The organism is Flavobacterium rivuli WB 3.3-2 = DSM 21788 (genome assembly GCF_000378485.1).
Classification (GTDB): Bacteria; Bacteroidota; Bacteroidia; order Flavobacteriales; family Flavobacteriaceae; genus Flavobacterium; species Flavobacterium rivuli.
The window spans coordinates 1-57,671 of record NZ_KB899974.1 but is presented as its reverse complement, the minus strand read 5'-3'; the positions used below and the strand labels follow the sequence as shown (position 1 = coordinate 57,671).

Genomic DNA, 57,671 nt, shown 5'->3' with positions numbered 1-57,671 from the left:
CTACAAAAAACTGGCCGACCTTAAAAACGTTAAAGTTGCCATTAGCCGTTATGGCTCCGGTTCGCATCTTATGGCCTATGTAAATGCACAAAACCAGGGTTGGGATACAAAAACGTTACAATTTGAAATAATAAATACACTTGATGGTGCTGTAGAAGCTTTAACCAATGGCACTGCCGATTATTTTATGTGGGAGCGTTTTATGACAAAGCCTATAGTAGACAAAGGTATTTTTAGACGCGTAGCCGATTGCCCTACCCCATGGCCGAGCTTTGTAATAGCAGTGCGCAACGAGGTTTTAAAAAACAACGCCGATGCTATTGGAACAGTTTTGGATATCATTAACCAGACTACCGAAGAATTTAAAGAAATACCAAGTATTGACAGGACTCTTGCCGAACGTTACGGACAAAAAGTTGAAGATATTGCAGAATGGCTGGATTTAACCCAATGGTCGCAAAAGAAACTGGACAAAAAAACGTTTGACACTTTACAGAACCAGTTATTAAGCCTGGAAATTATAGACAAAAAGATTGCTTTTGAAACTGTTGCGGGATAATTGCCTGCATACCCATGATGGTAAAACCCGATTTCTCCCAAATAAAGAAATTAAAAGACAGGCTTCAGGTAAAGAAGCCCTGGGATTCTATTATCATTTTTTTACTTAATATACTTATAGCCATTCCGTTATTTATCATACTGCACCAAAATCTTAAAGATCCGGAATGGCCTTTTCATTTAGACAGAATATTGATATTTGTAACGCTTGTTACGGCTATACAACTTATTTTACGGCTTTTAAAAACAGTACTTATTATATGCATAGCAATGTATTTGGTAGTGCTTGTATACGGATCGGTTTTTGGCAAATACGGCTTTAATGCGGTTTACGAAGATTACCGCTCAATGGTATATACCATGGCAGATGACCCTAACCCGCAGGATATCATAATATCTAAACTACTGCCCTTTCCTAACAAGGGCCTTATAATAGATGCTGTAGATTATCAGGATCCTGCTGTGCGTAATTTTGCCGCAATGGCAACTACAAAATATTTTAAAAACGTAAAAGGTACCGGCAGCAAGCGCAGGATGGTACAGTGCTTTGCAGTATTTAAAGAGATAAGGAACCGCTGGAATTATGTTGACGATCCTAAAGGACACGAGTACATTGCAAGTGCAACAGAATCGCTACAGCACTTTTCCGGCGATTGCGATGATCATGCCATACTTATGGCGGCAAGTATAAAAGCTATTGGTGGTACACCAAGAATTATACATACTGGAGGGCATTTGTACCCCGAAATGCTCGTGGGAACAAAAGCCGACCTTGAAACAGCCAACTATCTTATTAAAGAAGTGCTGTTTGTAGAAGAAAGCCGTGGCAAGGAAATTCACTACCATGTAGATGAGCGCGGACAGATATGGCTTAATCTTGACTATACCGCAAATTTTCCTGGTGGGCCTTTTATGAGTGAAGAAATATTAGGAGCATTAACTTTTGATTGAGGGTAAAAAGTTATGATGTCTGATGTCAGGAAGCTATAGTAATCACCCATAAGACTTCGGACATCAGACTTAAAACATCCTTACTGTATTACCACTCAATCTGCCTCTTGCCTTTTTCTGCAAGAAAAGCATTGGTTTTACTAAAATGTTTATTGCCAAACCAATGCCCTTTATTAGCGCTTAAAGGCGATGGGTGCCCTGATTCTAAAACTAAATGACGGTTACGGTTAACTTTTGCCCCTTTCTTTTTAGCAGATCCTCCCCATAGTAAAAATACCACGTTTTCTTTTTGGTCAGATATTTTTTGGATAACCGCATCTGTAAACGTTTCCCAACCTTTACCCTGGTGGCTGTTCGCTTCACTTTGCCTAACTGTAAGTACAGCATTTAGCAGCAGTACACCCTGATCTGCCCATCGTTCAAGATTGCCTGTTGGCGGGAAAGCTTTACCAAGGTCGGTATTAATTTCCCTAAAGATATTTTGTAAAGATGGCGGTGGCGGTATATTATCATTTACAGAAAAACACAAACCATTAGCCTGCCCCGGCCCATGATACGGATCCTGACCCAGTATAACAACTTCAACTTTATCAAAAGGGCAATGGTCAAAGGCAGCAAAAATTTGCTTGCCCGGCGGGTAGCAGGTATTTTGTGTATATTCCTGTTTTACAAAATGTATCAGGTTTTCAAAATAAGGTTTTTCAAATTCTTCAGCCAGTGCTTCCTTCCAGGATGGGTGTATGTTTACCTGCATTCTTTGTTAGTTTGGTACAAATATAAAAAATGCAGTCGCAAAGCATTATAAAGCATTCTTAAACTTTACCTGACATTTGTGCAGGCTGCATGATTATGTAGTATTTTTGCATAGAATTTGCTTTACTAAAAGAATGATCAGCATTACAGAAAAAACACTAAAAGATTTAGAATTTTATACAGTACTCGAAGCTGTGGCATCCGCCTGTACAACAGAGCCCGGCCGTGAAAAAGCATTGCTAATAACTCCACTAAAAAGTAAGGAGTTATTGATGGACGCGTTGCTGCAAACATCAGAGTACGTTTCTTCTTTTGATAATAACAACGCCCTGCCCAACCACGGGTTTGAATCGATAACCAATGAGGTTAAGTTTCTTGCCATAGAAGACAGCTACCTTGATGCAGGTGCTTTCCGCAAAATTGCATTAGTGTCAGATACGGTAAATACGTTGGTTAAATTCCTTGATAAATTCAACGATTACTACCCTACCCTAAATGCGCGTGCTCAACAGGTAGAATACACAAAAGACATCCTTAAATTTATAGATAAGGTTGTAGATAAATATGGCGACATAAAGGATGATGCCTCGCCCGAGTTGCAAAATATTCGTCGCGAAATGAATTTGGTTAAGGTAAAAATAAACCAGAGTTTCACTATGGCCTTAAGCCAGTACAATGGTTTAGGTTACCTTGACGATATTAAGGAAAGTGTGGTAGAGAATCGCAGGGTACTTGCAGTATCTGCCATGTACCGCAAAAAGGTAAAAGGATCTATACTGGGCAGTTCTAAAACGGGCAGTATTGCTTATATAGAACCGGAGGCTACTTTACGCTTTTCGCGCGAACTGAATAATTTTGAGTATGAAGAAAAGGAAGAAATTAAGCGCATATTAATGCAGCTTTCTTACGCCATTCGTCCATTTGTTCCTTTACTTTATGACTATCAGGAATTTTTAACAGATATAGACGTAGTTTCCGGAAAAGCAAAATATGCCAAAAGGATAAACGGTTTATTGCCTCATATAAACGACGAACGCAGGCTGTATTTCAGGGAAGCCTTCCACCCTATTTTGTATGTAAACAACAGGGCAAAGAACCAGGTAACCTACCCGCAGACTATAGAGCTGAAACCGGATAATCGCATCATTGTGATATCCGGCCCTAATGCGGGTGGTAAAAGTATTACACTTAAAACTATTGGCTTGCTGCAACTGATGCTACAGTGCGGTTTACTGATACCGGTACATGAACGTAGTGAAACCTTTTTGTTCGACAGGATAATGACAGATATTGGAGATAATCAATCTATTGAAAATCATCTTAGTACATACAGTTACCGCCTTAAGAACATGAACTACTTTTTAAAGAAGTGTAATGACAAGACACTCTTTTTAATAGATGAGTTTGGTACAGGATCTGATCCTGAATTGGGTGGGGCTTTGGCAGAAATTTTCTTAGAAGAATTTTACCATCGCGAAGCATTTGGTATTATTACCACACACTATACCAACCTTAAAATACTTGCTAACGAGCTGCCTTATGCCACAAATGCTAATATGCTTTTTGACGAAAAGTCGCTGGAGCCTATGTATAAGCTGATATTAGGCCAGGCAGGTAGTTCTTTTACCTTTGAGGTAGCCCAGAAAAACGGCATACCATACGGGCTTATAAACCGTGCCAAGAAAAAAATTGAAGGCAGTAAAGTGCGCTTTGATAAAACTATTGCTACGTTGCAAAAAGAGCGCTCTAAGCTTGAAAAAACGTCTCAGACACTTAAAGAAGAAGAGATACGTGCCCGTGAAGAAGGCCGTAAAATGGAGGGTATAAATACACGGATTCAGCAAAAGCTTGAAAGCTATCAGGAATTATATGATGCTAACCAGCGCCTTATTTATCTGGGACAGAAGCTGGAAGATATGAGCGAAAAATACTATAACAATAAAAACAAGAAAGACCTTATAGGTGAGTTCCTTAAAATGGTAGAGATAGAAAACTCTAAACGTAAAAAGGTTACGCCTAAAGAAAAGAAAGTTAAAGAGGTTATACAAAAACAGGTCATTGCAGAAGTTGAAGTTAAGGTTGAAGAAATTAGGCAGGAAAAGAAAGAGAAAAAGCTTAAGGAAAAGCCTGTAGATAAACCTAAAGCAATACTTAAAATAGGCGATCGTGTGCGCATGGTCGACGGTAAAGCCGTAGGTACGCTTGATGCTATTGAGAAAAAGAAAGCAACTGTTAATTACGGAATCTTTACCAGTAAAGTAGACCTTGAGTCATTAGAACTTGTTGAGGCCATGAAAAAGTAATGTGTAAATTTCCTAATATTGAAATGTAACAATGACTTGGGATAACAAGTAAGATTATGGAAAATGTACCAAAAGATAAAAAAATAATATTATTTGATGGCGTATGTAACCTATGCGATGCTACCGTGCAGTTTTTAATTAAGCGCGACAAAAAAGATATTTTCAGGTTTGTAGCTATCCAGTCAGACCTGGGGCAGGAAATTATACAGCATATTGGTATAGATACCTCTAAAACAGATTCAATTATACTTTATATTCCGGGAGAGGCTTATTATTATAAAGCTGAGGCTGCCCTAAAAATAGGTAAAGAACTTGGGGCCGTGTATTCTTTACTTTCTATTTTTACATTGCTGCCAAAAGTATTATCAAACGGCGTTTACGATTTTATAGCGCGTAACCGTTATAAATGGTATGGCAAAAAAGATGCCTGCATGATACCAACTCCTTCTATGAAGGCTAAATTTTTATAATGTTGAAGTCTAATGTAAGTTTGTTCCATACTATCACATATCTATTGTAACTAACTGAAAATTATCCGCAGCATCTATAACAATTTTAGGAGAAGGCGTTATAAGCCACTTTGATAATTTTTTTAAAATAAGTTTTTCATTTAAAAATTCGGTAGCATGAAAATGCATGTGTACCAGTACAAACGTGGTAAATTTTTTAACGTGCTGCAGGTATTTCCGTAATTCTTCAGATACTCCCGTATCCTGTCTTTTACAAATAATATTAGCTTTACCCTTATTAACGGCATCGGCAGCCATTTGCCAAAAGTTTTCCGGACTGTCTTTGCCTTTTTCAAATTTTAGTTCTTCGCCGCCTGGCAGCTCTAAAACTACAAAATAATGTTCCATGGCATAATCTGTTTACTTATAAATATACAATCAATGTAAGCATATTACACACAGATTATCAAACAATTAACCCCGGCATAAAATTATATTAAATGCATGCATATCATCGATAAATCATCGCAGTTCATCGATTTATAAACGATTTTTGATTAGTAAAAAACCGTTATGAAATAGCATTACGCATCAATTGTTACTAACTGAAAATTATATGCGGCATCTATTACCGTTTCTTCTTGTATATAAGAAGATATCCCGGTAAATTTTTTATTAAGTTCTGACTGGCTTACAAATTCATTTGGGCATAAGTGTAAATGCACCAATACAAACGTGGTAAACTTTTTTAACGTTCCTACATATTTCCAGAATTCTTCGCATACGCCGGTATCTTCCCTACTGCTTATTATTGATGTATTGCCCAAACTAACAGCATTTGTTGCATCTTCCCAAAAATGTTTAGGGCTGCATTTACCATCTGTAAATTTCAATTCTTCGCCGCCGGGCAGTTCAAGTACTACGAAGTAATGTTTCATCATCTCCATGACTATAATTATTTATCTATAAAACAAATATAGACATTAACAAAAATATTAACACATGTTTAACTAATCTTTTTATCGATGAAAAAACGTATTTCAACGATAATGAAACCACAAACCACTAATTTTTAATTACATAGTAAATAATCGGCAAATTTGTAATATAAATAGAAAATTTTAGAATAACATAAGGCCTTAATATAAACGTTACGCTTCGATTTGAAGCTTAAACACAATTATGAAATAAAAAAAACCGGCATAAAGCCGGTTTAAATGTCAAAAATATTTTTCTAATGTCCGCCACCGCTTACACGGCCAAGTTCGAATCCCTGGCGTTTAAGGATGCCCTTAACGGTAATGGCGTAAAATGCAAGATATGCAAAACAAATAACGCCTACTATATAGCTTAGGTGAATGCCTATTGCGCCTGCAACGGCACCTTGTATATAACTTACTACACCACCGCCCATAATCATCATTACAAGGAAATTACTGCCCTGGCTGGTTTGCTTACCAAGCCCCGTAACAGCAAGTGTAAAGATACATGGCCATAAAGTACTGCAAAAAAGGCCCACGCTTGTAAAGGCATAAATGCTGACAGTACCTTCTGTAAACATTCCGGTAAGCAATGCCACGATACCAAGCAAAGCAAACAGCATAAGCATAGTAGCCGGATTACCTTGGCTTGCAAAATCGGCTGCGATGAGAACTACTATAATTACTGCATACACATAAAACGGCGCAAGCTCATGGCCCATTATGTAATTTACCCCAAGGAAAACACCAAAGGCTAAATACGGAGCAACGACTTTAAGTATAGTCTGCATAGTTTTATCACTTGTAAAAGCTTCTACAGCACCACCCCAACGGCCTATCATGAGACTTGCCCAGTATAAAGACACGTATGGAGCCACAGCGCTTGTGGCAAAGCCTAAACCTTCTTCAAGATAGGCAGGCAGGTTACTTGCTGTAGAAACTTCTACACCTACATATAAAAAGATAGCAAGCATACCCATTAGGAGCTGAGGATATTGCAGCGCAGATGTTTTAGTGGTTACTACCTTAACTTCTTCTTCAAGTTCTACTTCAGGGTGGTTAGGCAATGATGAGAATTTTAAAAATACAGCCACTATTACAAAAGCAGCACCTAAAATAAGATAAGGAGCCTTAACACTATTAATATCTACAGTTGTTGCAGGAGATGTTGCAGAACCAAAAATGGCATAACTTACTATAAGCGGGCCTATAGTTGTACCAAAGTTATTTATACCACCTGCAAGTGTTAATCGCTGAGATCCTGTGTTTATTGGACCAAGGCTAATTGCCAGTGGATTTGCAACTGTTTGCTGAAGTGAAAACCCAAGGCCAACAATAAATAACCCTGATAGCATTAATGGAAAGGAACCGGTTTCTGCAGCCGGATAAAATAATAAGGTTCCTGCCGCCGATATAAATAGACCCAGGGCAAGGGAATTTTTATAACCAAGACGGTTTACAATATCCTGTTTTATAAGAAATGAAATACCTAAATAAAGCAAAGAACCTATTGTATAAGCCACATAAAAAGCAATAGAAACATATTGGCTTTGTGATTGGGTAAGGTTAAAGGCAGTTTTAAAAACAGGGATAAGAATGTCATTGCTCGCAGCGATAAATCCCCAGAAAAAGAAAACGGTAACCAGCGGGATAAACTGGGCCCATTTAGTTTGCGTAGTAGCTGAACTCATAGTTTGGGTTTGGGTTAAAGGGTTAAAGAAAGTTTGGGTTGTATTTGGGTTATTGGGTTGGGAATATTTATAAAAAAATGGATAAGATAGTACGCCTTAGCAAGGTTGCGCGCGGCCGTATTATCTTATCCAAATCAGTAATGTTAATTTTCATGTGCGAAAGTTACGTAACACTTTTTACAGAATAGCAAATATGCTAAAAAAAAGTATATAAACCCGGCTTTTACATAAAGTAATGCACACAATTATTAATAGATATTTAAATAAATGTGCAAAACACACTTATTTGTGATTGGATTAATCCTGTTTAATATTAAGCTGAAATTGTGAAGACAGTGAAGCATCAGAGTTTGTACCTACAAAAATTTCAAAATCTCCCGGCTCTGCAACATATTTCATATCTATGTTATAAAACTTAAGGTCTTCGGCAGAAATTTCAAAAATTACAGTCTTCTTCTCCCCTTTTTTCAATACTGTTTTTTCAAAGCCTTTTAATTCCCTTACAGGTCTTGTAACAGACCCTGTAATATCTTTTATATAAAGCTGCACAACCTCTTCACCGTTATAATTACCGGTATTAGTAACATCTACACTTATTGTGATTTTTGTAGAAACAGTAAGGTTTTTAGACGATAGCCTTAAATTAGAGTAGCTAAAGGTTGTATAACTTAATCCGTAGCCAAAAGGATATAGGGGACTATTATCCGAATCTATATAACGCGATTTATATTTTTGCTCGGAATCTTTATTGCCAAAATATGGCCTTCCGGTATTTTTGTGATTGTAATAAACAGGTATCTGCCCTACGCTTCGCGGGAAGGTCATTGGCAATTTGCCTCCCGGGTTATTTATTCCATAAAGGGTTTGTGCAATAGCATCGCCACCCATGGTGCCCGGATACCAAGCCTCAAGTATGGCATCCATATTTTCACTCTCCCATGTTAGAGTAAGTGGCCTGCCGTTCATTAATACAAGAACAACAGGTTTACCAAGTTTTTTAAGCTCTGCTAAAAATTCTTTTTGTATTCCCGGCAAATCAATATTGGTCCGCGATGCCGCCTCGCCTGTCATGTTTTCAAGCTCACCCATTACGGCTACGATAACATCTGCTTTGCGGGCATTGTCGAGCGCTGCCTGCATCAATTCTTTTTTAGTGCCTAATACTTCGACGCCTTTATCAAACGTAGTTTTAGACTTATCGGCAATCAATTTATTAATACCTTCCTGCACGCTAACGGCATAACCATTACGGTCGCCCAGAGCTGCCCAGGATCCTATAATATTAAACTCGTCGCTTACAAGCGGTCCTACAAATGCAACTTTTTGTTCTTTGCGAAGTGGTAATACATTATTGCTGTTTTTAAGCAATACCATAGATTTATTGGCAATACTTAAAGCCGCATCCAGATACTCCTTTTTATAAACCGTAGCCTTTTCCCTTTTTGCATCATTGTAACGATAAGGGTCTTCAAACAGGCCAAGGTCAAATTTAGCTTCCAGTATCCTGCGGCAGGCATCATCAATTTGTGCCTGGGTAACTTTACCCTCGGCTAATGATTGCTTTAAATACTTTAAAAATACACCACCCACCATATCCATATCTATACCTGCAGTAAGAGCAAGCTCTCCTGCATGTTTTTCATCTTTGGCAAAACCATGGGCAACCATTTCGTTAATACCTGTATAATCGGTAACTACAAAACCATTAAATCCCCATTCTTTTTTAAGTATACCGTTTACTAAAAATTTATTGCCTGTAGACGGTACTCCCCCAATTTCGTTAAAAGAGGTCATAAATGTTGCCACACCGGCATCTACGGTAGCCTTAAAAGGTGGCAAATATGTTTCGCGAAGAACACGCTCGCTCATATCTACAGTATTATAATCACGGCCAGCCTCGGCCGCACCGTAGGCGGCGAAGTGCTTGGTACAGGCAAGTACGGTATAAAGGTCGGCTAAATTATTGCCCTGAAAACCCTTAACACGGGCATAAGCCATTTTAGAACCCAGATAAGTATCTTCTCCGGCACCTTCTGATACCCGGCCCCAACGCGGGTCGCGGGTAATGTCTACCATTGGTGCAAACGTCCAGTGTACACCCGATGCTGCTGCCTCTGCCGCAGCAATTTGTGCCGAAAGTTTTGCAGCCTCTAAATCCCATGATGCTGTTTCGCCTAAATTGATAGGAAAAATAGTTTTGTAACCATGGATAACATCATAACCAAAGAGCAAGGGTATTTTTAACCTCGAATTGTCAAGATTGATCTTTTGTAACTGGCGGGTATAGTCTACACCTGTGGCATTAAGTATAGAACCTACGTTGCCCTTCTTAATTTCGTCTATAAAATTATTACCGCCTTTAGGTCCTGTTACAGTTCCATCGGCAGTAAATTGTACCAATTGGGCAATTTTTTCGTCAACCGTCATTTGTCCCATAAGATTGGTAACAAATTCGTTGCGGGGTTTAATTTTTTTGGTTGTTCCCTGCTTTTGTGCCTTTAAAGATAACGTGCACGCCAAAAGGCAGACAAAGGTTGTTGTGAATTTCATTTATGGATGGATTTGGAAAGTTTATATAATCAAAGTTAAAAAAATTCTTACTTATACGGCAAAAAAAATGCCCCTACAAGTGGGGCACATTTTCCTGAACATAATCGTTAAGGTACTTAAATTTTCCTGCCAGTTTGCCTTTTTCAACAATTCTGGCCCGGGCAAGGATTCCGTCTTTATCATTATTGTAAAAAGCTGGTATTACATGCTTTAAAAACATTTCCCCAAACCCTTCACTGGCATCTTTAGGCAGTTCGCACGGCAAATTATCTACCGCCATAACAACAATAGCAGACGGATGGTGCATATCTACCTCAGAGTTTGTTGAGGGGTTATAACCATAAAAAGGATCTGCAATTGTAGATGCCCTTACCGTAGATGCTACAGGCCCCTCAACATCGCATGAAATGTCTGCTACAACCTTTATTTTAGTATTCTTATCACGCAGCATGTCGCGTGTTAAAATATGTGGTGCCTCATTACTGTAAAAGTGCCCTGCTATAAAAATGTCGGCAACCTGAGCAAAACGTGCAAAATCTGAAACATAATCACCGGGATTATCGAAGAAATCCTGATTTGAGGTGGCCACACACCCGTCTTTTCTTTTATTATAATCCAGAACATCTGCCTGTACATAAACAGGGGTAGTATAATTTTTAGTAAGAAAGTTTTCTACACTTACCTCTTTTACCTTCATGCCATCAAGTACCTCTTTTGCCCCCATTCCTACTTTACCCTTACCGGTAAGCACAATTTTAACAGGTGGCATTACAGCGCGTTTTAACCTTGCTATCATTGCTTCTTTATCTTCAAGTGTTTCGGCTTTTGGCAAATTAAACAATTCAAACTTTTGCCCAAATGCTCTAAAACCATTATATGTACCCACAATGCCCGCATATCGGCCAAAACCTATAAGGCGGCGGTTTGCAACATCGGTAATTGTTTCATGATCATATAATGTAATGTCATTATCTATTATTGCCTGCAGCATTTTTTGATTATGTGGCTGCTTTTTAATAGTATGCGAAAAAAAGAAATAATCTTTTCCAGGTAATAATGCATTAACAGGTACTTCTTTTACACCTATAAGCACATGGCAATCAGTTACATCATCAGTTACTTCAAAACCTGCAGCCCTGTATTCGTCATCCTTAAAAATACGTATATCAGACGATTCAACTTTTATTTCAGCCTGAGGAAACTGTTCTTTAAAAGCCAAAAGCATTGTAGGAGAAAATACTACTCTTTTATCTGGTGGAGATTTTCTTTCTTTAATTATCCCAAATTTCATAGCAATGTCGATTTTAGAAATTATGACTTATTTTTGTTAGTTTAATAACAACGAAATCGATGTACTAACAAATTATCACTTTACATCTATTATTTGCATTCAAATATAACATAAATACATTTCTCATATAACTCAAAACAAAAAAAAATATTGTTATATTTGCAACAGTATTTGGCATTGCATTTGCAATACTAAATATACAATTGGGGTCGACTGGTTTTGACAGCAGGCCGAACTGAACAGTAAGCACGTCGGGAAATGAAGCTGTTTCCGTATATCATCGCTTCAAACATTTAAACGGCGAAAATAACTACGCTCTAGCTGCATAATCTAAATTAAAGTAAGATTAGCCTCGTCCCTGCAAGGCAGGGAGGCAGGATTCTCCTGAAAAGCCTCGGTTTATGGCGTTTCGTTTAGGAGAACCGTAAAAGTAAACCTGGGGGTTGTTTCGCTTCGCGGCAGCCCTGAGAAAACAGAAGCTAAGTAGTGTGTGGCGGTTTCCGGCCTATCATACTATCTAAAACCTAATCGGAAAATAAGCGTGTAGAAAGCTCTTTGCTTCCCTGTTTGGACCCGGGTTCGATTCCCGGCGGCTCCACAAAAGACAAATAAAGCCACTGGGAGACAGTGGCTTTATTTTTTAGGATACTTCACAAATTACTTAGTTGATTTTTCTTAAAATAGATTCAATTTTTCGTAAATTAATCGTAGCTTGACACTCGCAAAGCCACGTCATCGGTAAGCGGCAATACTTTAGGTATAATTGTAAACAAACTATGGAAACAAATATAAACGACCAAGCAGAAAAAGAATCTGTAGAAGTTCTTAAGAAAAAAAAAGAACTATACCAACAGAGATTAAGCTCAAGAAGTTTTACCTGGTGGGGATGGTTACTTGCGATAGTAATTGGTGGAATTGGAGGTTACAGCTTTTTTAGCATTAGTTCATTTCACTCAATAACTCCTGAAAGAGTTATTCCATACATATTTATCGGAATTCTTTTCGCTGGTTTTACATATGCCTATCCAATGACAATTTTAAGAATGAATGCATCAAATGCCCTCAGAAGAATTGAATTAGAGTTAGTTAAACATGGGACAGAAGAACTTCAAGAAAACATATCAGAAAACTTTTTCACAAAGCTGGTACAGATAAATTTTAAATATTTAGATCAGTATTATTTACAGACACAGGAACAAGCGGATAAAAGTTTTAGACTTGCATCATTTGCTTCAGTTGCAGGTCTTATAATAGTTATAATTGGAATCATAATGATGTTTTTTGACAAGACAAGTCCAGCATATGTAACTACAGGAGCGGGAGTCATAAGTGAATTGATTGCTGCAGTTTTCTTTTATTTGTATAACAAGACAATTTTAAAAATGTCACAGTATCATCAAAAATTAGTCATTACACAAAATATAAGTTTAGCATTGAAAATAACAGAGGACATCGAAGGAGACAATAAATCGAAAATTCAAGAAATGTTAGTGGATAGACTTACAACTGACACAAATAAATATTTATCTCTCCATTAGAAAATAGCTATGTCTAACAGCAGTTTGGCAAAATGACGGTTTTAATGCTGTAGTCAAAAACAGTTTTAGATTCAATTCTAGTATTAATATACATAACACTATAGATAATAAGGTTAATCACTATGTAAAACGTTGCGAATTACTACATTTTATATTTTCAAAAAAAGTCAAAACAGGTATCAAGTGTTCGATAGAAGTCCCACTCACTCCACTTTGACGTTTTTAGTGTCTTGGAAACACCCAGTGGAAACAGACTAATGTCTTTAAAATCCTATAAAACCTGCAAATCTGAACGTTTGCAGGTTTTTTTGTTAGAAGCCTGAAAATAATATTAATGCCTGTACAGATATATACCATGTGTATGGCGTGCTTTATATTTTAACCCGAATACTTTACAATTATTGCCAGCATCGCATGTAATTTGATTTTGAGATAGTTTTACCGGTTTAACAATGACAATTTGTATTCTATCTGTTATACAGCGTTACCTTAAAAACCAATGATGGCAATTGGTTTTGTAGGCTTTTAAAGGGGTATGTTAAAACAATGACATCGCCGATATGCAGTACTCTTAAAAATAAAACAGGATTGCCGTGGTGGACAATCCTGTTTTGACTAACTCAATTTAAATCTGTACAAAAATTATTTCTTTAATATCAGTAACGATGGTGTGTTGTTAAGCCATGTACTGCGCGATTCTACCAGTTTTTTCCAGCTGTCTACGCTTATTATCATAAGGTCCTGGCTTTGCAAAAACTCTTTTTCCAGTATCTTTTGGTTAAGCAGCTGTATATGGTTAGGTACCGTTTGCTCTATACTGCGTATTGCCTCTTTTATTTGTGGATTGTTCTTTATAGAACCATCGGCATCCAGCACAGTAACCTGAGAGCCAGCATTGCTTATCAGCTTTTGGGCAAAATCTATAAGGAAGGCATCGTCTGCATCAAAAACGGTCAGGAAAACACGGTCGGTACCCTTAAATTCCTTATCTACCAATATACCTACAGGCGAATGTGTTTTAGAAAGTATTTGCTGTGTACGCTCATCAAAAGGTGAATTTTCAAACAGTTTCTCCTTACCCGTAAAGGTATTAAGTAAACTTTCCGGGTTGATGATACGCGTTGTAAAGCCTAATATTTTACCAAGTAATGTACCTTCAAAAATAGACTGCCCTATATCTATAAGCACTAAATCGAACTCGCCTTTATTAGCAACGGTAGCAATATCGCTATCCATATCTGTACTAGCTTTAAATAAAGTAGTTACATTCTGGCCCAGATTTTCGGCTTCTGCCAGGATCGGGCGAAAACTCTCATCTTCATATTCCTGTAAATTAAATGTATGTATCTCACTGCTTGGCGATATGTGCATGGCGGTAACCATAGCATTAGCCTTTAGCTTACCTACAAAGGCATTGGCTAAACGAAGTAGTGTCTTACCACCATCGGGACTATCAAACGATACGAGTATTTTAAACTGGCTTGCCTGCCGTATCTCTGCCGGGATGTAGTTTTTCTTACGGTTAAATATATAGCCTATGAGGTCGAGCGCAGGCCCCGTCATAAAGGTTGTGGCAAGTGCCATGATAACCATCATAGAAAATATCTCTGTAGACAGCACTTTAAGCTCAAGGCCTATGTTAAGTACAATAAGCTCCATTAACCCGCGGGTATTCATTAGCGCACCAATGGTAAGGCTGTCGCGCCAGTTTTGGCCTACAAACTTTGCCGTGATCGCACTTCCTAAAAATTTACCCACTACCGCTACTAATATAATCAGTCCGCATATTTTCCACATGTAGGGGTCATCCAGCAATCCTATATTAGTTTTAAGCCCCGTAAATACAAAGAACAGTGGCAGCAGCATAACCTGAGATACGTCTTCTACCTTTTCTATAAATATGCTCCTGAAACGCATATTCTCAGGCATTATAGCACCTGCCATGAATGCGCCAAACAATGCGTGTATACCTATAATTTCTGTAGTGTACGATGATATAAGCAGCGTTAAAAAGAAGATAGCCACTACCGGTTTCGTAATGGTTTCTTTGTGGCTAAATAAATCGCCAATGCGTTTAAGGAATGGTTTTACCACCCAAAGCATAAGGAATACGTATGCTACAGAAAGCCCTATAATGTATAGCGAACTTACAAACGACCCTGCTTTTACAATGGCTATTACGGCAGCAAGTATGCACCATGCAGTAATATCATCGGCGGCGGCGCATGTAATAACCAGTGCGCCAATGCGGGTGCGGTGCAGCCCACGCTCCTGAACGATACGCGCCAGTACCGGGAATGCCGTGATACTCATAGCGATACCCATAAACAACCCAAACGACGAGAATGCTACTCCTGCGGGGGCAAATTGCTCGTAAATGTAATAGGCTAAACCTAAACCAAGTGTAAAGGGTATTATTATACTTGCGTGACTGATAATCACAGCATCTTTAGCCTTATTTTTCAGCACACCCAGGTCGAGCTCCATACCTACCACATACATGAACAAGATAAGGCCTATCTGGCTAAGAAACTGCAGGTTGCCCAAAGATGCTGCCGGGAAAAGCAATCCTGAATATTCCGGGAAATAAGTACCTACTAATGAGGGGCCTAATACAATACCGGCTATCATTTCGCCAATAACCGATGGCTGCCCCATTTTTTTACATATCCAGCCAAAAACGCGGGCTACAAATATAATGGTGATGATTTGCACTAACAGCAATGCCAGCGGATGCGTAAGGTTGTGATGGAGAGAATCTATAAAATCCAGCCATTGCCCATTGCCCGTTGTTTTATCTTCTATTACTCGGCCGGCTTCGAGGGTTTTACCGTTTTTAAGCGCAAGGTAAATGAGCACCGAAAAAACGGCCAGTACAGCAATATAAAATATGCTGTTTCTAAATTTTTTCATGATTTTGGCTTTTAAAATATCGCGCAATATTAAAGATAAAAACCCCTCTAATAACGCGGCTATCTTAGCACCAAAGGCTTTTTGCAGTAAAATGGAACAATTATGTAATGAAATTACCTCATTCTTTTGTCTTGAAACAAAAGAAGCAATCCCGATAGCTATCGGGACAAGGCTCTAACTTCTTATGCTACAAATTATAAGCTTCGGCTAAATCATTTGAACTCGCTGCGCTCTGACAGCAAATGATTTCTGACGCCTCAACTTATAATTTGCTAAACGCAACGAAGTTTAAGGCCTTAGCTTCACTCATATTCGCTCACTCATAACTCAATAACATTAAACCAATATACGTAAATCTATTTAAGTTTTATCCTAATAATTTCCTTTTGTCCGGCAGCAATAATGGTTTTAGCATCAGCAAACTGGACAGTGTTGAAAGCTTTGCTGTCTACGATTTTTTTCCATGTAGCGCCACGGTCATACGAATAATATATACCCGACGGCCCTGCTGTAACAAGTTCATCTCCATGCCCGCCCGGCACAAACTGTACGCAGCTTGCATAGCCAAAACCTGTATTCTCCCCTACCGGTTTCCATGTTTTGCCGCCGTCTGTAGTAAGTATTTTGTTGCCGCTGTTTTTAGTAAGCTGCTCATAATTGCCGCCCACTGCAAAGCCAATATTTTCGTCGTAAAAATCAATAGAAAAAATACCCGACATCTCGGTTCCCTGAGCAATTGGAGTATCAAATACTTCCCACGTTTTACCTTTATCTGCCGAATAAAACACTCTTGATTTTTTACCTCCCGATGCTATCCAGGTTTTATCTCCCTTAATAACAATGTTAGTATTACTGGCTGCAAATGCAGCTTCGCCTTCTGCCGTTTTAGGCATGGTGCCGCAGGTTTGTTTTGTCCATGTTTCGCCGCCATCTTTAGTAGTTATTACAGCAAGGCAACCGTTAGCAGGGTCGCCCATGGCAATACCTTCCTTATCATTATAAAATCGCATACAGTCGTAAAATACCTTTTCGCCACTTTCTGTATAAACCTCTTTGTTGCGTTTACCATCTTTAGAAATTTTATGCAGCAATGCCGGAGAAGCCACATTAAGTATAAAAACATCGGTACTTGTTTGGGCTATGGCCCTGAACTCCGGTAGTAAAGTATCTTTAGCAACCACACCGTTAAAATTTTTATCGCCGCTTAAAGATACCCATCCAAATTTGCCTTTACTACCTGCATACCAAGCCTTATCTCCATCTATAATTAGTGCGCGAATACTGATATCATCTGTTAAAAGTGTATCGACCGTAGTAGTGGTAAACGACAGTTTATAATCTTTTTTTTCGTCTTTTTTACAAGCCGAGAAAGCAAGGACACACAATACGGGTAGCAGGTATTTTTTCATGATAGCGGGTTTAAGAAGCTAAGATAGCATTCTAAAACTTTTTAACAGAATGGTAGACAGAATTTTAAAGTAGTTTTATAAGATTTATGCTGTTTTAACGCTATCAAATAAAGCATAACCCCGATAGGATTTACTGATTTTAGTATATTTACAAAACCAATACACCTTATACATGCACTCTATTTTAGACCAGATAAAAAAGCTGAAAGCCATTGCCGATACCGGCCTTTTGTACAGTATTAATGACTATGACCGTGAGCGCTATACCGAATTGCATCAAGTAAGCCTTGAGCTTATGAGCCAGGTAAGCGGTAATAATACTGAAGTACTTAAGGAAATGTTTGCCCTTGTGACCGACTACCCTACCGTTAAGACCGATGTAAGGGCACTGGTGCTATCTGCAAATAAAAAGCAGGTGCTCCTTGCACGCGAAAGTGCCGATGGCAAATGGTCTTTACCCGGCGGCTGGGCAGATGTGGGGCAATCGCCTAAAGAGGTTGCAGTTAAGGAGATACACGAAGAAACCGGCCTTGACGTTAACCCTTTAGCCCTGCTTGCCGTATTTGATAAACGCATGCATCCGCATCCGCCACAGCCTTTTTATGTATATAAAATGGTTATTTACTGCGAGGCAACATCTACCACTATTACCAAAGGTTTTGATGTGCTGGATGCTGCGTGGCATAACATTGATAACCTGCCTGAACTAAGTGAAGACCGTATACTTAAAAGCCAGATAGAACTCGTGTATAACAAAGTTATCGATAATGATTTTACAGCCTATTTTGATTAATTTTCAGCACGTTAAACCGTTCTGTTCTTACCGTCGAGCATGTATATCCAGATCATGCGCGACAGCCTGAAGTTAAAAGTGCTTAGCAATACTGCAAGGCCCGCTATAAGCGACATCATACCTGCATAACTTTTTATAAAAAAGTGCGCTACTATAAAAGCAGCTATCATTTCGGCAACGGTAAGGCCGTAGCTAACATACATAGAACCAAAAAAGTAGCCTGTTTCTTTCTCGAATTTATGGTTGCAGTTAGGGCAGTTGGCATTCATGTGCGGCATACGAAACAGTAACGGATTTCCTTTCGTTGCAAACACTTTACCTACTCCACATTTAGGACATTTTTCTTCTAATATATCTATGAATTGTGACATGGTATTTTTTATTCAAAGGTAAGATACATAAAGGTTTACTACCATATACTATGTTCGCAATATTTTGTACATTTAGGACATATTATGACTTATAATCCACTAATAAATTTTTAACATGAAGAAAGTCAGCGTTTTAGATATTCAACAGTTTCATGACCACGATAGCGCTGAGGATTTTTATGCTAATACTTTAGAAGATCATCTTATAACCAGGCATAAGGATATTGCCCTGCCCCACTCTCATAACTTTTATCTTGCCATACTTTTTACACATGGCAGCGGCACTCATGAAGTAGATTTTACGGCTTATAACGTTAACCCCGGAGCATTATTTTTCCTGAATCCCGGGCAAACCCATCATTGGGAATTATCTGCTGATACTAAAGGCTTTATATTTTTTCATACCCGATCTTTTTATGAGCTTCAATATACACAAAGTACACTGGGGCAATTTCCGTTTTACTACAGTATGCATAACGCACCGTGCATTAATTTAAATAGTGATGAAATAAGTAAAATGACGCTGCTATTTGAATCTGTTTACTCAGAAAATCATACTGTTAACACTCTCAAATCACAGGCGCTTGCCAATTTTATAAGCCTGATATACATACAGAGTACCCGTATTTATACAAGCCAAAATCAGGTTACTGTAGCTACAGAGAACCCTTATTACGGTAAGTTCAGGAAATTTGAAACACTTATAGAACAGCACTTTAAGACAGAAAAATCGCCGGCTGTTTATGCCTCGCTTATGGCCATGACACCAAAACACCTCAACCGCATTACACAGGCTGTGACCCATAAAACTGCTACTGATGTTATCCTGGACCGCATACTGCTGGAAGCAAAAAAAGAAATGATATTGCAGCGCGACAGCCTTAGCCAAATTGCAGAAAGCCTGGGCTATGATGATTATGCCTATTTTTCGCGGCTGTTTAAAAATAAGACAGGAGAAACGCCATCGGGCTTTTTAAACAAATACGGCAAAAACTAAATAATCTGGAATATACAGTTGCTAAACAACTCTTATAGTATTGTTATAACTAATTGGCATTGAAATAATTTGCGGTAACTTTAATGTTACCAAATTATCGATACAATGAGTAAACTAAAGAAAAAAGCAAAAAAAGGCAGTGCCAAAAAAAACAAACTTGGTGTAAAGAATTCGCTGGTAAATAATATAAATGCCCGCAAACGCAAAGGTAAATCACGGCCTAAAAAAAAGAGTACAGTATCTAAAAAATCATATTCTAAAATGAAAAAGAACTGGGGCAAAAAGAAAAAGAAAAAATAGCAACTACTGCTTGTAACAAGCAGTAGTTAAATATATTAAAGCATAAAATTTATACCTACATTAAACGAATTCCTAAAATTCACGGTGCTATTTCCATAATTAATATCGTCTTTAAAAATATCGGTAAAGCCACTTTGCAGGTCGTAATCTAAAAAGATTTTAGCGTAGTTAGAAACCGGTATTTTTACCCCAAGTCCCGCTGCTAAACCAAAATCGGTAGTATTAAAATCAGATTTAACATCAGTTTTAAAGCGGGTATCTTCAGCATTTAACAAAAAACCAACGTATGGCCCAAAATTTACATACCAGTTTCCTGAATTACCAAAGTGAAAATTTGCCATAACGGGAACCGTTATATAATCAAGGTTATAATTTGTTTTGTAGAGCACGCCTCTGTCTCCCTCAATAACATCATTATTCCAACCCTTCCTGTCGTATATAGCCTTGACTTTCAGGCTCCAGTCTTTCGAGAAATAGAAATCGGCAGATGCGCCTGCGTTAAAGCCTGTGCGATAATCACTGCTCCATCTTGAGTCGGCAATAAAAGAGCCGTTAAGACCGCCGTTAAAACCAAATTCTACATTGCCTTTATCCTGTGCCGTTGCAAATCCAAAACATGCTACGATAGCAATGCACGATAAAATAATTTTTTTCATAAACTTATTTTTTAAAATCGTTATCGTTAGCATAGCATCAATTTGCTTGCCACAAAAAATTTGATAGATTACTTTTTGCAAAAAATATTTTCGAACAGCAAATCTCATACAAAAAAAATTTGCACAATCAGGACATCAATAATCTGTATATAATAATTTAGCAGCCGCTATTAACTAAAGTAGCGTTGTTCAAAACCTTGTTTTTCGACATTTGCAGACATCAAAAAGACAGCTTCGAACATGCTTTGGTCAGGTTTAAACAATTTTAGGCTTAAATGGCCAAAAACGCCATGTATACCACTTTACAAGTAAATTTAAATATATAGAAAAGCATAAAGAAATTTAAACAAAATTTTAACCCCGATTAATGCAAAAATTATCTGACGAAATACCATATTTAGGAAAAATAAAATTTTTAAAAAATCTAAAATTATATTTACATTTATAAGATAACTTAACACAGCCTTAGCGGTTATGAAACTACTTTTAATTTTTATCGTGCTCTTAACAACATTAATTGCTACTGCACAAAAAAAACCTCTTTTCAGGATTATAGAAAATAATAAAGTGGGTTACATGAATGCTGATGGTAATGTAATTATAGCGCCGGTATATAATAGTGGAAGCGATTTTAAGAGTGGCATGGCAGCTGTAAGAAAAGATGCTTTGTATGGATTTATAAATAGTGAAGGTGTTTTTATATTGCCTCCCATATATGATCTGGCAGAGCCTTTTTTTAATAATTGTGAGTATACCTACGTTGTTTTAAACGGGGAAAATAAATTCATTAATAAAAAAGGAGAGAATATAATTAATAGGGAGTTTAGAGGATTTTACTATATAAATAATGAAACAGGGATGTTATATACGCCTGATTCTATTAATGTTATATACGATCTTAAACATAAAAAAAGCCTTTCAGAACTAAAAAACACAAATGCAGGTCCTTTCAGCAATGGCGTTTCGACAGCATATACCACAAAAGGCATTCCGTATGTTATAAATTTAAAGGGAGATCATATTGTACCAACAGGAAAATACGATGATATAAACGATTATTATAACGGCATTGCCATTGCTGTAAAAAAGAATGGAGACGGTGGCAGCAGTTATTTAAGTGCCATAGACACAAAGGGTATCGAGCTCTTTACACATAATTATGACAGGATGTTTATAGATGGGGATACACATTTTAGTAATGGATTTGCCCCACTGAGTTTTAGAAAAAAAGAGGGTGAGTATGATTATTTTACAAGTTATATTAACACTAAAGGCAAGGTAGTCTTTAATGACACTACAGTGACGGAAGCGACTAATTTTAGCAACAATCGTGCTTTTATCCTTATTAAAAACAAATATATGCTGATTGATACCAACTTTAAAAAAGTTACTGAAACGTCTTTTAGTAATGTACCTAAAGGCGGATTTACCAATGGTTATGCGGTTGTAGAGAATGACTATAGTATAGGTGTAATAGATATTAACGGTAAGTATATTATAGAGCCCCTTGCAGATGCAAGCGATGGGGTTATAATTGGCGATTACTTTTTTTACGAAAAATATATTAACGATGAAGATGTGTATGGCGTTATATCTTTAAAAGGCAATGAAATTTTAAAACCCATACTTCAACATTATGACAGTGAGGGTTTTGTAAATGGACTATTGCAAACTACTGTAAACAATAAGCTTACTTATTTCAATACTAAAGGCAGTATGATATGGCAGCAAAAAGATGCCGCTGCATCTGGGCCGCATACCTTAAATATTGATTACATGAACAGGGGTTATTTTTATGCTTACTCTAATGAAACTGAAGAGAAATATAATGGCTGGGGAAGGTCTCGAAATTATCCTAAAACAATTACTCCCGATAAAAATTTCACACCTAATACACTTTCTGTTAGCATAGATACAACTCAACCCAAAATTTTTAGAGATATCTATGCTGGCTACAACCTTTATATTACCAATACTACGGGCGCAGATATTACTTTTAGTGCCGAGGACAGCCGGTTGTATGTTACACTACAGGCAATGGATGCTAACGGTATCTGGAAAAATATAGAATATACACCAAACAGTTGGTGTGGCAATAGTTATCATACAGTAACATTGCCGGTAAACAGTTATTGGGAATTTACAATCCCTAAGTATGAGGGCTATTTTAAAACAAAAATCAGGGCTGTACTTAAAACAAAATCGGGAAAAAACAATGATCCTGAAATTTTCAGTAATTCTATTGATGCCTCTGTAAACCCCGCCCAGTTTTTTAACAAAAATCGCTATACAGCCAGCAGTTTAATGGATCCCTATTTCGAATAAACTTAATATTACACCATTTTCTTTAGAGCCTCAATTAGTAAATCAACATCATCATTAGTATTATAATGGCTAAATGAAATTCGTAATGACGGTTTCTTAACATCTTCATTTGATAAGATCTCTTTAAGTACGTGCGATGGCTTTACCGATCCCGACTGGCATGCACTACCCCTCGAAACTGCTACACCCTGCATATCAAGGTGAAATAGTATCATCGCGGTTTTGTCATCCGGCAAGGGTAACAATACATTGGTAATATTATAAAATAATTGCTCATCATTGCTTTGCCCGTTTATTTTAAATCCGGGAAAATGTACATCAAGCTGTTTATGCAAATAATTTTTAACCGATGTAATATGTTGCCTTTCAGCATCTAAATTAGCATACGATATTTCTAAGGCTTTTGCCATACCGGCAATTTGGTGTATAGCTTCGGTACCGCCACGCAGGCCTTTTTCCTGCTCACCACCATAGATCATGGGCTTAAGCCCAATTTTTTTATTGATGTATAAAAAACCTATACCCTTGGGACCATGATATTTATGTGCGCTCGATACCAAAAAATCTATAGGGAGGTTTTGCAAATCAAATTCTGTTTTACCTATAGATTGTACCGTATCGGTATGAAACAACGCTTTATATTGCCTGCAAAGCATACCGGCCTGCTGCAGGTTTAACACCGTACCTGTCTCATTATTAACATGTATAAGGCTTACCAGCGTAGGTATATCTTCCTGCAACAAAGCTTCAAGGTGCTTAAGGTTGGGGCTGCCGCCGGGCAACAGGTTTACATAGTCGGCACGAATGCCAAACTGCGTTACCAGTTGGGGTAAAGTATTTAATACAGAGTGATGCTCTGTACTGCTGCTGATGATACGGCGAATGCCCAGATCTTTAACAGCACTATGCAATATTAAATTATTTGCCTCTGTACCACCGGATGTAAAAATAATTTCGCGTGCTTCTGCGTTAATAAGGGATGCAATAGTTTTACGCGCCGTTTCGAGCACTACCCTGGCACTACGTCCAAAGCTGTGTGTAGATGACGGGTTGCCATATACGGCGGCCATTACCTGCGTAATTTCTGATAGTACTTCGGGGCGTAATGCTGTTGTAGAGGCGTTATCGAGATATGCTTTTTTCATTGGTGCAAAATTACCTAAAAAATACTTTGCAACACTATTTTTGGCCTGCCGGCGGTAAAAGCTTTTTGCAAACAATTAAAAACGTTATTTTTGTTGAAAATTACTCCTTTATGAAGAAGATCTTTTTAGCGCTTACGGCACTGGTACTCTTTACCGGCTGCGATGATGGCGATATGACTTTTAAAACATTTAATTTTAGCGAAAATAATATACCCGCTTTTTGTACAGACAACCGGGGTACTATATACCTAATTAACGGTACAGAGGTATTACTTTTTAAGCTGGACACTAACTTACTTTTAAACGTACCAAGCCCCATTGTAAATGGCATTCCGCAGGCTACTCGTGTAGCTATAGGCAGCGGTACAAACAGGATGTACTACAGGACGTATAGCAATACACCAAATACTGCCACCTTCTGCGGAAGTTCTGGCACGCCAAACCTTGTTGAAGAATGGCCGGGCAATGGCACACTGCTTATAATTACTACCGAAGTAAGGGGAACCGATGGGAAGCTGACAGGATATCAACGACAGATAACGATAGAGAGTGCTACCTTTAGTAATGGCGAGCAGGAAGTAACAATTACAGCTAACAGTTTACGCGCATTTACCGAAATCCTGAATTATAGTTTTGATTTTCCGGAAGATATTGTTGCTACCTGCAGTACTACACTGGCTTATAAAACCAATAGTGTTCAATCTTTAGAGTTGTATCTTGAAAATCCTGCTTACCTTAGTGGTACTGCCGCCCTTGAAGACATTAACCTTAACGATGATCTTTTACCAGAGGAGGATAACAATAATTTATATTTCAGGAAATTTAATACCGCTGTTACCCGTAATAATATTTGCAGCGGGCTGCCATCCGGTACGGTACAAACACAACTGTGGAGGGCAATATCCGGTACGGTAAAGATAATCCCCACTCCGGATAGCGAAGACAGCAGCCGCACTGATTATGAAATAAGGCTGTACAACGCAGTATTTGAGAATGGTGCTGCCCCTGCAGAGTTATACAGTCCCGAAAACACTACAGGATTAGATTATTATCTTATGGGTAAAGTAGATAATTAAATTAACAACAGGTTAAAAAACAAAAGCGGCTGACCATAAAAAGGGCAGCCACTTTTGTTTTTTATTAAAGCAGTACTATTATTTTATATTACTCCATTTAGAACCGTTAAGTGGCGATATTTTGTTTAAGGTACTTACAAGATCTGTTACCTGAACAAGGGGCCCGCTGGAAAACATACTCACAATTTCATCAGATTTTGCATCAAAAAATACGCGGGTTAAAAAAGCATTAGGGCGCACCTTATACAACTCTCCAAGCGTTTTAATGGCTCCTATAGCTTTTTCCTTAGCACCTTTCTGGTTATCTGCCATAAGATCGAGCGCGCCTAAATGATACTCATATAGCGCTGTCCTAAAGGGGGTAAAAGTATTAGATAAAATATCGTTAGCTAAGTAATACCTGCTCTGGTTACCATCCTGCGGGCTCCAGCCTTTGCCACCACCCTGCGCTACACTGGCTATGCCTTGTGCAGCTTCATAATACGGTGTACCGCCTTCTTTTTTAAAAGTATCTGCATCGAGGCCAATGATCATGTTAGCATAAAAAGCAACTACAGATACCAGGTTAGAATCAAAAGTAGTAGGGTTATAAATAAGGTTTTCCCCATCTATATACCTAAAAGTAACATCTTTATCATTGTAATTGAATATAGGCGATACATAACCCGAATTAAATACAGGCCTTGACGATAAAACCTGTAGCGTAGCGGTAAAGTTATTATCATTAAACGCAGATACATTAAATAGTAACGAACAGTCTATACGTTCTCCCCTGCTCATATTGCGCTGTGTAAAACGTGTATTGTTTACAAAATCAGATAACGACTTTTCGAGCGTTTTAAATATTTGCGGGTTAACATCTGTAATACGGTCAAAGTTTACTTTTACGGTACAATTAAGTTCCTGTGCATTTGCAGTAAGCGTAAACAATATTAGCACTGCAGCTATATATTTATACATTGTAACGGTTTTTTATCTTATTTATAATATCCTGTGCAACCTCTTCTTTCGTTTTAAGTTCCATAGGCTCTTCATTAAAATCACTGTCTATAAAGGTAACCTTATTTGTGGCTTTACCAAAACCTGCACCCTCATCGTTAAGCGAGTTTAGTACGATCAAATCTAAGTTTTTTTTCCTGATCTTAGCCTTCGCATTCTCAATTTCATTCTCAGTTTCGAGTGCAAACCCTATCAAAAACTGATCCTTTTTTATTTCGCCCAAAGATGCCAGTATATCTTTTGTTTTCTCCAATTCTAATACTAACGTGCTTTCGCTCTTTTTTATTTTCTGTGGTGCAACATCTTTTGGCCTGTAATCTGCAACGGCAGCGGCAGCAACGGCAACATCAACAGCATCAAAATATTCATGGCAGGCAGTATACATATCCTGAGAGGATGTAACATGCACTACTTTTATACGTTCATGCTTAACCTTTAAGTGCGTTGGCCCGCTTATAAGCACTACATCTGCACCCTCAATAGCGGCAGCAAGCGCTATATCATAGCCCATTTTACCCGATGAATGATTCCCTATAAAACGCACAGGATCTATAGGTTCGTAGGTGGGGCCGGCGGTAACAAGTATTTTTTTTCCAAGCAGCGGTAGTTTGCCTTCAATGTCATGCTCTATAAAGGTAATAATATTTTCGGGCTCTGCCATACGGCCTTCACCGGAAAGCCCACTGGCAAGTTCGCCGCTTTCGGCAGGGATAATTATATTGCCAAACGATAGCAACTGGGCAAAACTATGTTTTGTAGAGGGGTGAATGTACATATCAAGATCCATTGCCGGGGCAATATACACAGGGCATTTAGCCGAAAGATATGTAGCAATAAGAAGGTTATCACTATTGCCTGATACCATTTTAGATAAGGTATTGGCCGTGGCCGGGGCAATAATAAAAAGGTCGGCCCAAAGGCCAAGCTCTACATGGTTGTTCCAAACAGCATTTTCATCTCCTTCATGATAAAAAGAAGAATGCACAGGGTTTTTAGATAATGTAGATAGTGTGAGCGGGGTAATAAAATCTTTAGAAGCAGGCGTCATGACTACTTTTACATGTGCGCCTGCTTTTATAAATAACCTTACTAACGACGCTGTTTTGTATGCGGCAATACCACCGGATATACCAAGTAGTATTTTTTTACCGCTTAAAACAGACATCAGTAATTATTGTTTGTTAGGATCCCTGTAAGAAACTTTACCATCTAACCATTCCTGTACTGCAAGTGCATGTGGCTTAGGTAGTTTTTCGTAAAATTTAGAAACCTCTATTTGTTCCTTGTTCTCAAAAATTTCCTCAAGGCTGTCATTGTACGTAGCAAACTCTTCAAGCTTTTCGATAAGTTCCTTTTTAATTTCGGTATTTATCTGGTTAGCCCTCTTAGCCATAATTGTAATTGCCTCGTATATGTTACCTGTAGGCTCTTCTATTGTAACCTTGTTGTAGGTAATAGTGTTTACGGGAGCAGTTGCTTTCTTTAAATCCATAGGACGTTTTATTTAGAAAATTTTTGTAATTCAGTATCAATTCTTGCAAGCATTGTATCTGCCTGCTCTTTGTATTTTGTATCGGCTTTAAACTTTACAAGGGCAGCATAGTTAACTTTTGCAGCCTCAAGACGGTCTAACATTTTACTTGGCACACTGTTAATAGCCAGTTGGTAAGACGAATCGTATTTTAAAAACAATGCATCTTCCTTAAGCGGCGTACCCGGAAAATCTATCAAGAAGTTATCCAGTGTTTTTAGCGCTGCATTATAATCGCCAAAATATTCTGCTGTGGCATGGTATTGTTTGGCAATTTCAAAAGCCTTGGTTTCAAGCTTTTCGTTCAGTTCTTTTACAAGCTGGTTAGCTTCCGGCATTAACTGCGAGTTAGGAAACCTGTCTATAAACTGCTGTAATTTATCAAGCGCCTTATACGTATCAACCTGGTCTAAAGAATAACGTGGCGATAAATAGTAGTAACTTTTTGCACCAAGCAATGATGCCTCTTCTATCTTTTCACTGCGTGGGTAGCCGGCAGTAAAACTTTCAAACTGGTAACCGGCAGTATAATATTGTTTTGTTTTGTACAACGCCTGTGCATACATGTAAAATAACTTTTCTGCCTGTGGCTTACCACGGTAAGACGGCGCTATTTGCTCAAAAAGGCGAATAGACTTGGCATACTTGCCTTTTTCATAAAGTTTCTCGGCAACATCATATTTCACCTTAATATCTTCAGATTTAAGGGCTTTTTGAAATTCACTGCACGAAGTAAGCACGCATGCAAAAAGGAGTATATAAAAAAATCTTGCCATATATATAGGTTGTGCTGTTGTACAGCTGCAGTTTTTAAGCAACTGCAAATTTAGTTAATAATTACAGAATACAAAATCTTTTTTTGAAGTATAAATTCATAAAAAAAGATGCCTTTGCGGGCACCTTCTCTTAAACTGTTTTTTGCACGATTTATTGTACAATATTATGGCCTTGCGACGTAAAATTTTTCATGTCGTTATCAAACATGTATAATCCGCCTTTACTATCGCCTATAAGGTCTATTTTATCTAATATAACTTTAGCCTGTGCCTCTTCCTCTATCTGCTCGCTTACATACCATTGCAGGAAATTGTGCGTAGCATAATCTTTATGAGTCAAAGCTATATCTACCAGGTTATTTATGCTTGCAGATACCTTAACCTCATGCTCGTATAACTGGCGAAAAAGCACGCTGAACGATGAATAGTCCAGCCTTGGCTCGTCTAAAGCAGATACCACAGCATAGCCACCGCGCTGGTTTACATATTTTAAAAGCTTAAGCATGTGCAGCCTTTCTTCGTCGCTTTGCTTAAACATAAATGCAGCAATACCTTCAAATCCTTTAACCTCGGCCCATGAAGCCATTGCAAGATATATCTGAGATGATTCTGCTTCTACTTTTATCTGTTCGTTTAGCGCAGCCGCCATTATATCTGGTAACATGATGTATAATTTTAAAGTTGTTTACTACAAATTTAGCCATTTTTCGTAACTTTTCTATTACAAATAATATCGACTTACAAATTTACACATCATGTTACTATATCTACTGGCACCGCCGGCTCGGCATTTAAATAATACGATGAGTATTTTTCCCACCACTCGAAGTTAGGGATCAGGTCTAAATCGGATGGTCTATATTGTTCATAAAATGTTAATGAATCATTTGAAACAATTACCCACGCAAGATGTCCTGTATGGTTATATTGAAAAATAAATTCATACCTACCATCACTCTCATAATATTTTTTTGTTTTATTATAAATAGCCGAATTATCTTCGATACAAATTTCCTGATAAAATATAGATTTATTGTTTATGTAAATGGAAATACTCTTACTATTCAATGTTGAATTATAATAAGAATGATTATGATTTTTAGTGTAATTAGAAGTCAAATATTCAATTTCACATATTTTAATTGAAATCAAATTTAAAGAAAGTAATTCCCTATGGGACTTACCATACTCAATAAAATAAAATTCGTTGATAAATAAATTATCAATATAAAATTCCTTTTTTTGCAGTCGGTTATTTTCCTTAAAAACTTTTATATAGTCCTCAATATCCGGCAATTGATCTATTTCTAATTTTTTCCCAGAGAAATCTGTATAGGATATTTCCATAGCTTTTAATTATAGTTACAAGATATGGAAATATCTTATTAGTAAAAGTTTAATCTTAAGGAGCTTAAATTTTCTTTACAAAATTCCCTATCCTACCTGCTAAATCTTCATCAACGTTAACCAGCGGAAGCCTTACGGTATCCTCACTTAGGCCAAGTTCTTTAAATATATGCTTGATGCCTGCGGGGTTGCCCTGCTCAAAAATAAGGTCTATAGCGTCGGCATATTTGTAGTGCAGTTTATACGCTTCGTTCACTTTACCGTCAAGGCCCAGGCGAACCATTTGGGCAAACTCTGTAAAGCCCTGTGCAATAACACTTATTACCCCTGCCCCACCGGCAAGTACCATAGGCAGTGTAATCATATCATCGCCGCTTATTACAAGAAAACCTTCGGGCTTTTTTTGTATCAGCTTCATTGCCTGAACAATATCTCCGGCAGCTTCTTTAATAGCTACAATGTTTTTAAAATCGTTCGCCAGGCGAATCACCGTTTGCGGCAGCATGTTGCTCGATGTTCTTCCCGGTACATTATAAACAATTATAGGTAGCGGCGAAGCCTGTGCTATTGCTTTAAAATGCTGGTAAATACCTTCCTGTGTAGGCTTATTATAATAAGGAGAAACCGATAATATAGCTGCAAATGCCGACAGGTCGCGTGTAGTAAGTTCGTCGGTAACTTCTTTAGTATTGTTACTGCCCACGCCCAGTACTAAAGGCAGGCGGCCATTATTAGCACTGATAACGGTATCTATAACCAGTTCCTTTTCGTCCTTACTAAGTGTAGCGGCTTCGGCTGTGGTACCCAATACCACAAGGTAATCTATACCACCCTCTATCTGGTAGTTTACAATTTTTATAAGCGCATCCGTATCTACCGAAAAATCTTTTTTAAAAGGGGTAATCAGCGCAACGCCAGTACCTGTTAATGACTGCATGGGTTTATATTTTGTTTAGTATTTTTAGATATTTAAAAAGCTCTGCAACAAATTCTTTATATTTCTCTGCCTGAGATGCTATCATAAAATTGTCCAGACGCTTATCGGTCCCCGCAAAGCCCACTTTAAATTTGGCCTTACTTTTTATGGTTGCCAGTACAAGCGGTGGTTTCTCTACATCATAATAGCTTATAAGCATATCAAACGGTTTGTTCATAAAAGCAGCTACATCGGCTTTTTCAAAATTTCCGGTTACAGATATGTCTTTTCGGGTATAATGGCAGCAATCCGGAGCCTGCCCTTTTTTAATACGCTCTACAAAACTAAGCGTTTCTATAGCGTTACGGTTAATTCCGTTTACGGTTAATTCTTCTATAAGAGCCTCTTTGTTAGTAAAATAGGTTTCATCTATTAGTAATCCTACGGTCTTAACTTTATCGGGAGAAGCAGTAGGTTTATAATTTGGTAAACTATTCTTAATAATCTTTTTCAGGCTGAAATCTTTAATAAACTTCAAAAACATAGTACTTTTATTGCCGAATGCAAAAATATCGAAATAAAGGTCAATCACAATGATATTATCTAAAAAGTATAACACATCTCTTTTGCGGTTTGTTTTATTCTTAACAATAACCGGGGGTTTTACTGCCTGTGGCCCGGAAATATTAAGAAACACATCTATTGAAGGAAAAAAAATACCCATAACCTCTGATTATGCCACTACACAAAGCATAGACTCTTTTGTAAAACCATACCGGGAACATATAGACCGTGACCTTGACAGCGTGCTTGCCTATAGCCCCGAAACGCTTGACAAAAGTAAAAGCATAGGCGGATGGCAAACCACCATAGGCAACCTGATGGCAGATGTTACCCTTGAAAAAGCCGATAAGGTATTTATGGCCCGCGAACACCGCCACATTGATGTTTGCCTGCTTAACCACGGTGGCATACGCTCTATTATTGCTAAAGGCAATGTTACGGCACGTACTGCTTTTGAGATCATGCCTTTTGAAAATTCACTGATTGTTATTGCCCTTAAAGGCGAGCAGATGGTAGAGATAGCAAATTATATTGCCAAAGAAAAGAAGCCTCACCCGCTTGCCGGAATGGAAATTCATTTAAGTAAAGAGGGCACAGTTATTGCCCTTGCAGTACAGGGAAAACCTGTAGAAGCCGGCAAGATTTATAACGTAGCAACGTCTGACTATCTGGCTAATGGCGGCGACAGCATGGACTTTTTTAAGAAAGGCGTAAAAAGCTACGACCTTGATTACAAACTGCGTAACCTGTTTATAGATTATTTTAAAGAGACAGATACTATTCCTGTTATTAAAACACAGCGCATTATACAAGACAAATAATGAAAAGGAGAGATTTTATACAAAAAACGGCAGCAGGCAGCGCCCTTGTTCTTGGCGGATTATCGTTAAGCAGCTTTGATGACATACCCGAAACTAAAAAGCTTACCATACTGCACACTAACGATGTGCACAGCCATATAGATCCTTTTGCTTTAGACGACCCTAAGTACCCTAATATGGGTGGCGCAGCACGCAGGTCTACACTTATAGAGCAGATACGCAAGGAAGAACCTAATGTATTGTTGCTGGATGCCGGCGACGTTTTTCAGGGTACGCCTTACTTTAATTATTATGGCGGTGAGCTCGAATTTAAGATCATGAGCATGATGAAATACGACCTGTGCACCATGGGCAACCACGATTTTGATAACGGCATAGACGGTTTTTATAAACAGTTGCCCCATGCTAAATTCGACTTTGTTTCGGCTAATTACGATTTTAAGAATACCGTGCTAAACGGCATTGTAAAGCCTTATAAGATATTTGTAAAAGACGGACTTAAAATAGGCATCTTTGGCCTTGGGGTAGAACTTAACGGGCTGGTTAATGCCAATCTTTACAAAGAAACGGTGTACCGTAACCCTATAGAGATAGCCCAGGATATGAGCCGCATACTTAAGGTTAACGAAAAATGCGACCTTGTTATATGCCTTTCGCACCTTGGCTTTATTTATGCTAACGAACCCGAAAAAATATCGGACATTGTACTGGCACGAACTACAAAAAATATCGACCTTATTATAGGTGGCCATACCCATACTTTTTTAACCAAACCATACATAGAAAAAAACCTTGATGGCGAAGAAGTTATGATAAACCAAGTGGGCTGTTACGGAATCAATTTAGGCCGCATAGATTTTACTTTCGAAAAAGGCAGGAAAAAACTGGGTGGCAGGACGTTGATTGTTTAAGATAGTTGCAGAGTAGCTAAGTGCCAGATTTGCAGAGTTAAATAAACGCCCTTTTCAGGGGTTGGGTCATTGCGAGGCATGAAGCAATTTGAATTATTTTAATGAGATTTGCTTCGTACCTCGCAATTACAGGCTCTCGAAAATCAATTTTATTTAAATCATAATAGTATACCACCGTCAACCTTAATCTGTAATACAACTTTCCTGTTCTAAAAATACATCTTTATTTAGTAATAGCGATTGTAAATATCTGTGTTATATTTGCAGCGTAATTTTGGTTGCCATTTTACATGGCATTAAAAGGGAATTGGGTGAAAATCCTAAACTGTTCCTGCAGCTGTAATCTTCATAAAAAAAGGATGCTATAACAAGCCACTGCCATTTATGGCGGGAAGGCATAGCAATCCGGAGAGAGTCAGAAGACCTGCCATTTTACAATTTCAGTGCTTTCAGGATAAAGGCATGGAAAGTAAAGCTTTACCATGCATGGTAAAGCACCTCTTTCTGTTTTTTTATTCCTGGTATTTGTTGTAAATAACTAAATAAACCATAGAATGAAAAGAATTTTTACTATTTCACTGTTTCTCTTTTTACTAACTTTTTCATCAAAACTATCAGCCCAGTTTTCTCAGGACGATGTTAAGTTTTGGGTAGGCGAAGGATCTCAAAACGCAATCTTGGTTGTTGATTTCAGGGATGGTACTACAGATCCGTCTTTTGCTTTTGGGTACCATTATCCGGCAGATACAGAACTTACTTTTGCGGATTTGATACAGGCAGTGGCCACCGCCGAACCTAATTTTACTTTTGCCCAAAGTAACATAGGGTTTCTTGAAGATATTATCTACAATAACCATATTCGTTTACAAGGACAGCCGGACTGGTGGAGCACATGGTCTGGCGACACTGCACAGGACATGCAGCCTAACCAGGGAATATCAGAGCCATTATTAAACAGCCGTTGGTACGGAGTATCGTATGGTTTTATGGGAGACGAAGGCCCACTAATGCCTACTGTAACCTATCCTGCCTACAGTTCGCTGTGGTTTAGCAATGAAGATGTTACCTAATGGATTGGCGAGGGAGAAAACGAATCGGTAATTGTAATCGATTTTAATGCACCCGGCGAAGCTCCCGTAACCTTTGCATGGGGAGTGCGTTATAGCGGTACTCTTACAGCCCAGCAAGCACTTACACGTATAGCTGATGCCGATACAAATCTTGAAATTACTATTACAGATAATGCTATAACAGCAATTACCTACAATGAACTTACAGGAACTTTAAACGAAACCGCTTCATGGAAAAACTTTAGCGGAACCGATATGTCTGACTGGGTTGTAAACAATGACTTACAGACAGCATTAACTAATGGTGCATGGTTTGGTACAAGCTTTGGCAATGCAAATGCACGCAGGCCGTTTATACCTACCGCAGCGCAGGACAATACAGCCGGTGTAAACCATACCGGTAAAAATTTATTTACGGCATACCCTAACCCTGTAAAAAATGTACTTACGCTTAAAACCGAAGATGCCATTATTAACACTGCAATTATAAACGGCGTAGGCCAAACTGTAAAATCATTTAATGCCACTACCAATTTAGATGTTAGCGATCTAAGAGCGGGAATTTATTTTGTAAAAGTAAGTACGGCAAAAGGCTCATCTGTACAAAAGGTTATCAAAGAGTAATTTTAAATTTAAAAAACAATTGATGAGGCTGCTGAATTATTTTGGCAGCCTTCTATTTTTACAGCATAAGGTAAATTTAAAAAATGTATTTTTATTACCTCAAACATAATTTATAACCCGCAATTTTATGAAACGGATAGGAGAACTCAATAAACAATTACAACTACGCCCCTACCTGCACCGTATTGAATTGCTCGACCGTTTTTTCCAGATATTGGATAATAAAGAGATCGTAATGGTACAGCCTAAGTGCTGGACAGACCCTATGGAAAATATTATCTTTAATGCGCGTATTATAAAAAACGGCGTTCCGTTTGAGCATCCTGCTAAAGATAAAATTTATGGGCAGTGCTGGAGCTATGACGAAGACTCTTATGCGCTTTGGCAAATATATACTACAAAACCCGATGATAATGGTATTACCATGCGCCATCCCGGTGTGCGCATTACAACGCATTTAGACAGGCTAAATCAACTATCATATAATAATAAAGGTGATTTTTATTATGGTGTAGTCGATTACCTTACCCAGAAAGACTTATTACAATTGCCTAAAAACAAGGAGTATATTAAATGCCTGCAGTCGGATGAAATTAATGATGAGCATGTACAGTCGTTACTCCTAAAACGTAAATCGTATAAATATGAAAATGAAGTACGCCTGTTAAGCATCCCCGACAAACGCCTTATTGATGCTAAAAATGAAAGGATATGCAGGATAAAAATAGCCCCTTTAGAGTTCATATCATCTGTACGGTTAGACCCTTCTTTAAATCCAAAAGAATTTAAAGACCTCAAAGAAAAAATAGTTGATCACTATGGCTTTAAGCCTACCGCTGTTACACAAAGCTCTTTAGGAAAGCAAAACAAGCTTATTTTTAAGTTGTAATATTTTAGAGCTAAACACAAATTTCTACAAGTAAGTTTACTTTGCCAATCCCTAATGAAATTCGGGAAAATTTGTGTAATTCGTGGCTAACTTTTAATGGGGCAGCTTATTCTTTAGCAATCCGTATAAATATGTTCCCAGTAAAGCGCCTATTAATACTATACCAATCCCCCAAAAACCTGCTCCTATTAATATAAATATAGGCCCGGGGCAGGTGCCCACAAGCCCCCAGCCCAAACCAAACAATAGGCCCCCTATAAGGTATCGGGTAAAGCCTTTTTCTTTGTCGGCTAAAATTATAGGTTGTCCATCAATGTCTTTTAATTTGCTTCTCTTGAAAAGTTGTAGACCAATTACTCCAACAAACACTGCCGTGCCTATAATGCCAAACATGTGAAACGACTGAAAGTGAAACATCTCGTAAATACGGTACCACGATACCGCTTCAGATTTGGTTAGTACAATCCCAAAAAGCAATCCCACCAGTATATATTTTATAAATTTCATGTTGTTTCTATTTTAAAATTAGCGGTAACAAAATCCACGACATTAGTAGACCGCCTATAAAAAAGCCTATAACAGCAATTAACGATGGTAACTGTAAATTACTTAAACCTGTAATTGCATGGCCAGATGTACACCCACCGGCATAACGCGTACCAAAGCCTACTAACAATCCGCCGATTAGCAATATCGCTAATACTTTTGGCGATTGTATAGCATCGGCACTGCTTAAAGCATCGGGTATTAATTTACCATCGGGCGCATCAATATGCATTTGCTGTAATTCAGTAACAGTAGTTGGGTTTAGCATTACCGTAGGTACATTTGGATCACTTAAATAAGTAACGGCAATAAAGCCACCAAGCATAGCGCCAAGCACCACGGCAAGGTTCCAGCGTTGTGCCTTCCAGTCAAACCTGAAAAAGTCAGACGTTTTTCCTGCACCAAGAATGGTACACATAGTACGCAGGTTAGACGACATACCAAATGTTTTACCAAAATATACCAGAAGTAGCATAACCGAACCTATAAGGAATCCCGACACATACCACGGCCAGGTACCGTAAAAAATATCCATGATGATTTTATTTTGCTGCAAAAATAGTAATAAATGAAACGCGGTAAACATTAGGAATGATGGAACTCGGGCGACATAAATTTAGCAGATGACCTGATACTTCATTTGTCAAACCATTGTCTGAGTTTAAAATCTGTGAAGATCTGCTAAAATCCACGTCATCCGCGTTCCATTTTTATAATCATCCGTGTTCCATCAAAAAAAATATTTAACTTTGATATGAAAATCAAAAAACCAATATGAAAAAATTCCTGCTGTCATCCTGCTTTTTACTATTAGCGTTAACGTCATGCACCAGTACGCGTAATACCATTCGTAATATAGACGATACTGCTATTATGCCGGCGCTATCTAAAGAGAAAACTTTTGTTATTACAGAGGTTAGCAGCGATAAAAAATACGGTTACGACCAGGATTACCCCATTAACCTTGGTTTCCTGCCCATACAAACTGCAGAGATTAACGTTAAGCGATACTTTGGTGCGCTGTCGGGCCCCAACGGAGAAAAGCTGACCTACAAAAAAACTGATACCTGCTGCCCTTTCCCTTCTAAAAAGAACGAAATGGGTGCCGGGGTTCTTGATATCTATGAAGTTACCTGGGAGGGATTAACCGAACCTAAACTTATTTACATTAACCTTTACGAAAAAGGTAAAGTACTTGCACCTAAAGGTTTTGGAATACGCGTAATAAAATAATATTACTTACCGCTAATAAACCAATCATCACAAATCTCTCGTGAAAAATTAGTGATAATTTGTGCAATTCGTGGTAAAAACCTCTTAGTATATAATCGCTATTTTATCTTTATCTTTGCATTGATTTAAAACACAACAATGAACTTACATAATATACCACAAATTAAAAATACCGATAGCGGAAATTTCTTTTTACTTGCAGGCCCGTGTGCCATTGAGGGCGAAGAAATGGCGCTGCGTATTGCCGAAACTATTGTAAAAGTAACCGACAGGCTACAGATACCTTATATTTTTAAAGGCTCGTTTAAAAAAGCGAACCGCTCGCGCATAGACAGCTTTAGCGGTATAGGCGACGAGAAAGCACTTAAAATTTTACGTAAAGTATCTGAAACATTTGGTGTGCCCACAGTGACAGATATCCACACTAATGAGGATGCCGCTATGGCCGCTGAGTATGTAGATGTGTTGCAGATACCGGCTTTCCTTGTTAGGCAAACCGACCTTGTTGTGGCTGCTGCCGAAACAGGAAAAACGGTTAACCTTAAAAAAGGCCAGTTTATGAGCCCGGAAAGTATGAAGCACGCCGTGCAGAAAGTGCTTGACAGCCATAACGAAAATGTTATTGTTACCGACAGGGGCAGTATGTTTGGCTATCAGGATATGGTGGTAGACTTTAGGGGGATTCCTACAATGAGACAATTTGCAACTACCGTTCTTGATGTTACCCACTCTTTACAGCAGCCTAACCAGACTGCCGGTGTTACAGGCGGGAGGCCGGATATGATAGAGACTATTGCCCGTGCTGGTATTGCTACAGGTGTAGACGGTATTTTTATAGAAACGCATTTTGATCCGGCTAATGCCAAGAGCGACGGTGCCAACATGCTTGACATTAAATATTTTGAAGGCCTTATGGAAAACCTTACGGCTATTCGCAAAACTATAAACGGGTTTAAATAACAGCACTTAATCGAATAAATATAAAAGGCCGAAGATCGTTATGATCTTCGGCCTTTTATAGGTAATATTAACCACAAAGTGCACCAGGTTTTTCACAGGGTAAACGAAGCGATACGATTACAAAATAGCCTGTATAATGAAAATGCATGCAAGGCATGCAGGGAACACAAGGCTGTAGCACAAAGTAAGCTGTAAAGATTTGAGATACAGCCTTGTGTTCTTAAAAAGCGAAGCGCGTACCTGGTGTACTTCGTGAAAAACCTCGCGTACTTTGTGGTAAAAACACGCGGTAATATAAAGCTTGGTACATTATACTTTAATATTGGCATTACCTGGCAGCAGCCGGCTCCTCAGCTTTAATTGTTATGGTAGCATCTGGTAGTCCCGCAGAGCTAACAGTTAGCGTAATATCGCCTTTAGCTTTACTACTTTTAATTACTGCCATGACGCGGCCATTCCATGCCTTGCGGGTAGTAATACTATAAGATTCGGTATCTTTAAGATTAGCATTATCAAGTCCGGCTATAACACCGGCACCGCTAATTTTAAATTCCATACTGTTATCTGCGTTAGGCACAAGGTTACCCGCTGCATCAGTTATTTCTACAGCGATGTATGATAGATCCTGACCACCGGCAGTTATATTTCTCCTGTCGGCAACCAGTTTTATTTTGGCAGCCTTGCCAGCAGTTTTTAAAATTTTAGATTCTGTTTCTTTACCGTTTTTCACACCTACAGCCTTTAGTTCTCCTGCCTCATACGGTATGGTAAACGTAGCCTTAAATTGTTCTTTCTCTGTAGTAGCTTTCTCCCCTATCAGCTTTCCGTTAAGGTAAAGCCTTACGGCAGGATATTTTGCATATACCTCTACCTCTATATTTTTTTGCTCATGTCCGGGCCACGTCCAGCTTTCCCAAGTAGGCCATACTGACCATAGTGTTTCTTTAATATCTAAAGGGGCAGGAGCCGGTTCGCGAACTGCCATATACAGCTTTTCGTTTGTATTGTACAGCATACTCCTGTAGTGCGATATTGGCTTTCGCCAGCCGGTAAGGTCTATATCACCACAGTATGCACCATGCCACGGAAACATGTCGCGCTCATAATGCTCGCCGGTAACTTCACCGGAATAGAACCAGCGACCTATCCCCGACTCTCCCAAATAATCCATTGCTGTCCAAACCACATCGCCTATAATGTAACTATTATCATTAACCAGTTTCCAGTTGGCAAAAGCATCCCTTGGGTATGATTCTGTTTGTATGATAACACGCGATGGAACTCTTTTGTGATCGTCCGGAGCGTGGTGCAGCTGGTAGTTATACCCTGCAACATCATGTGCAGCCATTAACGGGTCGAACATTTCCCACTCCTTATCCCACGTTGTCATTGCCGATGTTACCGGGCGGGTAGTATCATATTTACGAATACCGTTAGCAAGCTTTTTAGCCGTTTCTACAGCTTGCTGTTCTTTGCGCTCTATAATTTCGTTACCAATACTCCACATAATTATAGACGGGTGGTTGCGGTCGCGCTTTACCATAGCCGCAATATCTTTTTCCCACCATTTATCAAAGTATAATGAATAATCATATTCGGTTTTCTTGGTTCTCCAGCCATCAAAAGATTCATCAACGACTAAAAGGCCAAGCCTGTCGCAGGCATCAAGAAAAGCTTCAGATGGCGGGTTGTGCGACGTACGTACTAAGTTAAACCCGGCAGCTTTTAGCAGTTCTACCTTTCGTACCTCAGCCCTGTCATAAGCAGCGGCACCCAGGCAGCCATTATCATGGTGGGCGCAGCCCCCATTAATTTTTACCGTTTTGCCGTTTAGCCTAAAGCCATTTGCAGCCGAAAACTCTATAGACCGAATGCCAAAATTATTGCTTACGGCATCTACAACCTTATTTTCCTGTATGACCTCAATTTTGCACTCGTATAGGTTTGGTGTTTCGGGTGTCCATAAATCAGGTTTAGAAACCTTTATAGTTTGCTTAACTTCTTTTTCGCTGTTAGCGGCAATGTCAACATCTGTAAAGACATTTCCTGTTTTTTTTGCATTGGCAGAAAATAGTTCTGCTTTAATGCGTATACGCTGTGGCTTTTCCGTTTCGTTTTTTATCGTTGTAGTAACCTCAACAGTTGCTTCTTTAACAGAAACTTTAGGTGTGGCAATGGCTGTACCCCATTGTGCAACATGTATATTATTTGTAGCAGTAAGCCATACGTGGCGGTAAATGCCCGACCCACTATACCAGCGGCAATTTTTTTGTTTAGAATTATCTACGCGTACGGCAATAGTGTTTTCTTTACCATAGACAAGATATGGCGTAAGGTCGTAGCTAAACGAAGAATACCCGTAGGGATATACCCCAAGTGATTTCCCGTTGATAAAAACTTCTGAACTCATATAAACCCCGCCAAAATAAATAGAAATGCTTTTACCTTTCCAGTCGGCAGGCACTACAAACGATTTACGGTACCACCCTATACCGGCAGGCAAATAACCACCATCGTTACCCATAGGATTTGCAGGGCTAAAGTTACCCTCTACACTCCAGTCGTGTGGCAAATCTACATTACGCCATGTGGCATCCTTAAAATCTACAGATCCAGCCTTAGCGTCATCTCCAAGAAAAAATTTCCAGTCGTTATCAAAAAGCTGGTTCCTGTCACTTGGTTTTAAATTCTGTGCATTTAAGTTCGTACCGGCAAGTAGTACCATTATGGCTGCCGGGAGGAATAATTTTAAATATCTCATGCTTGTTTTAAAGTTTTTATAATAGAACTCATTTGACTTTTTCAATTGGCTGCAAAATGATCTTTTTGCTTCATGTTTCACCTCTTTCATTATTCCGTAGCGTTGCTATGAAATGCAAAAAAGCCAAAATTTAAAACAATAATCTCTATTTTTCGCTTCAATCAAAAAGTCAGGACGCGTTCATAGAAATGATTGCTACTATAACGGTGTAGCAGCAAATATAAACAATTAAATTATAAGTGTATAAAATACAATTATTACATCATATAATTTTTCGCGTAAATATTTTTGTAAAATATACCCTGAACTATAAGAAATAAGATACACAACTGCATAAGCCTTCACTAAAGAGACCCGTTGTGTATTTTAAATTTGCACAACTTTTACTTATATTAATCAAAAGGCACAACGGGTTATTAATAGTAATAATTGGTATAATTTGTAAATATAAATATTTCTTCTATTTCGCTCCACAAAAAAAGGACAGCCATTACGGTCTGTCCTTTATTGCAAATTGTTTATTGCCAATTGATTAATTTTTCATTGAAGCCATATCAATAACAAAACGGTATTTAACGTCGCTTTTTTCCATACGGTCGTAAGCCTCGTTAATATACTGCATATTAATAACCTCTACGTCAGATGTTATATTGTGTTCAGCACAGTAATCAAGCATTTCCTGTGTTTCTTTAATACCGCCAATAAGGCTTCCCATAATGCTGCGGCGTTTCCAGATAAGGCTCATTGCAGGCGCAACCGAAGGGATTTCTGGTACACCAAGCACAATCATTGTTCCGTTTTTGTTAAGCAGGTTAAGGTAGGTATCATACTCATGCTTAGCCGAAATAGTATTTACAATAAAGTCGAAACTATTGGCAAGCGACGCCATAACTTCAGGATCTGTAGTTAGTGCAAAGTTGTGTGCACCCAGTTTTTTAGCATCGGCTTCTTTACTTGGCGATGTGCTGAGCATGGTAACCTCTGCACCAAAAGAAGCTGCAAATTTTACCGCCATATGGCCTAAACCACCAAGGCCTAATACGGCAACTTTATGGCCTTTACCCACATTAAGGTGGCGTAGTGGCGAATAAGTAGTAATACCTGCACATAATAACGGCGCAACACCGGCAAGGTCTAAATTATCAGAAATGTGCAGTGCATATTTCTCGTCTACACTAATGCTCGTAGAATATCCGCCATAAGTAGGTATATCTGTACCACGCTCAAAGCTGTTATACGTACCTGTCATACCTTCTTCGCAATATTGCTCTTCGCCTTCTTTACAGCTCGCACAATGGCGGCAGGAATCTACAAAGCAACCTACCCCGGCAAGTTCACCCACTTTAAAGGCTGTAACCTCACTACCTACGTTAACTATCCTTCCCACAATTTCATGCCCCGGTACAACCGGGTAATTTGCCCCGCCCCACTCACTGCGTGCTGTGTGAATATCGCTATGGCACACACCACTAAATAAAATTTCTATTTGTATCTGGTGGGGTGCAAGATCTTTACGCTCAAATTCAAAAGGCCTTAAGGGTGTTTCCGCATCATAAGCCGCAAACGCTTTAACTTCAATCATACTATTTGTGTTTTTGTTTTTGTTCGTTTTCTATTATCTAATATCTCATGTCTAAGAATCTACTTTTTAAGTTTATCAGCCAGTTCCCGCCTGTAGGTTATCCCTATAGGTATCAGGTTACGCTTTATAACCACATGGTCTTTATTAATTTCGTCTACCTTATTTACCGCAATAATGTACGATTTGTGTGCCCGCATGAACAGCGATGGCGGCAGGCATTTTTCAAGGTCGTTGGTAGTAATCGTTGCCAGGTAATTGCGTTTAGTGGTAAATATCTTTACATAATTGCCATAGCTCTGGGCATACAGTATGCTGCTTACTTCTATTGGTATAGTGTCGCTATCCACCTTTACATTTATGGTATCTTTAACCTCTTCGGCAATTGCCAATGGCTCAACAAGTTCGAAAAAGCGGTTAATAGCCTTTACAAAACGGGGGTAAAAAATGGGCTTAAGCAGGTAATCAAGCACGCCATAATCATAACTTTCAAGCGCATACTCACTATAGGCAGTAGTCAGGATGGTACGCGGCGGATTGTCCAGTTTCTTTAGCATTTCTATACCGGTAATCTCGGGCATATCAATATCCAGGAACATAAGGTCTACTGTATTTTTTTGCAGATATGCCATAGCCTCTACCCCGTTATACCCTTCAAAAACAATTTCCAGCCGTGGGTCCTGCTTTATATAATTAGCAAGCACATAATGGGCAGCAGGCTCATCATCTATAATGATGCATTTTTTTGTAATTGCCTGTGTCATTTTGTCTTAAGCTGAAGTTTAAGGTTTACAGTAAATATACGATCTTCTTTAATATCAAGTGTATAGTTACTGCCGTATTGCAGGTTAAGCCTGTCGGTGGTATTTTTAATCCCAATTTTGGTAGAAACAACCTCATTTTTCTTTTCGGGAATTGAATTTCTCACAACCATATCAAGTTTACCCTCCCTTACCGTAACATTAACCTCTACAAAACATTTCTCTATAGAACACGTGCCATGCTTAAAGGCGTTCTCGATAAAGCTTATCAATAGCATGGGCGGAATTTTATATGCCCTCTCATCATCCACATCAATATTCAGGCTAATGTCGCAACGGTAGCCTACGCGCTCTTTTTCGAGCTGAATGTAGCTGCTTATAAAGTTTATTTCGTCTTCCAGCGGCACACATTTATGCTCGTTACTTTCAAGCTGGTAGCGCATAAGCTGCGATACATGCATTATAAGCTCCGGCGTACGCTCAGGAAATTGCAGACTGATGCCATACAATGTATTAAAGGTATTGAATAAAAAGTGCGGGTTAAGCTGCTCTTTAAGCGAATTTATTTGTGCCTGGTTGTACAGTATTTTCTCGCTGTCGAGATTTTTACGGTCACGGTAAAATTTTAATATCAATATTACCGATAGTATGCATATAAGTGTTGCCACTAATGTAGCCGCCTGAAAAACGTAACTTTGCTGCTCTGACGATTTGTAGAGAAAACAGTTTTTATAGATCCATAAATTGGCAATTTGGTACATAATAACCGAATAAATGGCTACAAAACCTGCGCTTGCCAACGCATACAAAAATGGCTTATGCTTTTTTAAAAGTATGGGTAAAATAAAAAAACGGTTAAGCTGGGCATGGCCGTAAAGTAATAAAAAGTAAGCACAGCCAGACCATATCCCTTTCCACGACTTAATAAGTATCCAGTCGTTAAGGGTAAACAATATAAATGAAAAGGCAAGGATAAAGAGTTCCTGCCACCATTTATTTTCAATAAGATATTTAAATTTCCTGCTCATAAAATCACTATTCATTACAAAGTAAAGGTATATAACGCAAATTTGACAGAAATGCATGACCAATTTAATTCGTCATTTTAAACAGGTGTTTAATATTATAACGTTCGTAAATTTGCATGACACTTTACTACTTAAAAATACTTAATTACATGCACTTTAAAAAATTACTGCTGCTGTTATTGCTGTACTCACTGCATGGCAAAGGCCAAAACCTCACACTAAAAGAGGCAGTAGACACCGGCACAGCAAATTATGGGCTTGTACTGGCTAAAGGCAAATATGCCCAGGCTGCAAACGAGACCGTAAAACAAACAAGGCGCGATTACCTGCCTAACCTTAACCTATCTGCACAACAGGACTACGGAACCGTTAACGGACAAAACGGCCCACTTTATGGACTTGGCGGACTGGGTGTTGCATCATCGGGCTTACCATTGCCAAGCCAAAACTGGAATGCCGCTTTTGGCGCACTGTATCTGGTTAACTTTAACTGGGACTTTTTTACCTTCGGACGTATGAAGCAGCGCATAACTCTGGCTAAAGCCGATGCAAACCGTCAGCAAAAAGATTATGAGCAGGAGCAATTTCAGCAAAAAGTGCGCATTGCAGGGGCTTATCTTAACCTGCTTGCAAGCCAGCGATTATTGCGCTCCCAGCAAAAAAACCTCGACCGTACAGAGGTGGTGCTTAAAAATGCCGCAACCCGTGTTGCAACCGGTTTGTTGCCGGGTGTGGATAGTACACTGGCATCTGCCGAAGTATCGAGGGCTAAGATTTCACTTAACCAGTTAAAGGAACAGGTAAAACTGCAAAATAATGAGCTTGTGCGCCTTATGGGTGTAGAACCTAAAGATTTTACAGCCGACACTACCCTCGTGGCACGCATACCTAAAGCCATGATAACTGCCGATATAAAGAATGACTCTTTAAACCCTATAAGGCAATTTTATCAGAGCCGTATACAGTACAGCAACGAGCAGGAAAAACTGTTCCGTCGTGAGTACTGGCCTACATTTAACCTCTTTGGAGTATTTCAAACCAGGGGGTCGGGCTTTAATGCAGACTATGCATCCAACCAAAACTCGTATACCAAAAACTATTTTGACGGTATCGACCCCGTGCGCCAAAACTACCTTATGGGTGTGGGTATGATATGGAACTTAACCACCATAGCGCGGTCGAGTAAAAAGGTTAGCGCCCAAAAATTAATTACCGAAGGTTTAGAGCAGGAATACAAAGCAGTAGACCAGCAGCTAAAGGCTAATGACGATGCTGCCAATGCCCGTATGGGTTTTGCATTGCAAAATTATAAAGAGGCACCCCGCCAGGTACGTGCCGCACAACAGGCTTACCTGCAGCGAACCACGCTTTACAATAACGGGCTTACCAACCTAGTAGACGTTACACAGGCACTGTATACCCTTAACCGTGCCGAGACCGACCGTGATGTTATTTATACTAACGTATGGCAGTCTTTGCTTATGAAGGCAGCAGCCGTGGGCGACTTTAACCTTTTTATCAACGAATTTTAATTATCATTAAATAATGAATTTAATACGTTTTGCACTCCGCAAGCCTATTTCTATATTGGTACTGGTCGCCGGGCTTTTCTTTTTCGGTATCAGTGCCGTTAGAACTATTAAGGTAGACATATTGCCGCAAATGAACCTGCCGGTTATTTACCTGGCACACCCCTTTGGCGGATATACTCCGGACCAGATGGAATCGTACTTTGCAAAAAACTACATTAATATAATGTTATTTGCCAATGGCGTAAAATCTATTGAGACTAAAAACATACAGGGCCTTACCCTAATGAAGGTTAGCTACTACGAAGGTACTAACATGGCACAGGCCGCTGCAGAATTAAGTGCGCTGTCTAACAGGATACAGGCTGCCTTCCCGCCGGGGTCGCAACCGCCGTTCATCATTCGTTTTGATGCCTCTTCCCTGCCCGTAGGCCAGTTGGTACTAAGCAGTAAGACCCGTAGTAATAATGAGCTGCAGGATTTGGCTAACGTTTATGTACGTGCCTCCTTTACATCCATTCCGGGACTACTTTCGCCGCCACCTTTTGGTGGTAGCCCAAGAACTATAGAGGTTAACGTAGACCCTGCACAGCTTGCCGCTAATAACCTTACGCCAGACCAGATCGTGGAAGCCATAAGGGTTAATAACCAAACGGCACCGTCGGGTAACGTGCGTGTGGGCGACAAAAGTTATATTACCCCTACTAACAATACCATTAAGGAAGTTAAAGATTTTAAAGATATTCCGCTATTTAAAGGTGGTGTACAAAACCTTTACCTGGGCGATGTTGCCACCGTAAAAGATGGTGCAGATATTAGTACCGGCTATGCCTTAGTAAACGGTAAACGATCTGTATATGTAAGTATTGCCAAAGCCGGCGATGCCTCTACCTGGGATGTTGTAAAAAACCTGAAGGAAAACCTGCCCAAAATACAAAGCACACTACCTGAAGATGTTAAAATATCGTATGAATTTGACCAATCTATATATGTAATCAACTCGGTTAAAAGCCTTATTACAGAGGGTGTTATTGGTGCGGTACTTACGGGCCTTATGGTAATGCTCTTTTTGGGCGACAGGCGTGCTGCACTTATTGTTATCCTTACTATTCCTATTTCGATCATATCGGGAGTATTGTTCCTGAAATTATTTGGGCAAACCATCAACCTTATGTCCCTGAGCGGACTGGCACTTGCCATTGGTATCCTTGTAGATGAAAGTACGGTAACCATAGAAAATATTCACCAGCATTTAGATATGGGCAAGCCCAAGGCACTCGCCATTTGGGATGCCTGTAAAGAGATAGCCCTGCCTAAATTGCTTATCCTGCTGTGTATACTTGCAGTATTTGCACCTGCATTTACCATGGGCGGTATACCGGGATCATTGTTCCTGCCGCTGGCACTGGCCATTGGTTTCTCAATGATCATCTCGTTCCTGCTTTCACAAACGTTTGTACCTGTAATGGCCAACTGGCTGATGAAAGACCACCCGCACGGCCACAAAGACCAGTTTAGCGTTGCCGAAGGCCATGAAGAACTTACTAAACAGGCATTTGCCGAAAGGGAAGATTACGACAATAATGGTAAGATAGGTAAATTCGAAAGGTTCAGGATGGCATTTATGCGCTTGTTAGACAGGCTCTTGCCAAGACGCGGATTTATTGCCATTACGTACTTAGTGGTTATTACAAGCCTTGCTGCCGTACTTATTAATGTTATAGGCCAGGATGTTTTCCCGAGGATAAATTCAAGCCAGTTCCAGTTGCGTATGCGCCTGCCCGATGGTACCCGTTTTGAACGTACCGAGTTAAAAGCCCTAACTGTTCTTAAAGAAATGGAAAATCTTGTGGGTAAAGAGCATATAGGTATATCATCGGTTTATGTGGGTACCCACCCGGGGTTATTTTCTGTATCGCCTATTTACCTTTTTATGGCAGGGCCACAGGAAGCCGTGTTCCAGATATCTTTAAAGGAAGTGCACATGGATATGGACGAGTTTAAAGATAATCTAAGAAAACGTATTGCTAAGGTAGAACCTGGAGTTAAACTATCGTTTGAGCCTATAGAGCTTACCGACAAGGTACTAAGCCAGGGATCGCCTACGCCTATTGAGATTCGTTTTGCAGGAAAGAACAAGAAAATAAACGAGCAGTATGCCAATAAGATAATTGAAAAACTTAAGAAGGTAGATTATTTCAGGGATGTGCAGTTGGCACAGGCTGTAAAATACCCTTCATTAAATATTACTATAGACAGGGTAAGGGCCGCACAACTGGGAGTAGATATGAACGATATTTCGAGATCACTTATTGCTGCAACATCGTCTTCCCGCTACACCGATAAAAATACCTGGATAGACGAGAAAATCGGGCTGTCGTATAACGTACAGGTTCAGGTTCCTTTAGACAGGATGAAAACCGAGCAGGACATTGCAAACATCCCGTTACTTAGAAATTCTACACGCCCTGTATTAGGCGATGTGGCTACTATTACCCACGGCTATACCCATGGTGAGAATGATAACCTGGGCGCTATGCCTTATGTATCGGTTACCGCCAATACAGACCATACAGATCTTGGTACCGCATCTAATGAAGTGCAGGCTGCCATTGCCTCCCTTGGTGAGTTGCCCCGTGGTTTGTTTGTAGAGCCTATAGGCCTTAGTAAAGTATTGGGCGAAACCATGAGCAGCCTTCAGGCAGGTTTACTGGTAGCGGTAATAGTTATTTTTTTAATGCTATCGGCAAACTTCCAGTCGTTCCGTGTGTCGCTGGTTATCTTAACTACAGTCCCTGCGGTGGTATTAGGTGCCCTGTTAATGTTGTTAATTACAGGGTCTACACTTAACCTTCAGTCGTATATGGGTATAATCATGTCCGTCGGGGTATCTATTGCAAATGCGGTACTGCTCGTCACAAATGCAGAGCAGTTAAGGCGTGTAAATGGCAATGCATTAGAGTCGGCACGTGAAGCGGCATCACTGCGCCTCCGCCCTATTATAATGACCTCTGTAGCGATGATTGCCGGTATGTTGCCCATGGCTATAGGCCACGGCGAAAGCGGCGAGCAGGTATCGCCACTGGGAAGGGCAGTTATAGGGGGGCTGTTATTTTCTACCTTTGCCGTTCTTGTTATATTGCCTGTTATATTTGCATGGGCACAGGGCAAAGCCACAACACAATCGGTATCGCTGGACCCTGAAGATAAAGAGAGTAAACATTACATACCAACCACATTACACCAATAAGATGAACAAATATATAATCACATCAACAGCCGCTTTACTGGCTTTAAACTTACTAAGCAGCTGCGGCGAAAAGAAAGAAGAAGCGGCACCTGAACCGGAAGCGGTAATAGAAACCGTTAACCTGCACAAGGAAAAACTATCCTCAGAAATTCGCCTACCGGCAGAATTACAGGGCTTTCGTCAGGTAGACCTTTATGCTAAGGTAAGCAGCTTTGTAAAGGAGCTTAAAGTAGATATAGGCAGCGAAGTAAAAGCAGGCCAATTACTTATAGTGCTTGAAGCACCCGAGATAAGCTCGCAGATCGCTGCGGCTGAATCAAGGTTACGCTCTCAGGAAGCGGTATATACTGCCAGTAACAGCACCTATAACCGTATCCTGGAAACCAGCAAAGTAGAAGGTACAATATCTAAAAATGACCTTGACCAGGCTGTTGCCCGTAAAAGTTCTGACTATGCGCAGCTACAGGCAGCTAAAGCTGCTTATAAAGAGGTTCAGACTATACAAAGCTATTTGCAAATACGCGCCCCTTTTGATGGTGTGGTATCAGCCCGTAATGTAAACTTAGGAGCTTATGTTGGTCCGGCAGGTAAAGGAAGTGACCTGCCAATATTTACCATTCAGGATCAGAAAAAACTTCGTTTAGGGGTATCTGTACCGGAGATGTATACCGGTTTCCTTAAAAATGGTGATGATATTAGCTTTACCGTTCGCTCACTGCCTAACCAAAGCTTTAATGCGAAAATAAAACGTATGTCGGGAGCTTTAGACTTAAGGCTTCGTTCTGAACGTGTAGAGATGGATGTAGAGAATACAACCAAAAGGCTATTGCCGGGTATGGTTGCCGAAGTAATCCTAAAATTAAATAGCGTAGACAGTACGTTTGTTGTACCTAAAACAGCTGTGGTAAGTACCAGCGAAAGGGCTTTTGTAATTACCGTAAAAGATAATAAAGCTAAAAGCGTAGGTATAAAAAAAGGCCGTGAAAGCGGTGATAATATTGAGATTTTCAGTGATAGCCTGTCGGTTAATGACCAATTAGTTAAATCTGCCAGTGAAGAAATAAGAAATGGCACACCCATTAAAAAGTAAATTATCAGTTTCGTAATTTTTGTTTGGTTGAAGGCCCCGTGAGTTCGCACCCGGGGTCTTCTTTTTTTTATATTTTCAGATAAGTAATTTACTATTTGTTTAATTAAAAATGTACTCACGGCCAAATGAAAAATAACAATAGGAACTATAATTTATATATCTTGATTTTTCTGTTAACGGCTATAATAACGGAATAGCGAAAATGATTTTAATCAGGGACAATGCAGGAAAATATTTTAAAAATACATTAATTGCCTGAACGCAATTGCAATGGCACAAGAATGACAAAATTAGTATCTGTGTTACAATTCAGCAAAATTAAAGCTGCCACACTATGCTTTGGGCAGCTTTAATTTATAATTATAAATTATAGTTATTTACCCTTTGTAGCAGCGTCAAATACACGACAATAATTATCACCTCCTATTTTAGCAATTTCCCCTTCAGTAAAACCTGTTTTAAGAAGTGCGTCAACAACTGTGTAATAAAACCCTTCTTTTTGATCTGCCCATGCCTGGTTTGTACCTCCACCCATCCTGCCTTTGTTCTTATCGCCACCGGGACTTTTTTGCACATCTGGTTTAGGCCCTTCTTTAGAAATGGCACTGTTGCCACCTTGCTGTGGCCCCTGCCCACCCGGCCTGCCACTATCATTAGGCGACCTGTATGCAGGAGTGAGCTTGGTATCTGTACCAATACAAACATGGTCTATACCTACAACATTTACCATAGCTTTAATATTATGAGCATACTCCAGAGGATTTTCTGCGAGGTGCGTCCATACACCAATCACACCACCTGCACTGGCAACAATTTTAGCCTGCTCTTTACTAATAAGCCTTGGCTTCATCATTTTAGCCATGTTCTCATTTTGCCCCAATTGGGTATCAAGGCCTGTATGCGAAACCAGCACCGGTTTGGTCGTAATTTTTAGAGCAGCATTTACCATATCATTGGTACCGTGAGATAGGTCTATCAAAATGCCCAGCCTGTTACACTCTTTAATAACATCTGCCCCAAAAGAAGTTAACCCGCCAAATTGAGCAGGGTTTGTAAACACATCGCCCAATGGCACCGATGCATCATTATCATGCAATAACGTAAGATGGCGCAAACCCCTGTTGTAAGCAACTTCCAATCTTTCAATTTTTCCTTCTAAAAAGTGACCGCCTTCAACCGATTGTATAACTGTAGGCACATTACTTTTTTTGGCAGTTTTTAAGTCGGTTAAATTAAGGGCCCGTTTCATATTATTATCTTCTAAAACCTTATCGGTTGCTGTTAAGCCGTTAATAAAACGCTCATACGCTTCACCGGGATTCTTTAATTTCTGATAATCAACCGCAAAAGCAGTGGTAATTGCTGATAATCCCGATTTTTTCATTTCGCCCAGTAAGTCAATTTTTGGGCCGGGAAGTTCGGCTGTATTAAGCGGCACATCAATGTGGTTGTGAGCATCTATACCCATAGTTTTTGCTACAATCGCAGCTACTTTTGGGTCGTTCCTGTCAAAAGCCCAACCTATTGATGGATTTAAAACTATAATTGTCCCCGCTCCTGCTGCCGTAGTTATAAATTTTCTGCGCGACCATGTTTGTTCTGCTAATCCCATAAATAATTTGTGTATGTTATAAAAGTAAATAATTGTCCCAGTTAATTTATTAAAGATTAGACTATAGGTCTGTCAAATAGTTTAATGCTAAAATATTAATTCGAGAATTTTAAAAACCTGTTTAAATTTTAATGGATATTTCCGCCGATTCAAGCACAATGCTTACACTTTAAAAACTTTAAATATTGCATTTTAAAAATAAGCTTTTGCAAATTGTACCCATATAATATACAAAATGAATACTTGTTAATTCAAGATTATGAGATAACGAAAATAAATAGATATCAAATTTTTAGTAAAAATTTATTTAATAATTGTTAGAGTATAAAAGTGGTAAACCAAATTAATCAGGTAAATGATTCATATAGTTCTGTTTAATAAAAATTTGATATTCAGGCAACAATAATATTTTTGTCAACACAGATGTCAACACAAAAAAAAGCTAAAAACCGATAATAATAATAAATTTACATACTTCATTTAAATTGTATGACATGAAAATTACCACTAAGTCTATAGTTGCTTTAATAGCAACAGCGGCATTACATACAGGCGTTGTGGCACAAAGCCCGACACTTAAAGAACAAAACGGCTATCAGGTTTCTAAAACAAGTGGCAGCATTTCCACATTAACACGATGGAACTCCTTTAAGCCGAATTACGGCACTACGGAGGTTTTAAATCCGGATCAAAAAATATTGTCTCAAATAGATACACGAACACCACATATTGCTACTTTTTCTAATACTTATGAATTTTATGGTGGTGAGGCTTATAAAGGCAATAATGTGCCATACGCATCTGTTACAGACGGTGCCGGCAATACTTACATTACCGGCGGGAGTACTAATGAAAATCATCCTGCCGGAGACTTTTTTACCATAAAAATTGGCCCGGATGGGCAAACATTATGGCAAAAACGCGAACAGGCAACTCAATATGCCGTAGAGTATGGTATGCACATAGCATTAGACAATTCCGGAAACATAATTGTATCCGGCATTAAATGGAATGGTAATGATATGGATATCCGTCTTATTAAATATGCAACAGATGGTTCTACACTATGGGATGTAACCTTTGATAACGGTAATGAGGGGATTGAAATACCCAACGGTATGACAACCGATATAAATGGAAACATTTACATTACAGGAATTGGATGGTCTGGCAGTTCTGTAGATTTTCTTACCCTAAAATATAACAGTAGTGGCGTTGAGCAATGGCACCACACAGAAAACCCCGCAGGCGGAGAAAGCTGGAATGAGGCAACAGCTGTAGCAGTAGATGCTAATGGCAATGTTTTAGTTACCGGATACAGCCCTAACCCGGACGGGTGGCTTAATTATCATACTGTTAAATACAATCCGCAGGGTACAAAACTGTGGGAACAGGCATATAATTATGAAAGTACCGACCCTGATAACCTTGCTGATGTAACCAACTCTGTACCGCGGGCAATTACTACCGATGCCGATGGGAATATTTATGTTACAGGTACTTTTGATATTTTCCTTAACCGCATAGGGACTATAAAATACAATGCTTTAGGGGAGCAGCAATGGGTTGAAACCTATAAAAGCGGCAACGAGATAACCCTGGGTTGGAAAATTGGCTTTAAAAATAATAAATTATATGTAGCAGGCAGCCATTTGGGTGAATTTGCAGATGATGGTACTGTGCTGCTGTCTTACAACACAGATGGCACGCAGAACTGGGTGGAAGAAACTACAGACCTTATTGATACACGTAATGCTACATTATCTTTTGATGCAGAGGGCAACATTGTAGCATCTGCAAATGGTATGACCCCCGGCGCAGAAGAGTGGGAACAGGATGCAGCAGCACGCGCCTACAAATATTCTCCTGAAGGTGTTTTACTGGGTCAGGCTGCTTTTGTAATTTCTACTGCCAGCGGTACTGCAAGTATGGGCCAAATGGCTGGTACGGGTATTGATAACAATGGTAATGTTTACTTTTCTGTAAATTCATATTACACTGCAAACGGTGCTGTGTTCGAAACTGTTAAATCAGGCTTTGGCAGCACCGCACCGCAAACCGACTGGAATGCACTATATACAAATACAGGATCTCCGGGAGCTTCTATGCTAAATTCGTTTGGAGATAGTAATGGCAATACTTTTTCTACAGGTTCCTACTACAATTTTTCTGATGATATGCTTAATGCAAATTACTTTATTGTAAAGCATAATGCTGAGGGCGCTGTAGCATGGAATGTAGTATATAATGCCGAAAACGGTAACCCGGCCGAAGGTATTATTGGCAGGGTTGATGCTAATGGAAACGCTTATGTGTGCCTGCTACCTGGTTTTGAGGAGTATCCCCCCGTTTTAAAAGTCATTAAGCTTTCACCACAAGGTAGCCAGCTTTGGTCATCTCAAATAGAACTATATAACCCCTTAGTATATGTTATGGAACCGCAGGCAGATGGCTCAGTATATCTTGGTGGTACAGCTTATGAAACAGAACAAAGTAGCACTACGTCTTTTGTAGGGATTAAACTTAATGCTGATGGCTCTGAAGCCTGGAAAACCTATATGCCGGGTACAAGCGGAAATAATATATACCAAATTAAAGCAGGCAAGGTAAACAACAGCGGTCAGCTTATACTTACAGGGGCACATGGTAGCGGCAACTTTATGTCTCAGGCAATAAACCTTACAGCGGTACAGTTTAATGCTGACGGAACTCCTGGATGGATTACACCCGTAAATGTTGAAGGAGCATCTTCATCTGGTACTGACCTTTATATTGCGGCAGACGGCAACATTTTCATAAACGGCTTTACGCAAAACAGCGATACTTATGATGAAAACATTATTACCACAAAAATAAGTGCAGCAGGTGTAGTACAATGGTTTCAGACATTTGGCGTAGATGACAAGAACGAGCGTTCATACACCATTAAACCTTTTAGTAATGGTGCTATAGGTATTTCAGGCTATAGTATTGCATACAATGGCGATATACACAACGCGATATTAAAATACAGCCCCGATGGCGACATCATTTGGAATTTTGAGTCAGAAAATATGCGATATTATAATGACTTTCATATAGATGGGTCTGATATGTGCTATATATTAGACCAGGTAATTACAGACCCTTTCCCGCATAAAATTTTTACCGAGCCCTTTCCTGTTGCCTCGTTGATTACAATTGATGGAAATGGACAAAATAGTAATGAAGAATTTTTTGTTGGTCCTGAATATGCCGAGTTTTATGGTAAAAGGCTTATACCACATACTGATGACAGGCTACTTTTAGCAGGCAGTGTGGGCAACCAGGCATTTTATGAAGGAATTTACTTTTTTGAAACAGAGCACGATGGCACACTTAGCCTTCCGGACAGGTTAACCCCAAATACAGCAAAGAATTTGCTTGGACAAAACTATCCTAATCCTGTGTATGGCAGCACTACAATACCTTTTACACTTATAAATGGCGGTAAGGCTGTTGTAAAGCTGTACAATGCTCAGGGGAAATTTATAACAGAAGTTTTCAATGGTGCTTATGCTGCAGGTATAAATACAGTAACATTTGATACCAAAGGGTTATTACCCGGCATATATTTTTACCAGATAGAATCTAACGGCTTTAAACAGTCAAGAAAGATGATTATTAAATAGTTTTATAAATAAAAAAAAACAGTGGCTCCGGGTTAAATATCCGGAGCCATTTTTTGTTTATGCAGCATAAAAATTTATATTTGAACATTATGCTGAATACAAATAAAGTAAAGTGCTTAATAAGCATGTGTGTGCTTTTATTAATTGCTGTTAGCTGCAATAGCAGCGGGGAAAGAACCAATCCAAAAAATAACCTGCCCAATAAAGATGCATCTGCCTCCCTTACTAACCTTGGCAACGAACAGTGGCGTACAGGCAACTATCAGGAGGCACTCAAATATTTTACCCAGGCTTACAAAAGGGTAAAAGCATCGGGTAATGAAATGGAAACTGCAACACTACTTAATAATTTGGGATTGGTACACTGGCGGCTCGAAAATAATACCGCTGCCATGGAATGCTACGCAGAAGCTGCCTTGCTGGCTAAAAAAACCGGAATGAAAAGGCTTTTAGGGCTAACACACACTAATCGCGCACTTATACTTAAAGAACAACGCGATTTTAAAGCCGCGTTTGCCCAAAACAATGAAGCCATCAGGCTGTTTAAGGAAATTAACGAACCACATGACCTGGCTATTGCCTATAACAACCAAGGCCAGATATACCGTTTTTCAGGGGCTTTTAATCCTGCTTTAAAATACTATTTGCTGTCTTTAGATGAATGTAAAAAAATAAACTACTCTGAGGGTATGGCCACCGCCTACCAAAATCTCAGTACCGTATATGCCAAACAGGGCAACAAGGAAAAAACACTTGAATCAGGCCGTAAATGCCTAAATCTTAGCTATAAAGTAAAAAGCAAAGTACGCTTAAGTGAAGGTTTTCGCGAACTATCCCGCAATTATGATCTTTTTAATGAACCGGATTCCGCATTATATTATTTTAAAAAACATTATGAGGTAGAAAAAGAGATTATGGAAGCCAACCAAAGCAACCTCCTGTCGCAATACCAGGCAAATTTAGGCTTTGAGGTTAAAAACCTGCGTATTAAAAACCTTCAAAATGAGAAGGAAATTGCCAATAGCCGTTTTATGCTTGTTGCCGTTTGTGTACTGGCTGCATTGCTTATTTCGGCGCTTTTTGTTTACCGCTATCTTTCAGTTATAAAGTTCAGGAAAAAACAGTTAGAGTTGGAGCTGGAAAATTCCCTGCAACTTATCGGGGTAAAAGAAGAAGAACTTAAAACCTACATTATAGACCTAACCTATAAAAATAACATAATTAATAAACTGCAGGAGCCTAATAAAGAAGCCGTAAATACTTATTATAATGTGGATGACTTATTAGAACATAAAATTTTTACTGATGACGGCTGGGACAAATTTAAAAAGCGCTTTGCGGCAATATACCCTGATTTTTTTAGCAGGATAATGCAAAGCGGCATTTCTGTTACCGAGGCCGAAGTACGGATATTGGTGCTGATGAGGCTAAAGCTAAACGGTAACGATATGGCAAACATACTTGGCATTTCTCCGCAAAGCGTAAGGGCATGCAAAATGAGGCTCAAGAAAAAGCTACAGACTAACCAATATCAAACGGTAGAACAGTTTTTAGAATCAATTATTTCCTGAGCTTAAGAGATTTAAATTTATTTTACAATCCCTCAACAACGAGATTGTAATTTTGCTCTTACTTTTATAATCTATAAACTGCGCCTCTTAATCCTTTATTATTTTCTAAACCAGCTCTTTACGGCTTTCTAAAAATCAACAATATCAATAAGATGTCTGCTTGTAATTAAATTTCCAACAACAGACTGATGTAATTCTGCCTAAATGTTTAAGATCAGACTGAATATTTTAGTATCCAAAATCTAAACAACAATTTGCAAAAATGCAAAAACAGAGAATTTTAGAAGTAAATTCCGGGGTTTACGTTATGTAAGATTATTAAATTTGAGGGTAATTAATTTATATGCATAAATTGCCAATCCCACAGGTTTTGGTGTTGATCCAATTCTTTCCAATTTTTATAGTTTTCTATAAAACAAAAAGCCCTTTATCTATACGGATAAAGGGCTTTTAAAAAGAAAGGCGATGACATACTCTCCCACAAACTGCAGTACCATCTGCGCAGGCGGGCTTAACTACTCTGTTCGGGATGGGAAGAGGTGAGCCCCGCCGCAATAATCACCTTAAAAGGTTCATTGCTTTGGACAATGATTTACGCGTATAC

The 57,671-nt window shown here is 39.0% G+C and carries 48 protein-coding genes, 1 rRNA gene, 1 other RNA gene and 1 riboswitch (1 of these 51 running past the window's edge); of the genes, 23 read left to right on the top strand and 27 right to left on the bottom strand.

Annotated features, from left to right (window positions below):
• Together F565_RS0117245 and F565_RS0117240 are read left to right on the top strand one after the other, a co-directional pair.
• A protein-coding gene (locus F565_RS0117245; protein WP_020214495.1) for a substrate-binding domain-containing protein crosses the window boundary here: on the top strand, positions 1 to 559 show its 3' portion. The gene continues 287 nt to the left of window position 1, outside the view; 559 of the gene's 846 nt are visible here — the last part of the coding sequence; its start codon lies beyond the left edge, outside the window; it ends in the stop codon at positions 557 to 559.
• 14 nt (positions 560 to 573) lie between these two features.
• Positions 574 to 1,509, top strand: coding sequence for a transglutaminase-like domain-containing protein (locus tag F565_RS0117240; protein WP_020214494.1), 936 nt, complete (start codon positions 574 to 576; stop codon positions 1,507 to 1,509).
• A gap of 88 nt (positions 1,510 to 1,597) precedes the next feature.
• On the opposite strand, the gene ung is transcribed toward F565_RS0117240, so the two are convergent.
• Positions 1,598 to 2,263 (bottom strand): uracil-DNA glycosylase, encoded by a 666-nt coding sequence (gene ung, locus F565_RS0117235; protein ID WP_020214493.1) that lies wholly within the window; start codon positions 2,261 to 2,263, stop codon positions 1,598 to 1,600.
• A gap of 133 nt (positions 2,264 to 2,396) precedes the next feature.
• On the opposite strand from ung, the gene F565_RS0117230 reads away from it, so the two are divergent.
• Positions 2,397 to 4,565, top strand: a complete 2,169-nt coding sequence (locus F565_RS0117230) for an endonuclease MutS2 (RefSeq protein ID WP_020214492.1) — start codon at positions 2,397 to 2,399, stop codon at positions 4,563 to 4,565.
• A 56-nt stretch (positions 4,566 to 4,621) separates the two neighbouring features.
• On the top strand, positions 4,622 to 5,035 hold the full coding sequence (locus F565_RS0117225; protein ID WP_020214491.1) for a thiol-disulfide oxidoreductase DCC family protein: 414 nt from the start codon (positions 4,622 to 4,624) through the stop codon (positions 5,033 to 5,035).
• Between the two features lie 33 nt (positions 5,036 to 5,068).
• Here F565_RS0117225 and F565_RS0117220 read toward each other — a convergent pair whose 3' ends face one another.
• The 5 genes from F565_RS0117220 to F565_RS0117200 form a co-directional block, all read right to left on the bottom strand.
• Entirely contained in the window at positions 5,069 to 5,422 is a 354-nt protein-coding gene (locus F565_RS0117220) for a hypothetical protein (protein WP_020214490.1), read from the bottom strand.
• 176 nt (positions 5,423 to 5,598) lie between these two features.
• Positions 5,599 to 5,961, bottom strand: coding sequence for a hypothetical protein (locus tag F565_RS0117215; RefSeq protein WP_231559627.1), 363 nt, complete (start codon positions 5,959 to 5,961; stop codon positions 5,599 to 5,601).
• Between the two features lie 287 nt (positions 5,962 to 6,248).
• Positions 6,249 to 7,685, bottom strand: coding sequence for an MFS transporter (locus tag F565_RS0117210; protein WP_020214488.1), 1,437 nt, complete (start codon positions 7,683 to 7,685; stop codon positions 6,249 to 6,251).
• A 297-nt stretch (positions 7,686 to 7,982) separates the two neighbouring features.
• Positions 7,983 to 10,235: a glycoside hydrolase family 3 N-terminal domain-containing protein gene (locus tag F565_RS0117205; RefSeq protein ID WP_020214487.1), complete on the bottom strand. Its 2,253-nt coding sequence runs from the start codon at positions 10,233 to 10,235 to the stop codon at positions 7,983 to 7,985.
• Between the two features lie 73 nt (positions 10,236 to 10,308).
• Complete coding sequence (locus F565_RS0117200; protein WP_020214486.1) at positions 10,309 to 11,526, bottom strand: NAD(P)-dependent oxidoreductase; 1,218 nt, start codon at positions 11,524 to 11,526, stop codon at positions 10,309 to 10,311.
• Between the two features lie 205 nt (positions 11,527 to 11,731).
• On the opposite strand from F565_RS0117200, the gene ssrA reads away from it, so the two are divergent.
• Positions 11,732 to 12,127, top strand: a transfer-messenger RNA (tmRNA) gene (ssrA, locus tag F565_RS22745).
• Between the two features lie 175 nt (positions 12,128 to 12,302).
• Positions 12,303 to 13,064: a TRADD-N-associated membrane domain-containing protein gene (locus tag F565_RS0117195; RefSeq protein ID WP_020214485.1), complete on the top strand. Its 762-nt coding sequence runs from the start codon at positions 12,303 to 12,305 to the stop codon at positions 13,062 to 13,064.
• 642 nt (positions 13,065 to 13,706) lie between these two features.
• Here F565_RS0117195 and F565_RS0117190 read toward each other — a convergent pair.
• Both F565_RS0117190 and F565_RS0117180 read right to left on the bottom strand, forming a co-directional pair.
• The gene (locus F565_RS0117190) at positions 13,707 to 15,977 is read right to left on the bottom strand and encodes a cation:proton antiporter (protein ID WP_020214484.1); all 2,271 of its coding nucleotides are present in this window, start codon (positions 15,975 to 15,977) and stop codon (positions 13,707 to 13,709) included.
• 356 nt (positions 15,978 to 16,333) lie between these two features.
• The gene (locus F565_RS0117180; RefSeq protein ID WP_020214482.1) at positions 16,334 to 17,386 is read right to left on the bottom strand and encodes a WD40/YVTN/BNR-like repeat-containing protein; all 1,053 of its coding nucleotides are present in this window, start codon (positions 17,384 to 17,386) and stop codon (positions 16,334 to 16,336) included.
• A gap of 172 nt (positions 17,387 to 17,558) precedes the next feature.
• On the opposite strand from F565_RS0117180, the gene F565_RS0117175 reads away from it, so the two are divergent.
• Complete coding sequence (locus F565_RS0117175; RefSeq protein WP_020214481.1) at positions 17,559 to 18,179, top strand: NUDIX hydrolase; 621 nt, start codon at positions 17,559 to 17,561, stop codon at positions 18,177 to 18,179.
• An 11-nt stretch (positions 18,180 to 18,190) separates the two neighbouring features.
• Here F565_RS0117175 and F565_RS0117170 read toward each other — a convergent pair whose 3' ends face one another.
• Positions 18,191 to 18,550, bottom strand: coding sequence for a hypothetical protein (locus F565_RS0117170; protein WP_026300136.1), 360 nt, complete (start codon positions 18,548 to 18,550; stop codon positions 18,191 to 18,193).
• 115 nt (positions 18,551 to 18,665) lie between these two features.
• On the opposite strand from F565_RS0117170, the gene F565_RS0117165 reads away from it, so the two are divergent.
• Together F565_RS0117165 and F565_RS0117160 are read left to right on the top strand one after the other, a co-directional pair.
• Positions 18,666 to 19,547 (top strand): helix-turn-helix domain-containing protein, encoded by an 882-nt coding sequence (locus F565_RS0117165; protein WP_020214479.1) that lies wholly within the window; start codon positions 18,666 to 18,668, stop codon positions 19,545 to 19,547.
• A 105-nt stretch (positions 19,548 to 19,652) separates the two neighbouring features.
• Positions 19,653 to 19,847, top strand: a complete 195-nt coding sequence (locus F565_RS0117160) for a hypothetical protein (RefSeq protein WP_020214478.1) — start codon at positions 19,653 to 19,655, stop codon at positions 19,845 to 19,847.
• Positions 19,848 to 19,882: 35 nt separating this feature from the next.
• On the opposite strand, the gene F565_RS0117155 is transcribed toward F565_RS0117160, so the two are convergent.
• Positions 19,883 to 20,503: a porin family protein gene (locus F565_RS0117155; RefSeq protein ID WP_020214477.1), complete on the bottom strand. Its 621-nt coding sequence runs from the start codon at positions 20,501 to 20,503 to the stop codon at positions 19,883 to 19,885.
• Between the two features lie 474 nt (positions 20,504 to 20,977).
• Here F565_RS0117155 and F565_RS0117150 point away from each other — a divergent pair, with 474 nt between their 5' ends.
• Entirely contained in the window at positions 20,978 to 22,828 is a 1,851-nt protein-coding gene (locus tag F565_RS0117150; protein ID WP_020214476.1) for a WG repeat-containing protein, read from the top strand.
• Between the two features lie 8 nt (positions 22,829 to 22,836).
• Here F565_RS0117150 and F565_RS0117145 read toward each other — a convergent pair whose 3' ends face one another.
• On the bottom strand, positions 22,837 to 23,973 hold the full coding sequence (locus F565_RS0117145; protein ID WP_020214475.1) for a cysteine desulfurase family protein: 1,137 nt from the start codon (positions 23,971 to 23,973) through the stop codon (positions 22,837 to 22,839).
• Positions 23,974 to 24,083: 110 nt separating this feature from the next.
• Here F565_RS0117145 and F565_RS0117140 point away from each other — a divergent pair, with 110 nt between their 5' ends.
• Positions 24,084 to 25,049 (top strand): membrane lipoprotein lipid attachment site-containing protein, encoded by a 966-nt coding sequence (locus F565_RS0117140; protein ID WP_154652652.1) that lies wholly within the window; start codon positions 24,084 to 24,086, stop codon positions 25,047 to 25,049.
• 78 nt (positions 25,050 to 25,127) lie between these two features.
• Here the strand turns inward: F565_RS0117140 and porD are convergent, their stop codons facing one another.
• The 8 genes from porD to F565_RS0117100 form a co-directional block, all read right to left on the bottom strand.
• A complete protein-coding gene (gene porD, locus F565_RS0117135; RefSeq protein ID WP_020214473.1) occupies positions 25,128 to 26,009 on the bottom strand; it encodes a type IX secretion system protein PorD in 882 nt (293 codons plus the stop codon).
• Complete coding sequence (coaBC, locus tag F565_RS0117130) at positions 26,002 to 27,213, bottom strand: bifunctional phosphopantothenoylcysteine decarboxylase/phosphopantothenate--cysteine ligase CoaBC (RefSeq protein ID WP_020214472.1); 1,212 nt, start codon at positions 27,211 to 27,213, stop codon at positions 26,002 to 26,004. Before coaBC ends, porD begins: the two co-directional genes overlap by 8 nt.
• A gap of 6 nt (positions 27,214 to 27,219) precedes the next feature.
• Entirely contained in the window at positions 27,220 to 27,540 is a 321-nt protein-coding gene (locus F565_RS0117125) for a DNA-directed RNA polymerase subunit omega (RefSeq protein ID WP_020214471.1), read from the bottom strand.
• Positions 27,541 to 27,548: 8 nt separating this feature from the next.
• Positions 27,549 to 28,355 carry an outer membrane protein assembly factor BamD gene (locus F565_RS0117120; protein WP_026300135.1) on the bottom strand — a complete coding sequence of 269 codons (807 nt, stop codon included), beginning with the start codon at positions 28,353 to 28,355 and terminating at the stop codon, positions 27,549 to 27,551.
• 151 nt (positions 28,356 to 28,506) lie between these two features.
• A complete protein-coding gene (locus F565_RS0117115; protein WP_020214469.1) occupies positions 28,507 to 29,019 on the bottom strand; it encodes a ferritin in 513 nt (170 codons plus the stop codon).
• Between the two features lie 89 nt (positions 29,020 to 29,108).
• Positions 29,109 to 29,702, bottom strand: a complete 594-nt coding sequence (locus F565_RS0117110) for a hypothetical protein (protein WP_020214468.1) — start codon at positions 29,700 to 29,702, stop codon at positions 29,109 to 29,111.
• A gap of 64 nt (positions 29,703 to 29,766) precedes the next feature.
• Complete coding sequence (dapA, locus tag F565_RS0117105) at positions 29,767 to 30,639, bottom strand: 4-hydroxy-tetrahydrodipicolinate synthase (RefSeq protein ID WP_020214467.1); 873 nt, start codon at positions 30,637 to 30,639, stop codon at positions 29,767 to 29,769.
• Between the two features lie 4 nt (positions 30,640 to 30,643).
• Complete coding sequence (locus F565_RS0117100) at positions 30,644 to 31,162, bottom strand: DUF6913 domain-containing protein (protein ID WP_026300134.1); 519 nt, start codon at positions 31,160 to 31,162, stop codon at positions 30,644 to 30,646.
• Positions 31,163 to 31,211: 49 nt separating this feature from the next.
• On the opposite strand from F565_RS0117100, the gene F565_RS0117095 reads away from it, so the two are divergent.
• The 5 genes from F565_RS0117095 (at position 31,212) to F565_RS0117070 (ending at position 35,497) form a co-directional block, all read left to right on the top strand.
• Entirely contained in the window at positions 31,212 to 32,003 is a 792-nt protein-coding gene (locus tag F565_RS0117095) for a 5'-nucleotidase C-terminal domain-containing protein (protein ID WP_020214465.1), read from the top strand.
• Positions 32,003 to 32,914, top strand: a complete 912-nt coding sequence (locus F565_RS0117090; RefSeq protein ID WP_020214464.1) for a bifunctional metallophosphatase/5'-nucleotidase — start codon at positions 32,003 to 32,005, stop codon at positions 32,912 to 32,914. The genes F565_RS0117095 and F565_RS0117090 overlap by 1 nt, the downstream gene beginning before the upstream one ends.
• A 258-nt stretch (positions 32,915 to 33,172) precedes the next feature.
• Positions 33,173 to 33,360, top strand: a riboswitch (cobalamin riboswitch).
• 108 nt (positions 33,361 to 33,468) lie between these two features.
• A complete protein-coding gene (locus F565_RS0117085; protein ID WP_020214463.1) occupies positions 33,469 to 33,984 on the top strand; it encodes a hypothetical protein in 516 nt (171 codons plus the stop codon).
• Positions 33,985 to 34,068: 84 nt separating this feature from the next.
• A complete protein-coding gene (locus F565_RS0117080) occupies positions 34,069 to 34,608 on the top strand; it encodes a T9SS type A sorting domain-containing protein (RefSeq protein WP_020214462.1) in 540 nt (179 codons plus the stop codon).
• A 127-nt stretch (positions 34,609 to 34,735) separates the two neighbouring features.
• On the top strand, positions 34,736 to 35,497 hold the full coding sequence (locus F565_RS0117070; RefSeq protein WP_020214460.1) for a DUF2971 domain-containing protein: 762 nt from the start codon (positions 34,736 to 34,738) through the stop codon (positions 35,495 to 35,497).
• Between the two features lie 93 nt (positions 35,498 to 35,590).
• Here the strand turns inward: F565_RS0117070 and F565_RS0117065 are convergent, their stop codons facing one another.
• Both F565_RS0117065 and F565_RS0117060 read right to left on the bottom strand, forming a co-directional pair.
• The gene (locus F565_RS0117065) at positions 35,591 to 36,004 is read right to left on the bottom strand and encodes a DUF6691 family protein (protein ID WP_020214459.1); all 414 of its coding nucleotides are present in this window, start codon (positions 36,002 to 36,004) and stop codon (positions 35,591 to 35,593) included.
• A gap of 7 nt (positions 36,005 to 36,011) precedes the next feature.
• Positions 36,012 to 36,578, bottom strand: a complete 567-nt coding sequence (locus F565_RS0117060; protein ID WP_020214458.1) for a YeeE/YedE family protein — start codon at positions 36,576 to 36,578, stop codon at positions 36,012 to 36,014.
• Between the two features lie 239 nt (positions 36,579 to 36,817).
• Between F565_RS0117060 and F565_RS0117055 the strand changes: the two genes are divergently transcribed.
• Complete coding sequence (locus F565_RS0117055) at positions 36,818 to 37,276, top strand: hypothetical protein (RefSeq protein WP_020214457.1); 459 nt, start codon at positions 36,818 to 36,820, stop codon at positions 37,274 to 37,276.
• Between the two features lie 138 nt (positions 37,277 to 37,414).
• Positions 37,415 to 38,236: a 3-deoxy-8-phosphooctulonate synthase gene (gene kdsA / locus F565_RS0117050; RefSeq protein WP_020214456.1), complete on the top strand. Its 822-nt coding sequence runs from the start codon at positions 37,415 to 37,417 to the stop codon at positions 38,234 to 38,236.
• A gap of 328 nt (positions 38,237 to 38,564) precedes the next feature.
• On the opposite strand, the gene F565_RS0117045 is transcribed toward kdsA, so the two are convergent.
• From F565_RS0117045 to F565_RS0117030, 4 genes are all read right to left on the bottom strand, one after another.
• Positions 38,565 to 40,997, bottom strand: a complete 2,433-nt coding sequence (locus tag F565_RS0117045; RefSeq protein WP_035642554.1) for a glycoside hydrolase family 2 TIM barrel-domain containing protein — start codon at positions 40,995 to 40,997, stop codon at positions 38,565 to 38,567.
• 532 nt (positions 40,998 to 41,529) lie between these two features.
• Positions 41,530 to 42,579 carry an NAD(P)-dependent alcohol dehydrogenase gene (locus tag F565_RS0117040; RefSeq protein WP_020214454.1) on the bottom strand — a complete coding sequence of 350 codons (1,050 nt, stop codon included), beginning with the start codon at positions 42,577 to 42,579 and terminating at the stop codon, positions 41,530 to 41,532.
• 59 nt (positions 42,580 to 42,638) lie between these two features.
• On the bottom strand, positions 42,639 to 43,340 hold the full coding sequence (locus tag F565_RS0117035; RefSeq protein ID WP_020214453.1) for a LytR/AlgR family response regulator transcription factor: 702 nt from the start codon (positions 43,338 to 43,340) through the stop codon (positions 42,639 to 42,641).
• On the bottom strand, positions 43,337 to 44,365 hold the full coding sequence (locus tag F565_RS0117030; protein WP_020214452.1) for a sensor histidine kinase: 1,029 nt from the start codon (positions 44,363 to 44,365) through the stop codon (positions 43,337 to 43,339). Before F565_RS0117030 ends, F565_RS0117035 begins: the two co-directional genes overlap by 4 nt.
• Positions 44,366 to 44,514: 149 nt before the next feature.
• Here F565_RS0117030 and F565_RS0117025 point away from each other — a divergent pair, with 149 nt between their 5' ends.
• From F565_RS0117025 to F565_RS0117015, 3 genes are read left to right on the top strand one after another with little or no spacing between them, the layout of a single operon-like run.
• On the top strand, positions 44,515 to 45,897 hold the full coding sequence (locus F565_RS0117025) for a TolC family protein (RefSeq protein ID WP_026300133.1): 1,383 nt from the start codon (positions 44,515 to 44,517) through the stop codon (positions 45,895 to 45,897).
• A gap of 13 nt (positions 45,898 to 45,910) precedes the next feature.
• On the top strand, positions 45,911 to 49,144 hold the full coding sequence (locus F565_RS0117020) for an efflux RND transporter permease subunit (RefSeq protein WP_020214450.1): 3,234 nt from the start codon (positions 45,911 to 45,913) through the stop codon (positions 49,142 to 49,144).
• Position 49,145: 1 nt separating this feature from the next.
• Entirely contained in the window at positions 49,146 to 50,234 is a 1,089-nt protein-coding gene (locus tag F565_RS0117015; protein WP_020214449.1) for an efflux RND transporter periplasmic adaptor subunit, read from the top strand.
• A gap of 373 nt (positions 50,235 to 50,607) precedes the next feature.
• On the opposite strand, the gene F565_RS0117010 is transcribed toward F565_RS0117015, so the two are convergent.
• Entirely contained in the window at positions 50,608 to 51,846 is a 1,239-nt protein-coding gene (locus tag F565_RS0117010) for a dipeptidase (RefSeq protein ID WP_020214448.1), read from the bottom strand.
• 494 nt (positions 51,847 to 52,340) lie between these two features.
• On the opposite strand from F565_RS0117010, the gene F565_RS0117005 reads away from it, so the two are divergent.
• Positions 52,341 to 55,496, top strand: a complete 3,156-nt coding sequence (locus tag F565_RS0117005; protein ID WP_020214447.1) for a T9SS type A sorting domain-containing protein — start codon at positions 52,341 to 52,343, stop codon at positions 55,494 to 55,496.
• A 131-nt stretch (positions 55,497 to 55,627) separates the two neighbouring features.
• Positions 55,628 to 57,067 (top strand): tetratricopeptide repeat protein, encoded by a 1,440-nt coding sequence (locus F565_RS0116995; protein WP_169336035.1) that lies wholly within the window; start codon positions 55,628 to 55,630, stop codon positions 57,065 to 57,067.
• A gap of 457 nt (positions 57,068 to 57,524) precedes the next feature.
• Here F565_RS0116995 and rrf read toward each other — a convergent pair.
• A 5S ribosomal RNA gene (rrf, locus tag F565_RS0116990) occupies positions 57,525 to 57,633 on the bottom strand.
• Positions 57,634 to 57,671: the final 38 nt, after the last annotated feature.

Excerpts from the sequence above, each read along its gene's own strand:
- F565_RS0117195 (WP_020214485.1), top strand. The coding sequence starts at position 12,303 with ATGGAAACAAATATAAACGACCAAGCAGAAAAAGAATCTGTAGAAGTT.
- F565_RS0117205 (WP_020214487.1), bottom strand. The coding sequence starts at position 10,235 with ATGAAATTCACAACAACCTTTGTCTGCCTTTTGGCGTGCACGTTATCT.
- F565_RS0117175 (WP_020214481.1), top strand. The coding sequence starts at position 17,559 with ATGCACTCTATTTTAGACCAGATAAAAAAGCTGAAAGCCATTGCCGAT.
- F565_RS0117210 (WP_020214488.1), bottom strand. The coding sequence starts at position 7,685 with ATGAGTTCAGCTACTACGCAAACTAAATGGGCCCAGTTTATCCCGCTG.
- F565_RS0117040 (WP_020214454.1), bottom strand. The coding sequence starts at position 42,579 with ATGATTGAAGTTAAAGCGTTTGCGGCTTATGATGCGGAAACACCCTTA.
- F565_RS0117120 (WP_026300135.1), bottom strand. The coding sequence starts at position 28,355 with ATGGCAAGATTTTTTTATATACTCCTTTTTGCATGCGTGCTTACTTCG.
- F565_RS0117215 (WP_231559627.1), bottom strand. The coding sequence starts at position 5,961 with ATGGAGATGATGAAACATTACTTCGTAGTACTTGAACTGCCCGGCGGC.
- F565_RS0117005 (WP_020214447.1), top strand. The coding sequence starts at position 52,341 with ATGAAAATTACCACTAAGTCTATAGTTGCTTTAATAGCAACAGCGGCA.
- F565_RS0117035 (WP_020214453.1), bottom strand. The coding sequence starts at position 43,340 with ATGACACAGGCAATTACAAAAAAATGCATCATTATAGATGATGAGCCT.
- porD (WP_020214473.1), bottom strand. The coding sequence starts at position 26,009 with ATGTATAAATATATAGCTGCAGTGCTAATATTGTTTACGCTTACTGCA.
- F565_RS0117045 (WP_035642554.1), bottom strand. The coding sequence starts at position 40,997 with ATGAGATATTTAAAATTATTCCTCCCGGCAGCCATAATGGTACTACTT.
- F565_RS0117225 (WP_020214491.1), top strand. The coding sequence starts at position 4,622 with ATGGAAAATGTACCAAAAGATAAAAAAATAATATTATTTGATGGCGTA.
- F565_RS0117025 (WP_026300133.1), top strand. The coding sequence starts at position 44,515 with ATGCACTTTAAAAAATTACTGCTGCTGTTATTGCTGTACTCACTGCAT.
- F565_RS0117125 (WP_020214471.1), bottom strand. The coding sequence starts at position 27,540 with ATGGATTTAAAGAAAGCAACTGCTCCCGTAAACACTATTACCTACAAC.
- F565_RS0117240 (WP_020214494.1), top strand. The coding sequence starts at position 574 with ATGATGGTAAAACCCGATTTCTCCCAAATAAAGAAATTAAAAGACAGG.
- F565_RS0117020 (WP_020214450.1), top strand. The coding sequence starts at position 45,911 with ATGAATTTAATACGTTTTGCACTCCGCAAGCCTATTTCTATATTGGTA.
- F565_RS0117110 (WP_020214468.1), bottom strand. The coding sequence starts at position 29,702 with ATGGAAATATCCTATACAGATTTCTCTGGGAAAAAATTAGAAATAGAT.
- F565_RS0117060 (WP_020214458.1), bottom strand. The coding sequence starts at position 36,578 with ATGGATATTTTTTACGGTACCTGGCCGTGGTATGTGTCGGGATTCCTT.
- F565_RS0117150 (WP_020214476.1), top strand. The coding sequence starts at position 20,978 with ATGAAACTACTTTTAATTTTTATCGTGCTCTTAACAACATTAATTGCT.
- coaBC (WP_020214472.1), bottom strand. The coding sequence starts at position 27,213 with ATGTCTGTTTTAAGCGGTAAAAAAATACTACTTGGTATATCCGGTGGT.
- F565_RS0117190 (WP_020214484.1), bottom strand. The coding sequence starts at position 15,977 with ATGAAAAAATTTAGAAACAGCATATTTTATATTGCTGTACTGGCCGTT.
- F565_RS0117090 (WP_020214464.1), top strand. The coding sequence starts at position 32,003 with ATGAAAAGGAGAGATTTTATACAAAAAACGGCAGCAGGCAGCGCCCTT.
- F565_RS0117015 (WP_020214449.1), top strand. The coding sequence starts at position 49,146 with ATGAACAAATATATAATCACATCAACAGCCGCTTTACTGGCTTTAAAC.
- F565_RS0117030 (WP_020214452.1), bottom strand. The coding sequence starts at position 44,365 with ATGAGCAGGAAATTTAAATATCTTATTGAAAATAAATGGTGGCAGGAA.
- F565_RS0117085 (WP_020214463.1), top strand. The coding sequence starts at position 33,469 with ATGAAAAGAATTTTTACTATTTCACTGTTTCTCTTTTTACTAACTTTT.
- F565_RS0117165 (WP_020214479.1), top strand. The coding sequence starts at position 18,666 with ATGAAGAAAGTCAGCGTTTTAGATATTCAACAGTTTCATGACCACGAT.
- F565_RS0117115 (WP_020214469.1), bottom strand. The coding sequence starts at position 29,019 with ATGTTACCAGATATAATGGCGGCTGCGCTAAACGAACAGATAAAAGTA.
- F565_RS0117200 (WP_020214486.1), bottom strand. The coding sequence starts at position 11,526 with ATGAAATTTGGGATAATTAAAGAAAGAAAATCTCCACCAGATAAAAGA.
- F565_RS0117180 (WP_020214482.1), bottom strand. The coding sequence starts at position 17,386 with ATGAAAAAATACCTGCTACCCGTATTGTGTGTCCTTGCTTTCTCGGCT.
- F565_RS0117055 (WP_020214457.1), top strand. The coding sequence starts at position 36,818 with ATGAAAAAATTCCTGCTGTCATCCTGCTTTTTACTATTAGCGTTAACG.
- F565_RS0117145 (WP_020214475.1), bottom strand. The coding sequence starts at position 23,973 with ATGAAAAAAGCATATCTCGATAACGCCTCTACAACAGCATTACGCCCC.
- ung (WP_020214493.1), bottom strand. The coding sequence starts at position 2,263 with ATGCAGGTAAACATACACCCATCCTGGAAGGAAGCACTGGCTGAAGAA.
- F565_RS0117220 (WP_020214490.1), bottom strand. The coding sequence starts at position 5,422 with ATGGAACATTATTTTGTAGTTTTAGAGCTGCCAGGCGGCGAAGAACTA.
- F565_RS0117070 (WP_020214460.1), top strand. The coding sequence starts at position 34,736 with ATGAAACGGATAGGAGAACTCAATAAACAATTACAACTACGCCCCTAC.
- F565_RS0117010 (WP_020214448.1), bottom strand. The coding sequence starts at position 51,846 with ATGGGATTAGCAGAACAAACATGGTCGCGCAGAAAATTTATAACTACG.
- F565_RS0117065 (WP_020214459.1), bottom strand. The coding sequence starts at position 36,004 with ATGAAATTTATAAAATATATACTGGTGGGATTGCTTTTTGGGATTGTA.
- F565_RS0117170 (WP_026300136.1), bottom strand. The coding sequence starts at position 18,550 with ATGTCACAATTCATAGATATATTAGAAGAAAAATGTCCTAAATGTGGA.
- F565_RS0117160 (WP_020214478.1), top strand. The coding sequence starts at position 19,653 with ATGAGTAAACTAAAGAAAAAAGCAAAAAAAGGCAGTGCCAAAAAAAAC.
- dapA (WP_020214467.1), bottom strand. The coding sequence starts at position 30,639 with ATGCAGTCATTAACAGGTACTGGCGTTGCGCTGATTACCCCTTTTAAA.
- kdsA (WP_020214456.1), top strand. The coding sequence starts at position 37,415 with ATGAACTTACATAATATACCACAAATTAAAAATACCGATAGCGGAAAT.
- F565_RS0117100 (WP_026300134.1), bottom strand. The coding sequence starts at position 31,162 with ATGTTTTTGAAGTTTATTAAAGATTTCAGCCTGAAAAAGATTATTAAG.
- F565_RS0117095 (WP_020214465.1), top strand. The coding sequence starts at position 31,212 with ATGATATTATCTAAAAAGTATAACACATCTCTTTTGCGGTTTGTTTTA.
- F565_RS0117230 (WP_020214492.1), top strand. The coding sequence starts at position 2,397 with ATGATCAGCATTACAGAAAAAACACTAAAAGATTTAGAATTTTATACA.
- F565_RS0117155 (WP_020214477.1), bottom strand. The coding sequence starts at position 20,503 with ATGAAAAAAATTATTTTATCGTGCATTGCTATCGTAGCATGTTTTGGA.
- F565_RS0117140 (WP_154652652.1), top strand. The coding sequence starts at position 24,084 with ATGAAGAAGATCTTTTTAGCGCTTACGGCACTGGTACTCTTTACCGGC.